This window comes from Mycobacterium heidelbergense, from assembly GCF_010730745.1.
Taxonomy (GTDB): Bacteria; Actinomycetota; Actinomycetes; order Mycobacteriales; family Mycobacteriaceae; genus Mycobacterium; species Mycobacterium heidelbergense.
On the sequence record NZ_AP022615.1, the window covers coordinates 450,809 to 508,479 of the forward strand.

30 protein-coding genes and 1 pseudogene (2 of these 31 running past the window's edge) are annotated in these 57,671 nt (G+C 68.7%); 12 read left to right on the top strand and 19 right to left on the bottom strand.

Annotated features, from left to right (window positions below; all coding sequences use genetic code 11):
- The 7 genes in view from G6N25_RS02200 to G6N25_RS02230 are tightly spaced (at most 32 nt apart) and all read left to right on the top strand, a layout consistent with a single transcriptional unit that may run on beyond the window.
- On the top strand, positions 1 to 4,204 hold the 3' portion of the coding sequence (locus G6N25_RS02200; RefSeq protein ID WP_083074598.1) for a type I polyketide synthase. It extends 1,205 nt beyond the left edge of the window; 4,204 of the gene's 5,409 nt are visible here — the last part of the coding sequence; its start codon lies beyond the left edge, outside the window; it ends in the stop codon at positions 4,202 to 4,204.
- 2 nt (positions 4,205 to 4,206) lie between these two features.
- Entirely contained in the window at positions 4,207 to 8,634 is a 4,428-nt protein-coding gene (locus tag G6N25_RS02205) for a type I polyketide synthase (protein WP_083074597.1), read from the top strand.
- Between the two features lie 20 nt (positions 8,635 to 8,654).
- A complete protein-coding gene (locus G6N25_RS02210) occupies positions 8,655 to 9,653 on the top strand; it encodes an ATP-binding cassette domain-containing protein (protein ID WP_083074596.1) in 999 nt (332 codons plus the stop codon).
- A 32-nt stretch (positions 9,654 to 9,685) separates the two neighbouring features.
- On the top strand, positions 9,686 to 10,462 hold the full coding sequence (locus G6N25_RS02215) for an ABC transporter permease (RefSeq protein WP_083074595.1): 777 nt from the start codon (positions 9,686 to 9,688) through the stop codon (positions 10,460 to 10,462).
- Positions 10,462 to 11,292 carry an ABC transporter permease gene (locus G6N25_RS02220; protein WP_232065676.1) on the top strand — a complete coding sequence of 277 codons (831 nt, stop codon included), beginning with the start codon at positions 10,462 to 10,464 and terminating at the stop codon, positions 11,290 to 11,292. Before G6N25_RS02215 ends, G6N25_RS02220 begins: the two co-directional genes overlap by 1 nt.
- 14 nt (positions 11,293 to 11,306) lie before the next feature.
- Complete coding sequence (locus tag G6N25_RS02225) at positions 11,307 to 12,563, top strand: phthiocerol/phthiodiolone dimycocerosyl transferase family protein (protein WP_083074593.1); 1,257 nt, start codon at positions 11,307 to 11,309, stop codon at positions 12,561 to 12,563.
- On the top strand, positions 12,560 to 13,822 hold the full coding sequence (locus tag G6N25_RS02230; protein WP_083074592.1) for a saccharopine dehydrogenase family protein: 1,263 nt from the start codon (positions 12,560 to 12,562) through the stop codon (positions 13,820 to 13,822). Before G6N25_RS02225 ends, G6N25_RS02230 begins: the two co-directional genes overlap by 4 nt.
- Before the next feature lie 9 nt (positions 13,823 to 13,831).
- Here G6N25_RS02230 and pks2 read toward each other — a convergent pair whose 3' ends face one another.
- Together pks2 and G6N25_RS02240 are read right to left on the bottom strand one after the other, a co-directional pair.
- Entirely contained in the window at positions 13,832 to 20,407 is a 6,576-nt protein-coding gene (pks2, locus tag G6N25_RS02235; protein ID WP_158084889.1) for a sulfolipid-1 biosynthesis phthioceranic/hydroxyphthioceranic acid synthase, read from the bottom strand.
- Complete coding sequence (locus G6N25_RS02240; RefSeq protein WP_083074590.1) at positions 20,404 to 22,143, bottom strand: AMP-binding protein; 1,740 nt, start codon at positions 22,141 to 22,143, stop codon at positions 20,404 to 20,406. The genes pks2 and G6N25_RS02240 overlap by 4 nt, the downstream gene beginning before the upstream one ends.
- Before the next feature lie 444 nt (positions 22,144 to 22,587).
- On the opposite strand from G6N25_RS02240, the gene G6N25_RS02245 reads away from it, so the two are divergent.
- A complete protein-coding gene (locus G6N25_RS02245) occupies positions 22,588 to 23,805 on the top strand; it encodes a permease (protein WP_083074589.1) in 1,218 nt (405 codons plus the stop codon).
- On the opposite strand, the gene G6N25_RS02250 is transcribed toward G6N25_RS02245, so the two are convergent.
- From G6N25_RS02250 to G6N25_RS02285, 8 genes are all read right to left on the bottom strand, one after another.
- A complete protein-coding gene (locus G6N25_RS02250) occupies positions 23,799 to 31,196 on the bottom strand; it encodes a beta-ketoacyl synthase N-terminal-like domain-containing protein (protein ID WP_158084888.1) in 7,398 nt (2,465 codons plus the stop codon). The genes G6N25_RS02245 and G6N25_RS02250 overlap by 7 nt on opposite strands.
- A 23-nt stretch (positions 31,197 to 31,219) precedes the next feature.
- Positions 31,220 to 38,236, bottom strand: a complete 7,017-nt coding sequence (locus G6N25_RS02255) for a type I polyketide synthase (RefSeq protein WP_163672340.1) — start codon at positions 38,234 to 38,236, stop codon at positions 31,220 to 31,222.
- A gap of 550 nt (positions 38,237 to 38,786) precedes the next feature.
- The gene (locus tag G6N25_RS02260; RefSeq protein ID WP_083074587.1) at positions 38,787 to 40,535 is read right to left on the bottom strand and encodes a PfaD family polyunsaturated fatty acid/polyketide biosynthesis protein; all 1,749 of its coding nucleotides are present in this window, start codon (positions 40,533 to 40,535) and stop codon (positions 38,787 to 38,789) included.
- Between the two features lie 90 nt (positions 40,536 to 40,625).
- Positions 40,626 to 41,102 (bottom strand): pantetheine-phosphate adenylyltransferase, encoded by a 477-nt coding sequence (gene coaD, locus G6N25_RS02265; RefSeq protein WP_083074586.1) that lies wholly within the window; start codon positions 41,100 to 41,102, stop codon positions 40,626 to 40,628.
- Between the two features lie 23 nt (positions 41,103 to 41,125).
- On the bottom strand, positions 41,126 to 41,680 hold the full coding sequence (gene rsmD / locus G6N25_RS02270) for a 16S rRNA (guanine(966)-N(2))-methyltransferase RsmD (protein ID WP_083074585.1): 555 nt from the start codon (positions 41,678 to 41,680) through the stop codon (positions 41,126 to 41,128).
- A 10-nt stretch (positions 41,681 to 41,690) separates the two neighbouring features.
- Positions 41,691 to 42,314 (bottom strand): vitamin K epoxide reductase family protein, encoded by a 624-nt coding sequence (locus tag G6N25_RS02275; protein WP_372506915.1) that lies wholly within the window; start codon positions 42,312 to 42,314, stop codon positions 41,691 to 41,693.
- 8 nt (positions 42,315 to 42,322) lie between these two features.
- A complete protein-coding gene (locus G6N25_RS02280; RefSeq protein ID WP_083074583.1) occupies positions 42,323 to 43,090 on the bottom strand; it encodes a DsbA family protein in 768 nt (255 codons plus the stop codon).
- 90 nt (positions 43,091 to 43,180) lie between these two features.
- Positions 43,181 to 44,281, bottom strand: coding sequence for an alpha/beta hydrolase (locus G6N25_RS02285; RefSeq protein WP_083074582.1), 1,101 nt, complete (start codon positions 44,279 to 44,281; stop codon positions 43,181 to 43,183).
- 345 nt (positions 44,282 to 44,626) lie between these two features.
- Here G6N25_RS02285 and G6N25_RS02290 point away from each other — a divergent pair, with 345 nt between their 5' ends.
- Complete coding sequence (locus tag G6N25_RS02290) at positions 44,627 to 45,472, top strand: aldo/keto reductase (RefSeq protein WP_163672566.1); 846 nt, start codon at positions 44,627 to 44,629, stop codon at positions 45,470 to 45,472.
- Between the two features lie 97 nt (positions 45,473 to 45,569).
- On the opposite strand, the pseudogene arsB reads toward G6N25_RS02290, so the two are convergent.
- Positions 45,570 to 46,825 (bottom strand): annotated as a pseudogene (gene arsB / locus G6N25_RS02300) (ACR3 family arsenite efflux transporter); the annotation flags it as partial.
- A gap of 17 nt (positions 46,826 to 46,842) precedes the next feature.
- The gene (locus G6N25_RS02305; RefSeq protein ID WP_083074579.1) at positions 46,843 to 47,250 is read right to left on the bottom strand and encodes an ArsI/CadI family heavy metal resistance metalloenzyme; all 408 of its coding nucleotides are present in this window, start codon (positions 47,248 to 47,250) and stop codon (positions 46,843 to 46,845) included.
- A gap of 100 nt (positions 47,251 to 47,350) precedes the next feature.
- On the opposite strand from G6N25_RS02305, the gene G6N25_RS02310 reads away from it, so the two are divergent.
- Complete coding sequence (locus G6N25_RS02310) at positions 47,351 to 47,710, top strand: Rv2640c family ArsR-like transcriptional regulator (RefSeq protein WP_083074578.1); 360 nt, start codon at positions 47,351 to 47,353, stop codon at positions 47,708 to 47,710.
- Positions 47,711 to 48,324: 614 nt separating this feature from the next.
- Here the strand turns inward: G6N25_RS02310 and G6N25_RS02315 are convergent.
- From G6N25_RS02315 to G6N25_RS02330, 4 genes are all read right to left on the bottom strand, one after another.
- On the bottom strand, positions 48,325 to 49,578 hold the full coding sequence (locus G6N25_RS02315) for an HNH endonuclease signature motif containing protein (RefSeq protein WP_163672342.1): 1,254 nt from the start codon (positions 49,576 to 49,578) through the stop codon (positions 48,325 to 48,327).
- Positions 49,579 to 49,795: 217 nt separating this feature from the next.
- On the bottom strand, positions 49,796 to 50,506 hold the full coding sequence (locus G6N25_RS02320; RefSeq protein ID WP_083074694.1) for an HNH endonuclease family protein: 711 nt from the start codon (positions 50,504 to 50,506) through the stop codon (positions 49,796 to 49,798).
- Entirely contained in the window at positions 50,503 to 52,761 is a 2,259-nt protein-coding gene (recG, locus tag G6N25_RS02325) for an ATP-dependent DNA helicase RecG (protein WP_083074693.1), read from the bottom strand. The genes G6N25_RS02320 and recG overlap by 4 nt, the downstream gene beginning before the upstream one ends.
- A 2-nt stretch (positions 52,762 to 52,763) precedes the next feature.
- Positions 52,764 to 54,419 (bottom strand): DAK2 domain-containing protein, encoded by a 1,656-nt coding sequence (locus tag G6N25_RS02330; RefSeq protein ID WP_372506916.1) that lies wholly within the window; start codon positions 54,417 to 54,419, stop codon positions 52,764 to 52,766.
- 326 nt (positions 54,420 to 54,745) lie between these two features.
- On the opposite strand from G6N25_RS02330, the gene rpmB reads away from it, so the two are divergent.
- A complete protein-coding gene (gene rpmB, locus G6N25_RS02335) occupies positions 54,746 to 54,940 on the top strand; it encodes a 50S ribosomal protein L28 (RefSeq protein WP_007171345.1) in 195 nt (64 codons plus the stop codon).
- 22 nt (positions 54,941 to 54,962) lie between these two features.
- Here rpmB and G6N25_RS02340 read toward each other — a convergent pair whose 3' ends face one another.
- Both G6N25_RS02340 and G6N25_RS02345 read right to left on the bottom strand, forming a co-directional pair.
- Positions 54,963 to 55,646, bottom strand: coding sequence for a uracil-DNA glycosylase (locus G6N25_RS02340; RefSeq protein WP_083074692.1), 684 nt, complete (start codon positions 55,644 to 55,646; stop codon positions 54,963 to 54,965).
- A 108-nt stretch (positions 55,647 to 55,754) separates the two neighbouring features.
- Positions 55,755 to 56,729 (bottom strand): thiamine-phosphate kinase, encoded by a 975-nt coding sequence (locus G6N25_RS02345; RefSeq protein ID WP_142272696.1) that lies wholly within the window; start codon positions 56,727 to 56,729, stop codon positions 55,755 to 55,757.
- Between the two features lie 27 nt (positions 56,730 to 56,756).
- On the opposite strand from G6N25_RS02345, the gene G6N25_RS02350 reads away from it, so the two are divergent.
- Positions 56,757 to 57,338: a DUF3515 domain-containing protein gene (locus tag G6N25_RS02350; protein WP_083074691.1), complete on the top strand. Its 582-nt coding sequence runs from the start codon at positions 56,757 to 56,759 to the stop codon at positions 57,336 to 57,338.
- Positions 57,339 to 57,344: 6 nt separating this feature from the next.
- On the opposite strand, the gene G6N25_RS02355 is transcribed toward G6N25_RS02350, so the two are convergent.
- On the bottom strand, positions 57,345 to 57,671 hold the 3' portion of the coding sequence (locus tag G6N25_RS02355) for a D-alanine--D-alanine ligase family protein (protein ID WP_083074690.1). 789 nt of this gene lie beyond the right edge of the window; only the last 327 of its 1,116 coding nucleotides appear in the window; the start codon falls outside the window, past its right edge; it ends in the stop codon at positions 57,345 to 57,347.

Below are 57,671 nucleotides of genomic sequence, written 5' to 3' on the forward strand. Positions count from 1 at the left end.
GCCCAATCTGCACTTCACCCGGTGGAATCCGGCCATCGACGCGTCGTCGACGCGCCTGTTCGTGCCGACCGAGGGCACCGCGTGGCCCGCCGACGGCCCCCGCCGCGCGGCCGTGTCGTCCTTCGGCCTCAGCGGGACCAACGCCCACGTGGTGATCGAGCAGGCGCCCGACCCGGCGCCGGCGGCACCGCCCGCCGCGGCACCGGTGTTCACGCTGGTGGTGTCGGGCAAGACGCCGCGGCGGCTGGCGTCGACGGCCGCCGCGCTGGCCGACTGGCTCGCCGGCCCCGGGGCCGCGGTGCCGCTGGCCGACACCGTGCACACCCTGAACCACCGACGGGCCCGCCACACCTGGCTGGGCACCGTCGTCGCACGCGACCACGCCGCCGCGGCGGCGGGCCTGCGCGCGTTGGCCACCGGCACCCCGGCGCCCGGCGTGCTGGGCCCCACGGAAACCATCAAGGCCGGCCCCGGCACGGTGTTCGTCTACTCCGGCCAGGGCGCGCAATGGGCCGGCATGGGCCGCCGGCTGTTGGCCGACGAACCCGCCTTCGCCGCCGCCGTCGCCGAGCTGGAACCCGAATTCGTTGCGCAGACCGGATTTTCGCTGCGTCAGACCCTGGCCGACGGCAGTCCGGTCACCGGCATCGACAGGATCCAGCCCCTGCTGGTGGCCATCCAGCTGGCGCTGACCGCGCTGTGGCGCCACTACGGCGTGACGCCCGACGCGGTCATCGGGCACTCCATGGGCGAGGTGTCCGCGGCGGTGGTGTCCGGCGCGCTGACCCCCGCCGAAGGCCTGCGGGTGATCGCCACCCGTTCCAAGCTGATGGCGCGGCTGTCCGGCCAGGGCGCGATGGCCCTGCTCGAACTCGACGCCCCCGCCGTCGAGGCGCTGATCACCGACCACCCGGACGTCACGCTCGCCGTACACGCCTCACCGAGCCAATCGGTGATCGCGGGCCCACCCGACCAGGTGGACGCGGTGATCGCCGAGCTGGCCGCCCGCAATCTGCTCGCCCGGCGCATCGAGGTCGACGTGGCCTCCCATCACCCGATCATCGACCCGATACTGCCGCAACTGCGTTCGGCCCTGGCCGATCTGGCGCCCAAGGCGCCGACCATTCCGATGATCACCACCACGATGGAGTGCCCCGCACCGCTCCTGGACGCCGACTACTGGGCGGCCAACCTGCGCAACCCGGTGCGTTTCCACCAGGCCATCACCCACGCCCGCAGCGGCGCCGACGCGCCCCACCACACCTTCATCGAGATCAGCCCGCACCCATTGCTGACTCATGCGATCGACGACACCCTGGGCGAGGCCGGCGCACACACCCTCGGCACCCTGCAGCGCGACACCGACGACACCGTCACCTTCCACGCGCAGCTCGCCGCCGTGGGACACGCGGACACCACCGAAGGTCGACTGGCCGACGTCCCGGTCACCCCGTGGGAGCACACCCACTACTGGATCGCCGACCGATCGGGGGTGGCGAATTCCGTTGCCGCCCACCCGTTGCTCGGCGTGCACATCGAAGTTCCGTCCAGCCGGGACCACGTCTGGCAGGCCGATGTCGGCACCGCGGTGTCCCCCTGGCTCGCCGACCACAAGGTGTTCGGCCAGGCGACCATGCCCGGCGCCGGCTTCGCCGAAATCGCCTTGGCCGCGGCCAGCGAGGCGTTGGGCGTGCCGGCCCACGCGGTGTCGGTCAACCAGCTCGAAGTCGAGCGGATGCTCACCCTGAACGACCACACGCAGCTGACCACCCAGCTGACCCGCGGCGCCGACGACAAGATCCGGATCGAAATCTATTCCCGCTCAACCGGCAACGACTGGACCCGGCATGCTTCTGCCAAAGTGGAAGCCAAGGCCGAGGTGCGGACGCCGGAGACCGTCGAAGCGTCCGCCGAACGGCCCGCACCCACCGGCGCCGGCGAGACCGCCGTCAGCCCGGCGGAGGTGTACGCCGCGCTGCGGCAGGCCGGTCAATTCCACGGCCCCGCGTTCGCCGCCTTGACGGCGATCCACCGGCTGCCCGGCGGTGCCGTCGAGACCGAGATCGTCCTTCCCGACGAGTCGCCGTGGCACAGCGGCTTTCGGCTCCATCCGGTCCTGCTGGACGCGGCCCTGCAGAGCCTGGCGGCCGCGATACCCGACGACGAACTCGCCGGATCCGCCGAAGCCAGCTATCTCCCGGTGTCCTTCGAGTCGGTGCGGGTGTACGGCAACCCCGGCCGGCGGGCCCGCTGCCGGGCCCAGCTGTCCGGCCTCGACGATGGCGGCGCGGGAAAGCTCGGCAGAATCGTGTTGACCGATGACGCCGGGACCGTGACGGCGGAGATCAGCGACATCTATGTGCGGCGCGTCGAACGGCGCAGCGTGCCACTTCCCCTGTCGCAGAAGATCTTCGACACCGACTGGGTTTCCCGGCCCGTTGCCGCCGGCCAGACCGGGGCCCCCGGCAGCTGGCTCGTGCTCACCGACCGGCAAACAGCCCCGCCCTTGGAAGAGGCCGACCGGTTCGTCGCGGGGTGGCGGTCACCGGCAAACCGGGTGGTCACCGCCGACCTGCACGACGAGTCCGCCGTGCTCGCCGCATTCGCCGAAGCCGCGGACGATCCGGAACGCCCACCGGTCGGCGTCGTCATCTTCGCCGCGGCCAACCCGGACGTCACCGGCGCCGGCATCGACCGGGCACGGGAATCGGCCTGGGCGGTCTCCACGGTCGTTCGCGCGATCGTCGGCGGCTGGCACGGCCGGTCACCGCGGCTGTGGCTGGTCACCAGGGGCGGGCTCGCGCTGCACGGCGAAGCCGGCCAGCCCGGGATAGGCGCCCTGAAAGGTTTGGTGCGGGTGTTGGCCTACGAGCACCCCGAGCTGCGCACCACGCTGGTCGACCTCGACGTCGCCGCCGAGCCGGTGGCCGCGCTGAACGCCGAACTGCGAGCGCCGGTTTCGGACGTCATCGACGACGTGGTCGCCTGGCGCGGCGGGCAGCGATACGCCGAGCGGCTGACCCGGGCCACCCTCGACGAGCCGGCCCGCGAGGCCGTCCGCGCTGGAGCGTCCTACATCGTCACCGGCGGCCTCGGCGGCCTCGGGTTGGTGGTCGCGCGCTGGCTGGCGGACAGCGGCGCGGGCCGCATCGTCCTCAACGGCCGCAGCGAACCCTCGGCCGAGCAGCGCGCCGTGTTGGCCGAACTGGAGCGCACCACCGAAATCGTCGTGGTCTCCGGCGATGTCGCTTCGGAGGGCGTGGCGGACTCGCTGGTCGCGGCCGCCGGCCCGGCGAACCTGCGCGGCGTCCTGCACGCGGCGGCGGTACTCGACGACAGCTTGGTGTTCTCCATGACCAAGGACAGCATGGAGCGCGTGTGGGCGCCCAAGGTGATCGGCGCCCTGCGGATGCACGAAGCCAGCATCGGATGCGAATTGGACTGGTGGCTTGGATTTTCCTCCACCTCGTCCCTGCTGGGCGGTCCGGGACAGGCCTCCTACGCATGCGCGAGCGCCTGGCTGGACGCCCTGATCGATTGGCGCCGGGCCTCGGGACTGCCGGCGGCGGTGATCAATTGGGGGCCGTGGGCCGAGGTCGGCCTGGCCCGCACCTTGACCGGCGGGCCGCTGGATCCCATCACCCCGGCCGAGGGTGTCGCGGCGCTGGAGCCATTGCTGGCCGCCGGTCGCGGCCACACCGGCGTCGCCCGGCTGCGTCCCGACCGGGCGCTGATCGCGTTCCCCGAGATCCGCAACCTCGGCTACTTCGCCGGCGTGGTCGCGGAACTCGACGCCGCCGGTGACGGCGGCGACTGGGCCGGACCCGAGGCGCTGCGCGGCCTCGATCCCGGCGAGGCGGAATCGGCGATCGCCAACCGGCTGCACGCGCGCATCACGGCGGTCATGGGCTACGCGGAACGATCGGCCGTCGACGCGGATCTGCCACTGGTCGAGTTGGGCATGGATTCCCTTATGGCGGTGCGTATCCGCAACTCCGCACGGGCGGATTTCGGCGCCGAGCCGCCGGTCGCGCTGCTGCTGCAAGGCGCGACCCTCAACGATCTCACGGCCGAGCTGCTACGCCAGCTCGGGCTAACCGGGGAAGCGCAGGCGCACCAGCAGGAAGGCGCTGTTCGCGACCGGGCACAACAGCGCGCGGCGGCGCGCCAACAAGCCGCACAGCGGCGGAAGCGAGGACGCTAGTCATGAGCACGAACGCGGGGTCTTACCCGGAGGCTCTGCCGGACAACGCAATCGCGGTGGTCGGCATGGCCGGTCGATTCCCGGGCGCCAACAACGTTTCGGATTTCTGGGACAACCTTCGGCGCGGCGAGGAGTCGATCGTCACCCTTTCCGAGGAAGACCTCAGGGCCGCGGGCATCAGCGATGAGGTGCTGGCGAATCCCGGGTATGTGCGGCGGGCGCCGGTGGTCGACGGATTCGACGAGTTCGACGCCGAGTTCTTCGGGTTCCCACCGCAGCTGGCCCGGAAGCTGGATCCGCAACACCGGTTGTTCCTGCAGTGCGCATGGCACGCGCTCGAGGACGCCGGCTGTGACCCCGCGCGGTTCGACGGCTCGATCGGCGTGTTCGGAACCAGCTCCCCCAGCGGCTATCTGATGCACAACCTGGCGTCGCACCACGGCCACGGCGCCTTCATGGCAACGGGACTCGACTTCGAGCAGTTCAACCTGTTCCTCCAGAACGACAAGGACTTTTTGGCGACGCGGGTATCGCATCAATTCGATCTGCGCGGGCCGAGCATTTCGGTTCAGACCGCGTGCTCGTCGTCGCTGGTTGCCATCCACTTGGCTTGCCAGAGCCTGCTGTCGGGGGAATGCGACATGGCGCTCGCCGGAGGGTCATCGCTGGCAATCCCGCACCGCGTCGGTTACTGGAACTCGCCGGGAGCGATGGTGTCGGCGGCCGGCCACTGCCGACCCTTCGACGTGCGGGCCGATGGCACCGTCTTCGGCAGCGGCGCGGCGATTGTGGCACTCAAGCCCCTGCAGGCCGCCATCGACGCCGGGGACCGGATTCACGCCGTCATCCGCGGGTCGGCGATCAACAACGACGGATCCATGAAAATGGGATACGCGGCCCCGAATCCGGCCGCGCAGGCCGACGTCATCGCGGAAGCCCACGCGGTGGCGGGCATCGACGCCTCGACCGTGAGTTATGTCGAGACGCATGGAACCGGCACGGCGCTGGGCGATCCCATCGAAGTCCAGGGCCTGAAGTCCGCGTTCGCCGTGTCTCAAATGACCCGTGTGGCTCCTTGTGTTCTGGGGTCCGTCAAGTCGAACATCGGCCACCTGGAGGTGGCGGCCGGCGTGGTGAGTCTGATCAAGGCCGTTCTGTGCTTGAAGCACAAGGCCATCCCGGCGACGCTGCACTTCACCAGCCCCAACCCGGAACTGCATCTCGACGAAACCCCGTTCACCGTGCAAAGCGAATACGGCCCCTGGGAATGGGACGGCGCGCTCAGGGCCGGCGTCAGTTCGTTCGGGGTGGGCGGAACCAACGTGCACGTCGTCTTAGAAGAAGCACCCGTGGAGGCACCGCCGGTCCCGACGGCCGCCAAGCCCGACGGTCCCCACGTGCTGCTGCTGTCCGCAAGAACCGCGGCGGCGCTTGAGGAATCGCGCGCCACCCTGGCCGCGACGCTGGCCGGCCCGGACGGCCCGGACCTGGCGGACGCCGCCTTCACCCTCTCCGGTCGCCGCAAGCACGGCATCGCCATGGCGGCCGTGGTTCACGACCGCGAGCACGCGGCGAAGGTGTTGCGGGCCGCCGAGCACGACAACGTTTTCGTCGGGGAGTCCGTTAGCCACGGTGACGCCGACGAATCGGCGCCCACCCGAGTCGTTTTCATGTTTCCCGGGCAAGGCGCCCAGCACGTCGGGATGGCCCGGGGGCTGTACGACACCGAGCCCGTCTTCGCCGAACACTTCGACACCTGCGTCGCGGGATTCCGCGACGCGATGGGTATCGACCTGAAGGCGGAGATATTCGGCGATTCCACAACGGATTTGGAACGCATCGACCGTTCCCAGCCCGCGCTGTTCACGGTGGAATACGCGCTGGCGAAATTGGTCGACACCTATGGCGTGCGCGCCGGCGCGTATGTCGGATACAGCACCGGCGAATACGTCGCGGCCACCCTGGCCGGAATATTCGACCTCGAGACGGCGATCAAGACGGTGGCCCTGCGCGCCCGCCTGATGCATGAATCCCCGCCGGGCGCCATGGTGGCGGTGGCGCTGGGCGCCGACGAGATCGCGCAGTACCTTTCGCCGGGAGTCGAGCTGTCCGCGGTCAACGACCCCGGCAACTGCGTCGTCGCCGGGCCCAGGGACCAGATTCGGGCGTTCAGCCAGCGTCTCGGCGAGCATGGGATCGTCGCCCGGCGGGTCCGCGCCACGCACGCATTCCATACCAGCTCAATGAATCCCATGCTGGCCGAATTTCAGGAGTTCCTGTCGCGTCAGGAACTGCGCGCTCCGCACACACCGCTGCTCAGCAACCTGACCGGAACCTGGATGTCGGATGCGCAGGCGACCGATCCGGCCAGCTGGGCGCAGCAGATCAGCGCGACGGTCAGGTTCGCCGACGAACTCGGCGTGGTCTTGGCCGACCCGGACCGGGTCCTTGTCGAAATGGGCCCGGGCGGCAGCCTGACCGGCTCGGCGCTCCGTCACCCGAAGTGGTCGGGCAGGCACCGCGCCGTGCGGCTCATGCGTCACCCGGTACAGAACATCGACGACCGGGACGCCTTCTTGCTCGGCCTTGGCCAACTGTGGGCGGCGGACGTGGCGGTGGACTTCTCACCGCTGACCGGATCGGCGACCAGCATCGTCAGCCTGCCCGGCTATCCCTTTGCCCGCGAACGGCATTGGATCGACCCGAAACCCACGGTGTGGGCGGAGGCGCCGGCGGACGCCGACGGTCCTGCCACCGACGGCGACGCCGTTTCCGCCGCGCCGGTCAACGGTCAATCGGCCACCGAGGCGACGCTGCATCGGATCTGGACGCAGTGCTTGGGCGTCGCCACCCTGGACCGAAACGCCAATTTCTTTGAGATGGGCGGCGATTCCCTCATCGCGATCGGCATTTCGACGAGCGCCAACAACGCCGGCTTGGGCGTCACTCCCCAGCATCTGTACGAACACCCGACCGTGGCCGGCCTGGCGGCCGCCCTCGACGCCGAGTTCACCGGCGTGGGGCTGACGGAACCACCGGGCGCCGAGGCGCATTTGCCGGTGCCCGCGAACATCGCCGGCTTCTTCGAACACGGCGTCAGCGAGACCGGCCGCTGGCGCGTCCCGCTGATCTTCCGCCTCGCCCCCGGCGTCACCGTCGAGGACGTCCGGTCCGTGCTCACGGCGCTGGCAAACCACCACGACGCGTTGCGACTTCAGTTCGTCGACCGCGCGGGAACGTGGGAGCAGCGCATCACCGCACCCCAGGAATTCCAGCGCCTGTCCTCGCGAACGCTTCCCGACGACGTGGCCGCCGAGCCCGCCGCGCGGCGCGCGGCGGTCCTGGACGTGGTGGCCGAACTGGTGGCCCAGGACGATCTGACCGCGTCGTTCACCGCGGCCTATGTCGCCGGCGGCCAACACGGCTCCTACCTGATCTTGTCCGCGCACGAGATCATCGCGGACAACGCCTCGCGCGAGATCCTGCTCCTCGACCTCTTCACCGCGTTCACCCAACAACTCGCGGGCGAGGAGATCCTGCTGCCCCCGACCGGCGCCACATGGCGCGATTGGTCGCTGCGATCCGGGACCCTGGCCACACATCCGGCGGTGCTGGACACCTGCGACTTCTGGCTGCGGAACTCGAGTGCGGCGACGCTGCGGCTCAGCGATCGCGAGATCACCGGCCAACCGCGCTTCAGCGACCTGGTGCGGCTGCCATCGGCTCTCACCGTCGACGAGACCGCCGGACTCGACGACGTGCGCCGCAGGCTAAACGTGTCGATGGAGGAAGTCCTGCTGGCCGCGCTGAGCCGAACGATCGCCGAAACCGTCGGCGACGGCGTGGTTTCGGTCGACCTGGAGGGCGCCGGGCGTTCGGTGCTGAGGCCGGACGTCGATCTGCGCAGAACCGTCGGCCGGTTCACCACGGTCTATCCGGCGGCGCTGCAGTGCGCGCCGGACGGCGCCCTGACCGACCTGCTGTCCGCCGCGCGCGACACGGTCAAATCCGTTCCGCATTACGGGGTCGGATACGGGCTGCTGCGCTACGTCTATGCGCCCACCGCGCGGCTGCTGGCCGCGCTGGGCGCCCCGGACATCCACCTGCGGTACATCGGCATGATCCCGCAGCCGCCGGCCGTTGACGCGCCGGTCCAGCTCGACTCCGATGCCGCAACGCCGGTGCGCGAGGCGATTCCCGGCCTGGGCCACGCGATCGAACTTCGGGTGTGCCGGCATTCCGGGGTGCTGCATTTCGACTGGTGGTATGACGCCCGCCGCGTCCCGGGCGCGCGCGCCGAAGCGCTCGCGCAGCGATTCCCGGTGGCGCTGCGCGCGCTGGTCCGCGACGCCAACGACGCCATCCCCGACGGCGGCGACGTCGGCTCGCAACCCGTGGAACTGGCCCTGGTGGATTTGTCGGACGCGTGACAAGGGTTGAGGGACTCTCAATGAGCAAGGCACAGCGAAACTTTGAGAAGGCCGTCGTCGTCGATAAGGTGCGCAAGACCTTCGGCGATTTTGTGGCCCTCCATGAGGTCAGCTTTGACGTCGGCCGCGGCGAGGTGCTGGGTCTGCTCGGGCCCAACGGGGCGGGCAAGACCACGCTCGTGGACATCCTGTCGACCCTGAGCCGCCCCGACGCGGGCCGGGCGGTGGTCGCCGGCTACGACGTGGTGTCCGAGGCGCCCGGCGTGCGCCGGTCGATCATGCTCACCGGCCAGCAGGTGGCGCTCGACGACACGCTGACGGGCCTGGAAAACCTGGTCATGTTCGGTCGGCTCTACGGCCTGAAAAAGGCGGCCGCCCGCGGCCGCGCCAGGGAACTCATCGAGGAATTCGATCTGGTGTATGCCGCCGATCGTCGCGTCAAGACATACTCCGGCGGAATGCGTCGACGGATCGACATCGCGTGCGGCCTGGTGGTTCAGCCCCAGGTGGTCTTCCTGGACGAGCCGACCACCGGTCTGGATCCACGTAGCAGGCAAAGCATTTGGGACCTGGTGAGTCATTTCAAGGATCGCGGCATCGCCACCCTGCTGACCACCCAATACCTCGAGGAAGCCGACGCGATGGCCGATCGGATCATCGTCATCGACCATGGGCGGGTCATCGCCGAGGGAACGGCCGACGAGCTCAAGGCCCGCACGGGCGGCAGCTACTGCGAGATCGTTCCGCTCGATCTCAACGATCTGCCCGCGATCGCCGAGACGCTCGGTTCGCTGTTGCCGGAGAAGAACCGGGCCAACCTGACACCCGAATCCGATCGAATCGCCATGCCGGCCCCGGATGGCGCCCGCACGCTCCTCGAGGCCGTCGGGCGGCTCGCCGCCGCCAACATCCCCCTGGCCGACGTCGCGCTGCGGCGCCCGTCGCTGGACGACGTATTCCTTGCGTTGACCGAGGATTCTCCGCGGCCGCGTACCCCGGTTGCGGAGGCGGTCAGTTGACCGCCCTGGGCGTCGCGCGACCCCGCCCGTCGATGCGCACCCAGTGGTGGGTGCTCACCAACCGCTTCATCGCGCCGACCCTGCGCAACGGCGAGCTCGCCATCACCATCGCGGCCTCGGTGGTGTTCACGGCCGGCTTCTACATCCCGTTGCACGAGATCATGGGCGCCGCCACCAGGGGCGTCTCCAGCAGCTACGCGCAGTACCTGATGCCGCTGATCGCGCTGGAGGCCATCACGTTCGCCGCCATGTCGACGGCGTTTCGGGCGGCGACGGACTCGGTGCAGGGCATCAACCGCCGGTTCCGGTCCATGCCGATCGCGCCGTTTACGCCGGTGGTCGCCCGCATCTCGGCCGCGGTGTACCGGTGTGTGGTGTCGTTGACGGTGGCCGTGATCTCGGGCTACACCATCGGATTCCGATTTCGCGGCTCGGCCGCGGACGCCGTCGGCTTTTGCGTGCTGGTGCTCGCGTTCGGGGCGTTGTTGTCCTTCGCGGCGGACCTGATGGGCACCGGAAGCCGCAACCCGGCGGCCATGGCACCCTTGCTGACCCTGCCGCCGTTGATCTTCGGGCTGCTGTCCGTCGGTGTTCAACCGGTGCAGCAGTTTCCGCACTGGGTCCAGCCGTTCGTTCGCCACCAGCCGATCTCGCGGCTGGTCGACGCCCTGCATGCCCTGGCCGGCGACAAGGCCCCGTTCAATGCGGCGGTCACCTGGTCGTCCATGGCGCCGACGCTGGCCTGGCTGGGCGGATTGGCCGTCCTGCTGGCACCGGCGTCGGTGATCGTCTTGTCGAGGCGGGCATGATGACCCTGGTGTACGAGGAAACCGCGCGTCCGCAGGCCGACCACCGCTTGGCCGAGAATTCCGTGCGGGTGCTGGTGCCGCAGACCCTGGTGCAGACACGGCGGATCCTGCTGAAGTGGGCACGCGACCTCACCGCGATCATCATGGTGACGGTGTTGCCGGTCATGTTCCTGGTGACGATGAACATCGTTTTGGGCCATGCGGTTTCACGGGTCGCCGGGTATAGCGGGCTGTACAACACGGTTCCGATGAACGTGCTCGCCGCCGCGGTCAACGGGGCGGCGGTCGGCGCGATCGGCCTGATCGGGGAGCGCGACGACGGGCTGCTGCGCCGGCTGTGGGTGCTGCCCATCCACCGTGCGTCCGGCGTCTGTTCGCGGGTCGTCGCCGAGACAGTCCGGATCATGATCACGACGGTGGTCGTGCTGGCCGCGGGGATGATCCTGGGTTTCCGCTTCAAGCAGGGCGTCCTTCCGATCCTGGTGTGGCTGACCATTCCGGTGTTGTTCGGCCTGGCCTTCTCGACCCTCATCACCACGATCGCGTGGTACGCCTCGAAAAACTTTCTGCTCGAGGCGATCACGCTCGTGCACCTCCTCGCGATCCTGTTCTCGACCGGGTTTTTGCCCGTGAACCAATTTCCGAAGTGGATACAGCCGGTGGTCGCGCACCAGCCGATCAGCTACGCGATCGACACGATGCGCGGATTGTCGCTGGGCGGCCCGGTGCGAGCGCCGATGATCGGCACGCTGCTGTGGATCGCCGGCATCACCGCGGTCTGCATCGCACCGACGCTCTCGGGCTATCGCCGGGCCAGCACGCGCAGATAAGGGGAGTGTCAGGGGTGTTTCCCGGATCCGTGATCCGTAAGCTCGCGCACAGCGAAGAGGTGTTCGCCACCAACGAGACGTACTTCGGGCTGACGATAAAGGTCATTGGCGACGTCGACGTCGACGCGATGTCGGACGCCTTCGACGCGCTCCTGCAGGTGCACCCGATCTTCGCCGGCCACCTGGAGAGGGCCGACGACGGCCGGCACCAGATCGTCGCCGAAGACCTGATGCACCCGGGGATGTGGCTGATCGACGACCGCACCCCGGAGTCCGCGATCGCCGGCATGCGCCTGGACCAGAGCCAGTCCCTGCTGAACCTGCGGCTGGAAGCCGGTGGCGGACAAGGCAAACTGACGCTGTACGCACACCACTCCCTGGCCGACGGGCACCACGTGTTCGGCCTTTTCGAAGAGCTGCTTTCCCTCTATACCGACATCGTGACAACCGGCGACGCCGGGCCCGTGACCCCGCAACCCGCGCCCGAACCCCTCGAGTCACTACTCGAACAACGCGGCGTGGCCAAGCAGCAGCGTTCCGGCCTCGAACGGCTTCACCCGGCCGCCTTCGCCCACGACCTGTCCGCCGTGCAGAGGCCACCCATCGTGACGAATCCCGATGCGATCGCACCCATTCCGGTGGCCCGAATCCGGTTGACCGAGCAGGAGACGTCGGACCTCGTGGAGTTGGGGCGCGACAATCAGCTCAGCCTCAACTCCATGGTGGCCGCGGCCATCCTGCTGGCCGAGTGGGAACTCCGCAATACCCCGCACCTTCCGATTCCGTACTTCTACCCCGTCGACCTGCGCTACCACCTGACGCCCCCGGTGGGCGCCACCGAAAGCACGCTTCCGCTGGGGTTGGCGAGCTATCTCGCCGAGATAGGGCCCCAGACCGAGCTCGTCGATCTGGCCCGGGGCATCGTGGACGCGTTTCGCGCCGACCTGTCCGAAGGCCTGATCCAGCAATCGTCGCTGCACTTCAGCCTGCAATACGAGGGGTCCCTGCCCGGGCTCCCCCCGTTCGTGATGTGCACCGACGTCGGCTGGATTCCCGGCCTGCGCACACCGCCGGGCATGGAGGTCGACGACGTCGGCGGCGAATTCTATTTCGCGCCCCGCGCCCCGATCGATCTCTATACGTGCGTGACCTTTGCGGGCCGGCTGCTCGTCGAGCACCATTCGAACCTGGCGGGTGTGGAGAAGCCCCTGGAGGGAATACATTCGCTGCTGTGCTCCGCACCCGCCGAGGACAGCTGGGTCATGGAGTGACGGACCGCGGCGCCGAGCGTGAGTTCGACATCGTCTTGTACGGTGCCACGGGCTTTTCCGGCAAGCTGACCGCAGAATACCTCGCGCGGCGCGAGCCGCGGGCACGCCTCGCGCTGGCCGGTCGCAGCGCCGAACGCCTGCTGGCGGTGCGGCGGACGCTGGGCCCCACCGCGCGGGATTGGCCGGTGATCGCCGCCGACGCGTCGCGGCCCTCGACGCTGGCCGCGATGGCCGCCCGAACCCGGGTGGTTATCACGACCGTCGGCCCCTACGCGCGCTATGGCCTGCCGCTGGTGGCCGCCTGCGCCGCGGCCGGAACGGACTACGCCGATCTGACCGGTGAGCTGATGTTCGCCCGAAACGCCATGGACCAGTGCCACAAACAGGCCGCCGACACCGGCGCCCGGATCGTGCTGTCGTGCGGATTCGACTCGATCCCTTCGGACCTGAACGTCTACCAGCTGTACCGCCGGGTCGCCGAGGACGGCGCCGGCGAACTGTGCGACACGACGCTCGTGCTGCGCGCCTTCTCCCAACTCGGGGCCTCCGGCGGCACGGTCGCCTCGCTGCTGGGAACGATCCGCGCCGCATCGGCCGACGCGCACACCCGCGAGCTCATCGACGACCCGTACACCCTGACCACCGACCGGGCGGCCGAGCCGGAACTGGGCCCACAGCCGGACTTCCGGTGGCGCCGGGGGCGGAACATCGCACCCGAGCTGGCCGGCTACTGGACCGGCGGATTCATCCTGGCCGCCCACAACACCCGAATCGCCCGGCATAGCAACGCCTTACAGGACTGGTCCTATGGCCGGGGCTTTCGCTACTCCGAGGCGATGAGTTTCGGCAGATCATGGGCGGCGCCCCTCGCCTCCGCGATCGCGACCGGCGCCCTGTCGGCCGCCGTGTACGTGGGCAATAGGCACTTCGGGCGCTTACCCCAACGGTTGGTGGAGCGCATCACGCCCAAGCCGGGCGCCGGCCCGGGCACGAAGGCCCGACGGCGCGGCCACTACACCGTCGAGACGTACACCACCACGACGACCGGTGCCCGCTACCTGTCGACCTTCGGGCAGAGTTGCGATGCCTACCAAGGGACTTCGGTGATGCTCGGCGAGAGCGGTTTGGCGCTGGCGCTGGACCGCGACCGGCTCTCCGAATTGCGCGGCGTGCTCACCCCCGCCGCGGCGATGGGCGACGCGCTGCTGGCGCGGCTCCCCGGCGCCGGGGTGTCCCTGGGGACGACCCGGCTGAGCTGAAGCCGGTACCTATCCGGATGCCACCGCCTGGCCCTCCTCGGCCACCAGCGTCTCCGCCAGGTGCAGGCTCAGAGCGTGGGCCGTGTTGTGCGTGGCGATGGCCTTCGGGGTGATCCGGATGCCGGTCTCGGCTTCGATGCGGGTCCGCAGCTCCAGATTGCCCAGTGAGTCCAGTCCGTGTTCGACGAACGGGCGGTCGGGATCGACCGTGCGACGCAGGATCAGGCCGGTCTGTTCGGTGATCAGCCGCCGCAGCCGGGTGGGCCATTCGTCCCGCGCCAGCGACCGAAGCTCGGTGCGCAGGGTGCTGGCGTCGGCCCGGCGCTCGCCGGCGTTCCGGAAGGCCTCGGCGAACGGGCTGCGGGCCACCAACGCCGCCAACCACGAGCTGCCCGTGGTCGGGACGTAGCCCGTGTAGCCGCGGTTGTGGCGCAGGAGCTCCTCGAACGCGTGCGCGCCCTCGTCGGGGGCGATCATCGCGGTGCGGCCGCCCTCGGCCAGGTGCGTGGCGCGCCCGACCTCGCCCCACGGCCCCCATGCGATCGCCAGCGCCGGCAGGCCCAGGCCGCGCCGCCAGGACGTGAAGGCGTCGACCCAGCTGTTGGCCGCCGCGTAGGCGCCCTGCCCGGCCGAGCCCAGCAGCGCGGCCGCCGACGAGAAGCAGCAGAACCAGTCCAGCGGCTGACCGATCGTGGCGTGGTGCAGGTTCCACGCGCCGAAAACCTTGGGCGACCAGTCGCGGTCGATCAGCTCGTCGGTGATGTTGGCCAGGGTGGCGTCCTCGACCACCGCCGCGGCGTGCAGCACCCCGCGCAGCGGAAGCCCGCTGGCCGTGGCCGCCGCCACCACCCGGGCCGCGTCGTCGGCCTCGGCCATGTTGCCGGACTCCACCACGACGTCAACCCCGGTGGCGCGAATCCGCTCGACGGCCTGCAGCGCCTTGGCGGGCGGCTTGGACCGGGCGGTCAGCACGATGCGGCCGCAGCCCGCCTTGGCCATCTCGGTGGCCAGGAACAGCCCGAGCCCGCCCAGGCCGCCGGTGATGAGGTAGGCGCCGTCGCCGCGGAACACGCGGGCCCGCTCCGGGGGCACCACCACGGTCGCGTCCCCCTCGCGCGGGATGGACAGGAGGAGCTTGCCGGTGTGCTCGGCCGCGCCCATCACCCGAATCGCGGTGGCCGCCTGGGCAAGCGGGTAGACGGTGCGCTCCAGCGGGGGCAGCTCGCCGTCCCCGACGAGCCGGTACACGGTGCGCAGCAGTTCGTTGACGTGCCGCGGCTGGGTGGCGGCCATCAGCGCCAGGTCGAGATAGTGGAAGGTGAGGTTGCGGCGGAACGGGTACTGGCCCAGCCGGGTGTTGCCGTAGACATCGCGCTTGCCGATCTCCACGAACCGCCCACCGATCGCCAGCAATTCGAAACCGGCGCGCTGGGCCGCGCCGGTGACGGAGTTGAGCACGACGTCGACGCCGTACCCGTCGGTGTCGCGGCGGATCTCCTCGGCGAATTCGGTGCTGCGCGAGTCGTAGACGTGCTCGATGCCCATCTCGCGCAGCAGCGCGCGCCGCCCCGGGCTGCCCGCCGTCGCAAAGATCTCCGCCCCGGCCAGGCGGGCGATCGCGATCGCGGCCCGCCCCACGCCCCCGGTTCCGGAGTGGATCAGCACCCGCTCCCCCTGCTTGATCCGGGCCATGTCCTGCAGGCCATACCAGGCGGTGGCGTACGCGGTGGTCGCCGCGACGGCCCGCTCGGCGTCCAGGCCGGGTGCAAGCGCGACCGCGAGCCTGGCGTCGCAGGTGACATACGTTGCCCAGCAGCCGTTTTCGGACACGCCGCCGACGCGGTCACCGACCCGGTGGTCGGTGACGTCCGGCCCGACCGCGGTGACCACGCCCGCGAAGTCCATGCCCAGCCGCGGTTGGCGTCCGTCGACGCTGGGGAACCGTCCCATGGCGATGAGCACATCGGCGAAGTTGAGGCTGGACGCGGTGACCGCGACCTCGATCTGTCCCGGCCCCGGCGTCGCGCGGTCGAACGCGACGAGCTCCAGGCCTTCCAGGTCACCGGGGGTGCGGATCTCCAGCCGCATGCCGTCGCGCCGGGGGTCGGCGGTGGCAGTTCGCCGCTCGTCGGGACGCAACGGGGCGGAGCGCAGCCGCGCCGTGTACCACTGCCCGCCGCGCCACGCGGTCTCGTCCTCGTCCGAACCCGCCAGCAGCTGACGCGCCAGCTGCCCGGCGTCCGCGCCCTCGTCCAGATCGATTTGGGTGGCCTGCATCTGGGCGTCCTCGGCGGCGATCACCCGCATCAGCCCGCGCAGTCCCGCCTGGTCCAGGTTGGGCCGGTCGCCGGGCAACACCGTCGCGGCGTTGCGGGTCACGACGTACAGGCGGGGCGGCTCGTCGGAGCTTTCCGCCACCTCGCGGGCGATCCGCACCAGGTGACGCACCTGCTCGCGGCCCCGGGTCGGACACTCCCGATCGTCGTTGCCGACCCCGGGGCCGGTCAAGACCACCACGGCGCCGACGTCGGCCAGCTCGAGCGCGGGCCGTTCGGCGTCGCCCTGTGGCCAGAGCACGGCTTTACACTGCGCGCCTTCGGTTTTCAGCGCATCCGCCAACTCGGCCGGCAAGAGGTCGTCGGTGCCGGAGGTGACCAGCAGCAGCCAGGCCCCGGCCCCGCCGTCCGCTCCACCCTGGCCCAAGGCGGGCGGTTCCCGCCGCTGCCAGTCGATCGCCAGCAGGCGGTCGGCCATGAGCCGTTGGCGGGCGCCGCTTTCGGTGACGTCGCTGCCGACCCGCAGGCCGCGCACGATCAGCAGCACGGCCCCGTTCTCGTCGAACACGTCGAGGTCGACGCGCATGCCCGTCGGGCTTTTCTCGGTCGCCCGGCTCAGGCAGTAACGGGCGTCGCGCAGGGAGCCGTAGCTGCGCAGCCGGCGCACCCCCAGCGGCAACAGCAGGCCACCGCCGCCGACGTCGCTGCCGCGAGCGTGGGCCGCGGCGGACTGGAAGCACGCGTCCAGCAGCGCGGGGTGCACGCCGTAGCCGGCCTGCTGCGACCGAATCGATTGCGGCAGCTCGAGTTCGGCCAGGACGGTGCCGTCGGCTCCGTCGCCGGTGTACGTGGCGGCGACGCCGGCGAACGCCGCGCCGAACGTGACGCCCCGGTCGTCGAACCATCCCCGCAGCTCGTCGCCGGCCACCCGATTCGGGTGCGCCGCAAGCAAAGCGGCGACGTCGTGCGCGGAGGGTTGGCCCTCGTTGCCGACGGCGCGCAGGGTTGCGGAGGCCCGCCGCGCGCGCTCGCCCTCGTGGTTGGTCTGCACCTCGAAGGCGACGACGCCGGGTGCGTCCACCACCGCGTCGGCGCTCAGCGGGGTCTCGTCGTCGAGCAACAAGAGTTCTTCGAAGCGAATGTCGCGCACCTCGGAGGCGTCGCCCAGCGTCGCGCGGGCCGCGGCCAGGGCCATTTCGCAGTAGGCGGCCCCGGGGAAGGCCGGCACCGCGTGCACCTGGTGGTCGGTGAGCCAGGGATGGGCGGCGGTGCCGACGTCGCCCTCCCAGGCATGCCGCTCGGGCTCGTCGGGCAGCCGCACGTGCGCGCCCAGCAGCGGATGCACCGAAACGGTGTGGCCGCCGGGGTCTTCGAGGCCCAGCCGCGGACGGTGTTCGGCGGCGCCGATCCAGTGGCGGGTGTGGTGCCACGGCGCGGTGGGCAAAAACGGGTGCGGTTCGGGTGGGTGCGGGGTCCGCGGCGGGCGGGTGGTCTGACTGGCGTTCAGGTTGGCGTGGAACACCCACGTGTCGTCGGCGTCGCGCTGCAGGGTGCTGACGATGTGGTGATCGTCGGAGCCAAGGGTGTCGTCGATGGCGTGGGTGAGCACCGGGTGGGGGCTGATTTCGATGAAGGTGGCATAGGGCCCGCCGGCTTGGCTGAAGGCATGAGCGATGGCCTGGCTGAACCGAACCGGGTTGCGCAGGTTGGCCGCCCAGTGGTCGGCGTCGAAAGCCGGTGTGTCGTCGTCGGGGCCGCAGGTGGTGCTGATCACCGGGACGGCCGGCGCATCCGGGGTCAAATCGGCTAACGCAGAGCGCAATTCGGGGAGGATCGGCTCGATGGTTTGGTGATGGGAGGCCACGTCGACCTCGATGCGCCGGGCCAGCCGATCGGCGTCGGCCACCGCCGCGATCACCGCGTCGACCTGGTCGGGTGGGCCGGCGATCACGGTCTGGGATGGCGAGGCGTACACCGCGATGCTCACCTGCGGGTAGCCGACCAGCAGCGCCTCGGTGGCCGCGGCGTCGGACTCGAGCAGCGCCATCGCACCCATGCCGGACAGCCGGGCCATCAGCCGCGACCGGGTGGCGATCACCCGCAACCCGTCGGCGACGCTCAGGGCCCCGGCGACCACCGCGGCGGTGACCTCGCCCATCGAGTGCCCGATCACCGCGTCGGGCTCCACCCCGTAGGACCGCCACAAGGCCGTCAGCGCCAGCTGCACACCCACCAGCACCGGCTGAATCCGCTCGATGCCGGTCACCTCCTGGCCCTCGGTCAGCACCTGCCGCAGCGAAAACCCGGTCTGCGCAAGGAATGTCGGCTCCAGCTCGGCCACCGCGGCCGCGAACGCCGGCTCGTCGGCCAGCAACCGCCGACCCATCCCCGCCCATTGCGAGCCCTGCCCCGAATACACGAACACCGTGCCGGGCCCGGGCGAATCCTCGCGGGGGAACACCACCCCGTCGGACGGCGTGCCCTCCGCCAACGCGCGCAACCCGGCGATCGCCTGCCCCCGGTCGCGCGCGCACACCGTGCCGAATCGCGCATGCCGGGACCGGTGGTGGTTGAGCGTGTGCGCGACGTCGGCCAACGCCACGTCCGCGCCGTCGCCGTCCATCCACTCGGCCAGCGCCGAGGCCCATGACGCCACCCGCTCGGTCGTCTTGCCCGACACCACCAACGTGCTCACCGCCGGATCCGGTTGGCGCGCGGCGGGTTCCGGCTCGGGGGCCTGCTCCACCACGACATGAGCGTTGGTGCCGCCGAAGCCGAACGAGGACACCCCCGCCAGCCGCGGAACCCCGGTCTCCGGCCAATCCGTGGTTTCCGTGACGACCTTCAGTCGCATGTCATGGAAGGGAATGTGCGGGTTCGGCGTCTCGAAGTTCAGGTTCGGCGGGATCCGCCCGCGGTGGACCGCCAGCACCGCCTTGATGAGACCCGCGATCCCGGCCGCGCCCTCCAAATGGCCCATGTTCGATTTGACGGCGCCGATGAGCAGCGGACCGCTTTCGGGGCGTCCGCGACCCAGCACCGTGCCCAGCGCCCGCGCCTCGATGGGATCGCCCAACAGGGTTCCCGTCCCATGCGTTTCGACGTAGTCCACCTGATGCGGCGCGACGCCCGCGTTGGCGCACGCCGCGCGCAGCACCGCCATCTGCGCGGCCGGGTTCGGCGCCATCAGCCCGTTTGACCGGCCATCCTGATTGACGGCCGATCCCCGAACCACCGCCAGCACCCGATCCCCGTCGCGCACGGCGTCGCTCACCCGCTTGAGCACCACCGCCCCGCAGCCCTCCCCGCGGACGAATCCGTCCGCGTCCGCGTCGAAGGACTTGCACCGACCCGTCGGCGACAGCGCTTCGGCCCCGTCAAAGCTGCGGAAGATGGCCGGCGACAACAACAGGTTGACCCCGGCCGCGATGGCCAGGTCGCAATCCCCGCCGCGCAGGCTCTGCGCCGCCAGGTGCACGGCCACCAGCGACGACGAGCAGGCCGTGTCGATCGACACCGAGGGGCCGCGGAGATCCAGAAAGTACGACAGCCGGTTGGCGATGATGCTCAGCGCGCCGCCGATGTTGCTCCACGCGTCGACGCGACTGAGGTCCGTTCCCGCCAGATAGCCGTAGTCGGCCGCGCACGCCCCGGCGAAGACCCCGGTCTGCGAGTGCCGCAGCGATTCCGCGGGAATTCCGGCGTGCTCCAACGCTTCCCAGGCCACCTCCAGCAACAAACGCTGCTGCGGGTCCATCGCGGTCGCCTCGTGCGAGGAGATCTCGAAGAACTCCGCGTCGAAACCGTCGACGTCGGTCAACACCGAGGCGCACCGGGTGGTGTCCGCCAACGCCGTCGCGATCTCCGGCGAGCCGTCGTCAAAGGGCTGCCACCGATCGGCGGGCACCTGGGTGATCGACGAACGACCCTCACACAGGAAGCGCCAGAACGCATCCGGCCCCGAGACCTCCCCGGGAAAACGACACCCCAACCCGATCACGGCGATCGGCTCGTCGACCCAGCCGCGGTCCGCCGAGACCGCTTGAGCCACGGCCTCCGCCTCCGGTGTGGTCAGGAACTGCACCAACTCGTTGATCGTGGGATGCTGCCAAAAGTCCAACGGGGACACCGGCCGGCCGGCCACGGTGGCCAATTCGCCGGAAAGCACGACCGCATCGCGCGACCCCACCCCCAAATCGTTGAACGTGATATCGAGGCCGACGTCGTCGCGGTCACAGCCGACCTCGGTAACCAGGTAGTCGATCAGCCAGCGCCGCAGCTCGGTTTCATCCGGGACGGCCGCCGTCACGCCGAAACGTCCAAACGTTCGAACTCCTCGCGCCGATAGGTTTCGACGCACGTCGACCGGCGGACCTTGCCGCTGGTCGTGAGCGGCAGCGAACCCGGCGCCACGAGGACCAGGTCGGCGATGCGCACGCCGTGTGCATTGGATATCGCGGCGGTGACATCCCGCTTGATCGAGCGGAGTCTCTGCAGGGCGTCCTCGTCGGAGCCGCGGCTCTTCACCTCCGCGATCGCGACGAGCTGCTCGGTGGTGTCGTTGGCGACCGAAATCGCCGCCACCCGGCCCTTGGTGATCTGCGTGACGGTCAGCTCGATGTCGTCCGGGTAGTGATTGCGGCCGTCCACGATGAGCAGATCCTTGAGGCGGCCCATGATGAACAGCTCACCGTCGGAGATGAACCCGAGGTCACCCGTCCGCAGCCAGGGAGCCTCGGGTGTGCCCGCGGAGGGACTGGCGAGCCGTGCGCCAAAGGTGCCCTTGGTTCGCTCCGGGTTACGCCAATATCCGGCGCCGATGTTGTCGCCATGCGCCCAGATCTCGCCGATGACGCCGGGCGGGGTCTCGGTCTTGGTCTCGGGGTCGACGATCCGCACCAGCGGGGACTTCAGGGCGCCGTAGCCGATGAGCTCGCTGCCGCCCTGTTCCTCGGTGCAGGGCTTGGCGCGACCGCCCGACAACTGGTCGTACTGGAAACGCACCGACCTGGGCGGCTGCCCCGTCTTCGCGCTCGCGACGTACAGCGTCGCCTCGGCGAGCCCGTAGGACGGACGGACCGCCGTCGCGGGCAGGTTGTATCGAGAGAATCGCTCCATGAAGCGGGCGATCGATGCCGGCTGAACCCGTTCGCTGCCGTTGGCGAGCCCGACCACTTCGCCGAGATCGAGGCCGGCCATGTCGTCGTCCGATATTCTGCGCACCGCCAGATCGAAGGCGAAATTCGGCCCCCCGGAGAACGGCCGGGGATTGCTCGCCAGCAGCTTCATCCAACGCGCCGGCTCGATCAGAAACGCCAGCGGACCGGTCAACACCGCCGGACGCCCCCATACCGCGGGGAAACAGATTCCCTGGATCAGTCCCATGTCGTGATAAAAGGGCAGCCACGACACCAACGATTCCGGCGGCCCGGAAATATCGAACAAAGCCGATTCCAGCTGGCGGCAATTGGCAATCACGTTCTCGTGGGTGATGACGACACCGGCCGGCTGGCCGGTCGATCCCGACGTGTACTGCAGATAGGCTTCCCTGGGATGGGAGTATTCGACCGGATCGAAATCACCCGCGGAATAAAAGTCGAGCGAGTCGATTTCGATGACCGCCGGCGCGGCCGAAGAACCGTGAGCCTCAGCGTATTTGACGACCCCATCGACGGCGGCCGACGCCGTGATAATGGCGGCCGGTGTGCAATCCTGCAGGGCCGACGCGATGCGGCTGTCGTGGGCGCCGAATTGCGGGACCGACAACGGCACCGCGATGAACCCGGCCTGCAGCGCGCCGAAAAAACCGACGAGGTAGTCGAGGCTCTGCGGAGCCAATATCGCCACCCGATCGCCGGTCGACCCGCAGCGCCTGAGTTCTTCGGCAACGGTCGACACGCGACGGTGCAGCTGCGACCAGGTCAAGCTCTCGGCAAAACCCGCCGGGTCCACGTCGTAGTCGATGAATGTGAACGCCGTTTCATTGCCCTGCCGGCGAGCATTTTCGCCGAGCACCGCTGGAATGGAGGACTCGATGACGGACATCACGCTAACCTTTCAATTTCTTACCAAGTGTTTGGCCGCATCCCGTCCCCCGAGAGATGCCGCGGCTTGGTCTTCTTGCAGCCCCCGCCCAGCGCCGCTAACCGGTACGAACGTCTATCTTGACAGCACCACCCCGGATATCACGGTTTCACGGCCGAGGCGGTGCGCGGCTGCGCGGCTCGACGACGATCCGTGGGCCGCACCGGCCTGACATGCGCGAGCGTCCGCGGTCATGACCACCTCCACAGCGAGGAACCTACCTCTTCTCAGACGACCTCGCTGGCGAATCGGCGATATCGCTGACCAGCCGATATCCCGTATCGACTGGGACGCTGGTCCAACAAGTAGTTACTACGCCTCACAATCGAAGTCGTCTCCTGGGCGCCGCGGGCCAGAGCGCCGCACAAGGCTTTCGCCTAGGCTGCGCGGGCGAAACGACCACACATGGGTGATGATCGACTCCGAGCTCAAGGAAGAGGGGACCCCGTGACAGGCAAGGTACTGGCGGCAATCGAGCACGCCCTGGCGCTGGCCGGCTCGATGACGTGGGAAATCCTGTGGGCGCTGATCCTGGGTTTTGCCCTGTCGGCGGTCGTGCAGGCGGTGGTGCGGCGCTCGACGGTGGTGGCGCTGCTCGGCGACGACCGGCCGCGCACCCTGGCGGTGGCGGCGGGGCTTGGCGCGGCATCGTCGTCGTGCTCGTACGCCGCGGTGGCCCTGGCCCGATCGCTGTTCCGCAAGGGCGCTAACTTCACCGCGGCCATGGCGTTCGAGATCGGTTCCACCAATCTGGTCGTCGAGCTGGGCATCATCTTGGCCCTGCTGATGGGCTGGCAGTTCACCGCCGCGGAGTTTGTCGGTGGCCCGCTGATGATCGTGGTTCTGGCGGTCCTGTTCCGCCTGTTCGTGCGGTCCCGCCTGGTCGACGCCGCGCGCGAGCAGGCCGAGCGGGGCGTCGCCGGCTCGATGGAAGGGCATGCCGCGATGGACATGTCCATCAAACGCGACGGGTCATTTTGGCGGCGGCTGTTCTCCGCCGAGGGGTATACCTCGGTTTCGCACGTCTTCGTCATGGAATGGCTGGCCATCGTGCGGGACCTGGTTGTGGGCCTGTTGATCGCCGGCGCCATCGCCGCGTGGGTGCCCGAAACGTTTTGGCGGGGCTTCTTTTTGGCCGACCACCCGGGCTGGTCAGCGCTGTGGGGACCGATCGTGGGGCCCGTCGTGGCGATCGCGTCCTTCGTCTGCTCGATCGGCAACATACCGCTGGCCGCGGTGCTGTGGAACGGCGGCATCAGCTTCGGCGGTGTGATCGCCTTCATCTACGCCGACCTGCTGATCCTGCCGATCCTGAACATCTACCGCAAGTACTACGGCACCAGAATGATGCTGACCCTGCTCGGAACCTTCTACGCGGCGATGGTCGCCGCCGGCTATCTCATCGAATTCCTTTTTGGCACAACCAACCTCATTCCAAGCCAGCGCAATGCCACGGTCATGCACGCGGCGATCTCGTGGAACTACACCAGCTGGCTCAACATCGTTTTCCTTGTCATCGCGGCGTTGCTGGTGGTCCGGTTCGTCACCTCCGGGGGGATGCCGATGGTGCGGATGATGGGCGGCCCTCCCGATGCGTCGGCCGACCACCATCATCATCACTGACGGCCGGTGACGATGTCGGCGGCGTGGCGTTGGACCGATCGGGCCGCCACCCATTCGTCGCCACTGATCATGTCCCGCCAATTCGCGGCGAGGCCGTCCAGGGCGTCCTCGATGCAAGCCCAGATCGACTCGAGCGGGGACGCGCCCGGCGCTCCAGCGTTAATCCGTTGCTCCACGGCGACGTTGGGCTCGTGGGGCGCATCGCTGAATGGGGCAAGCGCGTTGATGGCGTCAATCACGCGCCGTCGACGGTCGGCATAGGACCACGCGGCCAGCTCGTCGGGCATGATCGGCCGGCCGAAGATATAGTCCTGCGCGCCATGGCGATAGGGAACCTCGAGCTTCCGATCCACCGCTTCGGCGGGCAACCCGCCCGCGAAGTACACCGGCACGATGGGCAGCGACGCCTCCAGCGCCATATCCAGCAGCGTGGAGGTGAGCCGCTCGACCCGCTGGCCGGAGTGGACGGCGCGAGTCCCGTCGGCATGGACCAGAGTCGACGCCCCGCGGTCGGCGACATCGGCCTTGATCTTTTCCATCAGACCGAAGAACTGCTGCGGGTCTTGCTGATCGAAGTACCGGATGGTCACCAGCTCCCGGCCCGCCGCGACGTCGAGAAGCCGCAAAAGATCGCCGATCCACCGGGTTTCGTGTTTGGCGTTGGCGATCGGTATGACCTGTGTGCCGGTCAGCCACGACGCGATCGTGGTGCCCAACAGCGACTCGACCTGCACCTGGTGGTTGCCCAGCAGCAACACGGGGCGCCCGCGAACCGCCGACATCGCGGCGGGGTCGGCGACGATCACGTGCCTGACATAGCGCGACAGCAGGGCCCAGTGGAGAAGGTCCCCAAACCCGTCCCGCGGCAATCCCAGCATGTCGGTCCACCGGCGACGCACCGGTTGCCAGTCCGTCTGCAGCGACGCACTGGCGCGGCACCGGCCCGGATGCGCTTCGACCTCGACGGAGACTCGCTCCAGCGGCAGCGCCGGACAGCCCGGCACCCCGTCGACGATCCGAACCTGCGACGGGTGTATCGCGCCGTGGGCCGCATCGGCGACGGCTTCTTTGGTCGCGATGTCGGCAAGCAGCGAATCACCCTGGCCGTCGGTGCGATACACCGCTTGCAGGGTGCCTTTGAACCAATCCAGCGTTGCCGCGCGGGCGGAATCGAGCGCGATAACCCCGCGGCCCTGCCGATCCCCCAACGACATCGCGGACACCGCTCGCCGCTCGCCCAAAAACGCCAGCCGCTTCGGGCCGCTGGCCTGGGCGAGAGGCCCCTTGGACAGCAGGATCTCGACGAGGCGGATGTGGGCCCAGGGCTTACCCGCGACGCTGAGCCACAGGTCGATGACCGGCATTCGGCCGTCGGCGTCGTCAAATCCGACGAATCGGGTTTCCACGTCCACGGTTCCCTGGACCGGGGTGGCGCCGTAGAACCGGGCCCACTCCACGCGCCGCGGAAACGCGACCGCCGGGTCCGGGGCATCCGCATACGATTCGACGGCCGCGCCGTCCGCGGTCCATACGCTCATCGCCGCGTGCGGAACGATGTGCAGCGCACCGTCGAGGAGCCCGGGCTGCAGCCGACCCGCGGGAACCGCGCACCGGTCCACGGCGAGCGTCCCGGATGAGCCGTTGCGGCCGATGCGTGCGCCATCCATCAGGCTGGCAAACGCCGGCCCGTGGAACACCGCGCCGTCGTACGGGGTGGCGAAGGCCACCGCGTCGCGCAGCGGCGCCGGGTCCGCCGGTTCGCCCGCGTAGCGGTCCGCGGTGACGATCGTGGCGGTCGCGTGAGTCTCCCAGCGCGACAGCACCGGATTCGGCGCGTCGCGCCAGGCCTCCAACCGGGCGGCAAAGCGGCCCGGCTCCGCCGGCTCGACAACCACCCGCAGCCGCTTCGGCGAATCCACGATGACCCAGCGAACGACCCGCAGGTCGGCGACTTCCACCACTTTCGCTGTGCCGCAAGCCTTGCCGGCCGCCTGCGCGAACAGGTCCAGGATCGACATCATCGGCAGGGAGGGGATGACGTAGGTCGGGCAGTGATCGGTGATCCAGGTGTCCCGCGCCGGATCGATGACCGTCTCGACCGTCGTGGTGGCCGGGGCCCCGAACGAGGTGGCGGAGGAGCCGGCCGGCGCCGCGGGTTCGCCGTCCGGCGCGTCGAGGGTGATCCGCATGCCGAGGTTGCTCGCGCTGTAGATCCGCTTTCCGTCGACCCACAGGGAGGCCTCGGCGACGGCCAGGATGCCGGGAACACCACCCTCGTCGCGGGCGATGCGGGTGATCTCCACCTGCGACGTGATCCGCTTGTTGGTGGGGATGATCTGACCGCGGTACCGCCACGTGATCGCGTCGCGCTGCGCCACCGGCTCGAAGCGCGCCGACGGCCCGGCCTCCTTGCCGAGCCCGAGGTCGAGCATCGCGAACTGTAAGAGCTGCAAGAGCATTTCGATGCCCAGCGATCCGGGCTGCACCGGATCCTGGCAGAAGTGGGCCTTGAAAAACCACTCCGCGGGGTCGACGTCCTTGACGGCGCGCCACCGCCCCAGCCCGGCGCCGCCGTCGGTGGGCCAACGGCCCGTCACCCGGTCGATCATCAACAGCATCGGCTCGGCCAGCCGCGCTCCCGGCCCGAAAAACCCTGGCGGGCGGTCACGCAGCTCGACGACCGGCGCGTCGCAGGCGAGCTCCACCATGGAGCGCTGCTCGTCGCTGACGGGGAGCCCCACCTGGTTCTGCAGCGCTTCTTGGCGGAAGTATCCGAACACGGTGTCGAAGGTGTAGACGAGCCCGGCATCCGCGTGGATTTCGCCGACGAAGCTCACGATGATCGTTCCGGCGGCCTTGGCGATGCTCGTCAGCGAGACCCTGGTGCGCAATGTCCCGATCGACGGGGTGATCTCGAGATGCTGGGTGCCCGTTCCGTCGAGGTTGCGGAAGTAGAGGTCCACCTCGCCGTCGAGCGGGCAGCCGACGTAGCTGGCCAGCCAGCCGCAGGGCTGCAGCGCGACCTCCATGAGCACGGCGTTGGGCATCGTCGGCGCCCCGTTCGCGGCGAAATACCAGGCGTCGCCGGGGACGTCGTACTCCACGACGACTTCCGCGCCGGACTTGACGGCACCGATGTCGCCGACCAGCTCGGTGACCCGGGACATGAAGTGGTAGGGCGGACCCGGGAGCCTGGCCACCTTCCGGTGCGAGTCGAACTTCTCGAAGAGCGGGCCAAAGGCCATGGAGGGTTTGGCCGTCGCGCTGGCGAGCATCGCCTGGTAGTCGAACCTGAAGCCGTCCGCCTCGGCGACGGCCTTGGGTTCGACATACCCGTCAAGTTCCTTGGCGCCCAAATCCATCGGCCATCCGGGCGAGAGTTTGAGGCCCATGCGACGGCAGTGGAAGGCCGGCAGGCCGTCGACGGTGCACAGCAGGTCGGCGAACAGCGTGGGCTCGGGCCCGGCGATGACCTCGCGCACGAACACCTCGTAGACCAGTTCGCGTGACCGCGGCGTCACCTGCCCGCGGCAGACCAGCTTGTAGGTCTCGAACGGCACGGGTTCAAAGCGCCACCCGTCGCATCCGATCGTCATGCCGAGGGCGGTCATGTAGATCGCCATCGTCTGCATCGCCGCCTCGTACATCAACGTGCCGGGCATGCAGGGGTCATTCTTGAAATGACCTGTGAAGTACCACTTTTCTCCGGTGATGTGCTCGACGGCGCGCAGGTAGCCCCGCCCCCACGGGCCGCCGGACAGATCCAGCTGCGTCACCTCGTCGACGAACAGCATGTCGCCGCCCGCGATGCTCGGCGTGCGGGTGTGGCTGGCCGTGCGCTCGAAACCGGCGCCAAACGTGCGCCAGATCTCCCCCGCGGCCATCGCTTCCAGATCCTGGCGCCGCAACGACGTGCGCGCCGTGTGCGCCGGCGTCGGTTCCATGGGGCCGTCGACGGTTTCGTCCTCGGGGCGCCAGAGGATCCCACCCGAGGCCGCCAGCTCCTCGTCGGAGAAGAACCCGGCCTGGCCGTTGCGCATGGACATCCGCTCGACACCGTCGATGGTGCAGTCGTAGTGGAAGAAGAACATGCGGATGTCGCCTTGGCGGGCGTGGCCGTCGACGTGGATATCGAACCGCAGGGTGTCGCCGATCTCGGGCAGGCCACCCAGGTAGGTCACCTCGCAGCCCAGCAGCCGATACACCCGATCGCTCTTGTTGACAAAGTCCGCGCCCATCCAGGAGATGAGCATCAGGTCGGCCTGCCCGGCTTCGATCATGATCCCGGCCGGCATCCGGCCCTGGTGCAGCCACCATGCGTCGGCGGTGACGTCGGTTTCGGTCCACAGGGTTCCGGTGCCGTTCTCGCCCGGCTCGGCGTCGATGCCCAGCAGGCGATCGGCCAGCAGCAGTGGGGGTTCGGGCATCCGCACCTGGCGCGGGTAGTCGTCTTGCACCGCGAACGCCGGGCCGTAGATCTCGGAGATCTTTCCCGAGGCGTGCACGCGCAGGCCGTCCTTGTCCAGCGTCAGGCCGACCGGCGCGCGCTTGACCGTGGGCGTCGGCACCTCTTTTCCGGCGGGCCGGGTCGGCTGGATCGCCCTGCTCGCGCCTGCCCGGAGCGGCTCGTCGATTCCCTTCGGGGCCAACACGTCCGAGTCCGTTGCCGTCGGCGCGTCGCCAGTGACATCGGCCCGAACGTCCGGTAGCGCGACGGCGCTGCGGGCGTTTGCCTCGGCGGCGGTCGCGACGGCTATCTCCGAGTCGAGGTCGTACACCATCGCCAGCGGCTCCGGCGGCGTCTGCGCGATCAGGGCTTCGCCCAACGGGACCCGCGTCAACGCCTCCGAGGCCTTGGGCAGAGCGGGTGGAACCGGGACGTACGTTGCCATTAGCTGCTCCAGGTGCTGGGTGGTCAGATGTCCCGCGGGCGGGGGAAGTGGATTGGCGCTGGCGGCCGCGACGCTGGCCGGCAGCCGGACCTCGGGCAGGTGCGCCGGGAAGGACAGCCGCGTGGACTTTCCGGTGCGCGGCCGGGCGGCTGGCGGGAACCGGCCTCCGGGCGACGGTGGCAGCAACACGATCCGTTGTTCTTCGCCGGCGATGCCGGTCAGCGCGACGACGACCGCCCGCCTGTCCGTTGTCCACGGCGTGCCGTCGGGCCAGACCCCCAAAAAGCCATAGAGCGCACCGGCGGCAACGTGCAGCAATCCCGATGCGGCATGGGCGTGACCCAGCAGCGGTGAGAGGTTCAGCGCGCCGGGTGCGGTGCCCAGGTGGAGGCACTCACCGCGTGGTTGTTGGTCCGCCGGCAGGGTGGCCAGAATCGTGTCGTTGTCGCGACGCGCGTCCTCGGCGCGTTTGAGCACGACGACGACGGCGGCGTCGCCGGGTATCTGCTCGCCCGGACCGAGCAGCACCCGTGCCGCCGCCTCGTGCACCGATTCGCAGCTGAGGTCCACCGCCCCGACAACCGCGGCATCGACCTCGCCCCGCCGTAACGCACGCGCGGCCAGCTCCAGCGCCGTGGTGCCGGAGAGTTCCTCTCTGGACACCGTGAAACTCGGTCCCCGCAAGTCGAATTGGCTGTTCAAACGGTTGGCGACGATGTTCGGCATGGCGCCGACCACTCCGGCCGCCGTCCACCCCTGCACGACGTCATCGCGGGCCATCGCCAACTGATCGGGGTCGTCGATTTCGTCGGCCAACCGCCACCGGACGCCGAACCGTGTCACCTCGGCGTCACAACCCATTCCGACGACGACACTCGTCGTATCCGGCGGCAGACCCTTGATCAGGTCGTCGAGGTTAAGGGCCGCACCGAGGAGGGCGAGCTGCTGAGGTTGGGTCTGCTTGAGATCGGTTGGGGGGAAACGTGTCTGAGTGAGATCGAGGGATACCTCGGCCATCCTCGCTCTGAGCCTGCCGCTGTCGTCGCAGCTGGGAATCGACCGGCCCGTCATCAGATGGTCGGCGACCGAGGCGGTTTCGTGCCCATCGCCCACCAGGAGGCTCAGTCCCACAACGGCGATGTCGTGCTGGGGTTGGGGCCCGGTCACCGGCCATCTCACCTGGGCCCTGCGCCTTTCGGCGGGCTCGACCCATTCCTCGAGGAGCAGGTGCGCGTTATTGCCGCCGAAGCCGAAGTTGTTGATCGCGGCGCGGCGCGGGCCGACGCAAACCCAGGGTTCGGCCTCGCCGAGCAGCCGGAACGGCGAGTCGGCGATGAACGGCAGCGGATCGTCAGCGTGCAGTGTCGGGGGACGTACACCCGCACGCATCGCCGCGAGAACCTTGATGGCCGCCGCGGCACCGGACGCCGTGATCGAGTGTCCCAGATTGGATTTCAGCGACCCGATGGGAACGTTCGTCATGCCGGTGAAGATGCGTGCCATGCTCATCAGCTCGGTCAGGTCGCCGCGGGAGGTTCCCGTGGCATGGCACTCCACGAGTGAGATATCCTGCGGCTCAAGGTCGGCCATTTCGTAGGCGAGCCGCATCGCGCGTTCCTGGCCCTCCTGCGAGGGCACGAGCAGACCGCGCCCCCGGCCGTCGTTGCTGAGGCCAACGCCCCGGACGACACCGAGAATGGTCTGGTTGGCGGCGATCGCGTCGTCGAGCCTCCTGAGCACCAGGATCGCCGCGCCCTCGGCGGGCACCAATCCGTCCGCGTCCCGGTGGAAGGGCCGTGACCGGCCGGAACGACTCAGCGCCTGGAGCGCGCTAAAGCCAACGTGCAGAAGCAGATCGCTGGCGCCGTTGACGCCGCCGGCCAGCATCACATCCGCGGTGTGGTCGTGCAGCCGGTCGCATGCCAGCTTGATCGCATACAGGGAAGAAGCGCATGCGGCATCGAGGGCCGCGGCGCCTGCGGTCAAGCCCAGTGCGTTGGCGATGAGATGGGCCGGCAGGCCGGACATGAAGCGATTGCGCCAGTCGATCCCGTGTTCGGTTCCGCGCCAGACCTTTTCGGCCAGGTCGGTCATCGACTTCGTCGGGTAACTCAGGTTGCCGAGGACAACCCCAGCCGAGCCCGGGATTTCCCCGGCGGACCAGCCGGCGCTCTCCAGAGCCTGCCGGGCCGCCTCGACGGCCCAGAGGTATAGCGGATCCAGACCGTCGAGTTCGGCGGCGTCGAGCAGGAGACCGCGACCGTCGAACACGTCCTCGAAGCCGCGCACGTATCCGCCGCGGTCGGACCAGGTGTGGTCGAAGTGGGGCGCGTTGTGCTGGTCCCGCAAGACCCGTGCGGCCGATACGCCCCAATAATCCGGCCGCGGTGAACCGAGCGCATCACGGCCCTCGCGCGCCGTCGTCCACAACTCGTCGGGGCTCAGGCCGCCGGGAAGTACGCAGCCCTGGCCGACGATCGCGATGGGCTCAAACTTCAAGACGACTCCGCGGCATCGTCGGATCAGCTGCCGTAGGGGTACAACTCGAGCCGTTTGAGGCTGACAACCACGAGATTGTCGGCGTCGACGAGGTCGAGGTCGCAGATGGCTCGGCTGCTCTTGGCGTCGCCATTGGAGAGCACGCACCGCAGGGCGCCACCGAGCGCGCCGGCGCGGTACCGGATGACCTCGCTTACCCGCAGCGGCAGCACCTTGCGGCCAAGCCGTTCAAAGCTCCATACCAACGCCGCCTGCAGGCAGCCGTCGAGGGCCGCGGCATCCGTGGCCCAGTCGTCGCCCCGCCAGCCCGCTGCCGTCAGACCGCAGAGGGATGCCGTTGCGCTCGAGTCCTGGCACTCCACGCCCTCGAGGACCTGGAATGCGGGGCCGTGGAAGAGCGCGCCGTTGGTGTAGCAGGTCTCGCGATTCAGCAGGCGGCCACCGCGGGGGGTTGCCGCCATGGTCGGCGTAACCGTTGGGCCCCATCCCATTTCGGCCGTCGCGGAGTAGTGGGCAACCGTTCCCGAGCGATCGGACAGCGTGCACGTCAGCCGGTCCGGGTGATCTTCCACCGGCGCGCAGCGCACCAGCATGAGGTCACCGTGTTGCTCGAAGTCGTGCAGTGTCACGCCGCGAAGCACCCGGAGGTCGAGAAGACGGTCCACGCGGTATCCGGGCCGGCATGCTTCCGCCATTCGCACGAACCACTCCAGCGCTTGCACAACCGGGAGGACGACGTTTCCCTGGACGCGGTGGTCAACCAGATGGGGCTGCCGCGTCACGTGGGCCGTCACGCATGCGATCCGGCCCTCGGCGGGCATCGGATGGGTTGGCAGGCCCGCCACTACGCCGTCGCCGAGTGTCACCTCGGGGCTGCCGGTCTCGGCGTCGAGCACATCCGAGACGAAGGCCCGCGCACCGCCGGCGAGCGGTATCAAGGAGATGCCCCGGGATTCGAACATCGCCTTGAGGGCGGGCGTGACCATGCCGGAGTCCCACGGTCCCCAGCCCAATGCCCGAACGAGGCAGGCCGGACCCCGACGGGCCTGCTCCGCCAGGGCCACCTTGTTGAGGATCTCGTTGGCCATGGCGTAGTCGCTTTGGCCGACGTTGCCGCTGCGGGCGGCCACCGAGGAGAACAGGCAGACGATCTTCAGCGCGTCGGTGGCGGTCGCGTCCAGCAGCGCGCACAGACCGCCGACCTTGGTCTCGAAGACGCGATCGAATCCGTCGAGCGTCTTCTTGTGCAAGGGCGCGTCGGCCAATACACCGGCGCCGTGCACCAACCCCGTGATCGGGCCGAAATCCGCTCGCACGCTGTCGAGAAGAGCGCCGAGTTGAGCGACGTCGCGGACGTCGGCCGCGGCATACCGGACCCGGGAACCGGCGGCGCCGAGGTCGGCGAGGGTCGCCCGCACCTCGCGATCGGCCAGGATGCGCTGCACCTGCTGTTCCAATTGTCTTGGCGTCAGCTTCTGTCCGTCGGCGGCGGCGGTCGCGAGCAGGGCCCGCTTGAGTTCGGCATCGGTGGTCAGCCCGCGCGCCGCGGGTGGCTCGTCGGCGAGTTCCGTCCGTCCCAGCAGAACGAAACTGGCCCGCGTCTCCTTCGCCAGGGCGATCACCGAGGCGGCGGTCACGCCACGGGCCCCACCGGACACGACGATCACGTCACGGTGGTCGATGCGACGCGTGTGTGCGGTCACCTGCCTCGCACCCGCGGCGACCGTGACTCGACCGTGGGTGCTGCCCAGGCCGACTTCCAGTTCCGCCCCGCCGGCCAATAGCTCCTGCACCAGGTGTTCGGCGACGACGCTCGGCGAATGCCGTTCCGCCGCAATGTCGATGGCCTTTACCTGGGCATTCGGCCACTCTTGTGCGGCGGTCTTGGTGAGGGCGCCGATGCCGCCGGCCCAGGCGCGCGGGCCGGGGTCGGTGAGCAGCCCGAAGGTGCCGCCGGTGTCTTGAACGGTGACGAAGACGCCGCCGCGTTCTTGAAACTTCGCGGCGACGCGTTGCGCGTCCGCGAAGACCACCCGATTGACGGCCAGCGTCTCTTCACGGCCGGCCGTTGGCGTCAGACCGCCGAGGTGGATCACCGCGTCGGCGTCGGCGCCGGCCTCGGTCACCGTCGCGGCTTCAATGCCGTGGGTGCGCAGGAGCGCGGCCAGGGCATCAGCGACGGGGTGGTCCTGGGTTGCGACGATCTGCACGTCGGCGGCGCCGTAGAGGCCCGGCATTCCCATCCCGCTAGCCGGAGTAGCGACCGCGTGCACCGCGTAGCGGGCGATCGCTGCTCCGGCTAACTCAAAAGGGAGGCGACCACCTGCCGGGCTGCCGTTGGGTGGCGACGCGTGCAGTGGCGGCGACCCGTTTGAGGCCGCCGGGGCCATCAGACCCTGCAGGTAACCGACGATCTCCTGCAACGACACCAACGAACCCATCGTCGCCGTATCCACCTCAGGCAACCCCGGAATCCGCTCCTGAACCGCCGACAAAATCTCGACCCGCTTAATCGAGTCGATCCCCAAATCAGCCTCCAACGCCATCGACAAATCCAGCATCTCCACCGGATAACCCGTCTTATCGGCAACCACATCCAGCATCTGCCCCACCAAATCCACAGACACCGCCACCGCCGAAACACCATTCGACGCCGCAACACCATTGGCAGCCGCATGCGCCACACCATTAGACGACGCCGGGGCCATCAAACCCTGCAGATAACCAACGATCTCCTGCAACGACACCAACGAACCCATCGTCGCCGTATCCACCTCAGGCAACCCCGGAATCCGCTCCTGAACCGCCGACAAAATCTCGACCCGCTTAATCGAGTCGATCCCCAAATCAGCCTCCAACGCCATCGACAAATCCAGCATCTCCACCGGATAACCCGTCTTATCGGCAACCACATCCAGCATCTGCCCCACCAAATCCACAGACACCGCCACCGGTGCAACACCATTCGACGCCGCCGGCACCGCAACACCATTGGACGCCGCGTGCGCCACACCATTAGACGACGCCGGGGCCATCAAACCCTGCAGATAACCAACGATCTCCTGCAACGACACCAACGAACCCATCGTCGCCGTATCCACCTCAGGCAACCCCGGAATCCGCTCCTGAACCGCCGACAAAATCTCGACCCGCTTAATCGAGTCGATCCCCAAATCAGCCTCCAACGCCATCGACAAATCCAGCATCTCCACCGGATAACCCGTCTTATCGGCAACCACATCCAGCATCTGCTCCACCAAATCCACAGACACCGCCACCGCCGAAACACCGTTAGACACCGCCGGCACCGCAACACCATTCGACGCCGCGTGCGCCACACCATTAGACGACGCCGGGGCCATCAAACCCTGCAGATAACCAACGATCTCCTGCAACGACACCAACGAACCCATCGTCGCCGTATCCACCTCAGGCAACCCCGGAATCCGCTCCTGAACCGCCGACAAAATCTCGACCCGCTTAATCGAGTCGATCCCCAAATCAGCCTCCAACGCCATCGACAAATCCAGCATCTCCACCGGATAACCCGTCTTATCGGCAACCACATCCAGCATCTGCCCCACCAAATCCACAGACACCGCCACCGCCGAAACACCGTTAGACACCGCCGGCACCGCCTGCACCGCAACACCATTCGACGTAACCGGCGCGACCGGTGGAGCGGGCGGCACCGGCCTGCCATTGCCATTGGTGGCGGCCGGCGCAACGGGCGGAACCGGCAGCGCCGAGGCGCCATTGGACATTGCCGGAGGCGCGACGGGCGGTGCGGCCACCGCGGTCCGGGACACCGTGCCCTGTAAGAGTGCTTGCAGGTGATCGATGGATTCCCGCAGTGCCCCGATCGCGGTGATCATCGCCGTCACCGCATCGGCATTGATGTCGAGCACGGCCGCGGGCGTCCCGACGGGTCGGGCAACGCCGTTACTCGCCGCGCCGGCCGCGGCGGGAACGACCGCGCCCGCATGAGCACCATTGCCGTTGTACGCGGCCGGCGCCGGAGGCAGAGGCAGCGCGGGCCGGGTGACCGGGGTCGGCGCCGACCGCTGGGCAGCGGGTGCCGACCCGTTGACGTGGGGTGCGGGCGTGATTGATTCGGATGGCGCCAATGTGGTCTCCGATTCGGTCCTGTGTCCGTTGTTGTGGCCACTGTGGTTGGGGGACATATCGTTATCGGCCGGCCGCCGCATGGGTTCTTCGCTGACCTGCGGCCTTCCATAGTTCGATCCGTTGATCTTCAAGGTCAGCTTCGGCTGCTCGCGCTCGCGCGGATCATCGTTGAGGCGGTAATCAGCCCACAGACTTTCGAAATTCATCGGGACGCCGGCGGCCGCGAGCTGCGCGAGCCCGATCCACAGCGACCGAACGCCGTTTCTGCCCTTGGCGTCCAGGAACACCGCGGAATGCTCTTGGCCGGCAAGACATTTGCCGACGAGATTTGTCAGCACGCCGCCGGGGCCGACCTCGACGAACGTCCGTGCACCGGCCTGCCACATTGCCTGAATCTGCTCGGCGAACCGCACGGGCTGAGCGATCTGGTCGGCAAGGGTGGCCCGCATCGCCTGGGCGTCGGTGGAGTAGGGCCGGGCCGTCGCGTTGGCGTACACGGGCACCTCCGGCGTGCCAAACGTGACGTTCTCGAGGAACGAAGCGAACGGAACCGCCGCCGAGCTCACGATCTCGGAATGAAAGGCAGTGGCGACATCGAGGCGCCGCGCCTTCATGCCGACCGCGTTAAATCGCGGCGCCGCGTCGTCTATCGCCGCGCTGTCGCCAGAGAGCACCACCTGGTCGGGAGCGTTGTGGTTCGCGATGACGACCGAAAGCCCCCACTCGTCGATCAGCGCGCGGATCTGCTCGACTGGTCCCGCGACCGCACACATGGCCCCGTCGCTGCTGGCGGCCGCTTGGGCCATCAGCACTCCACGTGCCCGCGCGATCCGAAGGGCAACCTCTTCACTGAAGACACCGGCGGCGCACAGCGCGCTGACCTCGCCGAAGCTGTGTCCACCGACGGCAACGGGCGCGATGCCCAGCGCGCGAATCACGGACAACAGGCTCAGGCTGTGTGCGCCAATGCCGGGTTGCGCCCACTCGGTCTTCGTCAACTCGGCCGTCTGCAGTGCGCGCTGGTCCTCGCCGAATGCCGTCTTCGGCCACACGACCTGATGCAGGTCGCGATCGGCGTTCAGATCCTGGGCACGGGCGAGTTCCCACGGCGACAACGCGGCCTCGTAGAGCTGGGGGATGTCGGCGCCCATGCCGACGTACTGGCTGCCCTGCCCCGGGAACAACAGCGCGACCGGCCCGGGTGTGCGTGCCGAATAGTAATACCCCTTCGGCGAGCCGAATGATGCCGCCAAATCGGGTGTTTCGAGTTTCGCCGCGGCTTCGTCGAGCATGGCGCGCAAGGTCGAGACGCTGTCGGCGACGACGGCCAGGCGGTGCGGCTGCGTGGCGTCGTACGCCGATTGCGTGCTGCGTGCGATGTAGCTGAGCATGTCGTTGCTCTCCACCAGCGAGGCGGACAGGCGGGCGGCTTCACCGGACAGCGCGGCTGCCGACGGCGCGCCGAGCACTACCAGTTCGGAATCCCAGGACCGATACCGCCAAGCACGCTTTCCGCTGCCCGTGTACTCCTCGACGGTGACATGAAAGTTGGTGCCCCCGAAGCCGAACGAGCTCACGGCCGCACGCCTCGGGGCTCCGTGGTCGGGCAGCCATGGCTTCGCCCGGGTCGACAGATAGAACGGCGATTTCTCGATCTCGAGGCCGGCATTGGGTTGATCGATTTTGATGGTCGGCGGCAAGAGCTTGTGGTGCAGCGCCATCACGGTCTTGAACAGGCCGCACGCCCCCGCCGCACCCTTCGTGTGCCCAACCTGCGACTTGACCGAGCCAAGCGCACACCACTGCCGGTCGGCGCGCCCCGATTCGTCGAAGACCTCGCGCAGCGCGGTGAACTCGGCAACGTCACCCGCTTTGGTGCCCGTGCCATGCGCTTCAACGAGCCCGACGGTCTCGGGGCCATAGCCGGCGGCGGCATAGGCGCGACGCAGGGCCTTGGCCTGACCCGCCGGGCTTGGCGCATAGATGCTCTTCGCCCGGCCATCCGAGGATGTACCGATGCCGCGGATCACCGCGTAGATCCGATCGCCGTCGCGTTCGGCGTCGTCGAGGCGCTTGAGCGCGAGCATGGACAGCCCCTCGCCCAGCATCGTGCCGTCCGATTGATCGGAGAAGGGGCGGCAATCGCCGCTCGGCGACAGCGCAGTGACCTTGGCAAAGCACATGAACATGAAGATGTCGTTGAAGGCATCGACGCCGCCGGCGATCACCATGTCCGATTCGCCGAGGTACAGCTCGTGCAGCCCGACCTCGAGCGCGGCCAGGGAGCTTGCACACGCCGCGTCGATCACACAGTTCGTGCCGCCGAGGTCGAAGCGGTTGGCGATTCGTCCGGCGATGACGTTGCCGAGCAGCCCGGGGAAGGTGTTCTCCTGCCACGGCGTGTAGCTGGAGGCCACCCGCTCGCTGAATGCCTCGAGCTCGCGATCGGAAAGACCGGCGGCGCGCAGCCCGCGCTCCCAGACCGGTCGGTGCAGCCGGCCACTTATGTGGGTGATTAATTCGGTACCGCCGGATGCGCCGAGTACGACGCTGACGCGTTCACGATCAATGTGAGAAAAGTCACCGTCGGCGGCGTCCTCTAATACTTGCTGGGCGACTCGCAGTGCGAGGAGCTGGGCCGTGTCAGTCGCGGGCAAAACATTCGGTGGAATTCCGAAATCCATTGGTGAGAAATCGACGTCGGGCAAGAATCCGCCACGACTGGCGTAGACCTTGTCCGCCGCACCCGGAGAAGGGTCGTAAAAGTCGTCAATACGCCAATGCGATTCGGGAACATCGGAGAACAGGTCGACGCCCTCGACGATGTTGCGCCAGAACCGCGTGGCTTCGGGAGACCCGGGGAACAGTGCACTTACTCCGACAACCGCAACAGGAGGATGCTTGGATTCCATAAATCTCCTTTGCACGATTTGGCCGATCAACAGTCATTTGTTGACCTGCATCACATCAAAAGGCTGGCCGTCGAGGATTTTGGCGTCGTTGACCAGCCGAGACAGCTCCAGCGCTTGCCTGGACGCTATCAGAACGACGACTCCTGTACTGACGAATCGTCAATACCGATGGATTGAGCTTCGGGCAATCATTGACCTGTGAGCTTCCTGGCCCGCCGCGGGCGGTCGCGGCGACTGCCGGCCCGCGGATAGCCGTGCGCGCGCCCACCCGGCGCCACCGAGTTTTGCGCCCACTCGCACCCTGCCGGCGCCGTCACCGCCTCCCCATACGCGGTCACCGGGGCGGCGCGAACGGCGTTCCACTCCGAGCGTACGATCGGTTTTCTCATTCGCCCTTTTATTACCCGCCCACCCTTCGGTGATTAATTCCCGCAATGCGCAAAGAAGATTTCCAAAATGCGCAATCCGGTCCACGGATAATGGACACGAAAGCATGAAAGTGAACACAATCCAACTCAACCAAGAAAGGTACGGCGGGGACCCCAATACGCTACAAGGACAACGGGCGCGGAATATAGCCGAACGCGGACGCCGGGACGGGTATCCCGCACTTGCGCGCCTGCTGGGCGCGGCTGATTTGAGTGGCGCCTTCGAGCAGGTTAAGCGCCACTTGGACGACGTTGCGGTTTTCGCACTGCTCCAGATAGCTACCTGCCACCCAGGTGTTGAAGGCCCCCATGGATGGACCACACCAGATCTGGTAGTCGAGGACACGATCGGGTTCGCCGTCGATCGCCCACCGGCTTGATTTGCCGAGGTACCAACGGAATATCAACCCCATCTGATACTTCGGGTCCCGGGTCGCGAGCTCGAGCACCCCGGGGTCGCGCTGTGCCCAGTATTGCTGCGTTTCCGACCAGACCTCGTCGAGGGATTTGCCGAAGAACTTTTCCAGCTCGGCCCCGTGTTTGCGCGCGACATCGGTCACGCTCGGGTGGCCGGCATACCACTCGTAGAGCTTCCTCGCGCGCGGCCCGAACATCGACCCACGCTTGAGTACCTGCAGGTTCACGCCCATCTCGAACATGTCGGAGGCCGGCGCCATCATCACGTCCGCCACTCCGGCTTTAGCGAGCATCGCTCGCGCGTGGGGCGAAAGCCCCGACTCGACGCACGATTGGTTGACCGAGCCGGTCAGCACGTACGCGGCCCCCATCGCGAAGGCGCCGGCGACCGACTGGGGCGTGCCGATGCCACCGGCGGCGCCCACGCGCACCCGGAAGCCCAGGCGGTGCTGTCGGGCCAGCTGGTCGCGCAGCATCACGATCTCCGAGAAAAGCGCCGGTAGCGGTCGGTTGTCGGTGTGGCCGCCGCTGTCGGCCTCGACCGTGATGTCTTCGGCGACCGGCACATGCCGCGCAAGCTCAGCCTCTCGTGGCGTCACCTTGCCGGCGGCCACCAGCGCCGAGACCAGAGCCTCCGGCGCGGGTTGCATGAACAACCGGGCGACCTCGGGGCGCGACACCTTCGCCATCACGTGGTTCTTGCGGACGATGGCGCCCGTCGGATCGGTCGACAGGCCCGACAAGGCGTAGTGCACGACCGCGGGGGTCAGCTTCATGAACGCCGAGGCCTCGACGATCTGGACGCCTCTCTCGATGAACAGCTCCGCGACACGCGCCTCGAGCGCGGCTTCGTTGGGCGAGTGGATCAGGTTCGCGCCCCAGGCAAGCCCGGTTCGACCCGCCAACCTCGTCTGGATCTCGGCCAGACCGCGCTCCACGCCGGCGTACGAGAGGCCGCCCGCGCCGAAGAAGCCCAGCATCCCCGCCTCCGCGACCGCCACCACCAGCTCGGGCGTGGCGATGCCGTTGGCCATGGCCCCGGTGACGTACGGAAAGCGGAGCCCGTGCGCCTCGCAGAACTCACGGTCACCCAACCATTCCGGGTAGGTCGGAGGCAGGATCCCGACCAGCGATACGTCGGACTCGCCGGTACCTATCAGCTCGCCGCCCATGGCAAGGCCCAGTTGCCCCGTGGCCTCCTCGCGGACCACGTGAACCGGGTGCCGCACATATTGCAGGAGGTGGGTGATGTCTTGTGAGGCAAACGCCGGGGGCACGGTGCTCGGGCGCCACCCGCCCAGAACCGGGCCAGCCTCGGCGTGCTGCCCCAATACTGCGGTGGGTCGCTCGTTCACTGCCAATTTCCCCTCAAACGTCAGTGCTGACGGGTTGCCTAGGTGGCCGAATACCTTATCAACCGAATCCAGCACGATTTTGTCACGAACCAGCACCATACGGGTCAAAACGTCTCATTGGTTGCTCTGCCCCCATTGAGGGGCGGCCATTTCGGCCGTTCCGGCGTGGTGATCGCACGGCCGGCAGACTCAGCCGGACAGCTTCTCGCGTAGCCGGCGGTTCACCGGTTCGGGCAGCAGCTCCGACACGTCGCCGCCGAGTAGCGCGACCTCCTTGGCCAACGACGACGACACGAACGAGTACTGCGGCGCGGTCGCGACGAAGAAGGTGTCGACGCCGGCGATGTGCTTGTTCATCTGCGCCATCTGCAGCTCGTATTCGAAATCGGTGCCGGTGCGCAGGCCCTTCACGATGGCGGTCATCCCGCGCGACGTGACGAAGTCGACCACCAGGCCCTGCCCTACCTCCACCCGCAGGTTGGGCAGGTGTGTCGTCGACTCCTCGATCATCGCGATGCGCTCGCCGAGGTCGAACATGCCCTTTTTGGCGGGGTTGGTCAGGATCGCGACCACCACCTCGTCGAACTGGGCCGAGGCGCGCTCGAAGACGTCGATGTGGCCCAACGTCACGGGGTCGAACGACCCGGGGCATACCGCGCCAGCCATGACGAATGACGGTACACGGTGGGTCACAGCCGTTGGGCGAGCTCCAAACGGGTGTCGCCGTAGACACGCTCGGGCCATGACGACCAGCCCGCCGGCCACGTCACCGCCGCTCCGGCGGCCGCCCGCTCCACCGCCGCGACGGTGCCCTCGCGCACCCAGCCATGGGTGGCCAGGGCGGCCAGGACGGCGTTCACCTCGGCGGCGTCGACGTCGTACGGCGGGTCGGCGAGCACCAGGTCCACCGGGGACGCCGCGCCGGCCGCCAGGACGGCCGTCACCGCGCCGCGGCGCAGCGTCGCACCGGGCAGGCCCAGGGCCGCGATGTTGCGCTCGATGACGGCCGCGGTGCGCTGGTCGGACTCCACGAACAGCGCCGACGCGGCCCCGCGCGACAGCGCCTCGAGACCCAGCGCGCCCGAACCGGCGTAGAGGTCGAGCACCGCCAGGCCGGTCAGATCCCGTCGCGCCGTCAGGATGTTGAAAAGCGATTCGCGTACCCGGTCGGTGGTCGGCCTGGTCCCCCGCGGCGGGACGGCGATGCGCCGGCCCCCGGCGACGCCGCCGATGATCCGCGTCACCGGCGGACCCTCACAGCAGCGTCGACCAGTAGTTCCAGAACCGCGCCACGATCAGCAGGAACACCGCCGTGAACCACAGCGCGGCGACCGACCACCGCCACTGGTACAGCACCCACGCCGGGCCGGATCGGCCTCGCCGCGGCGCCGGGCGGAACGCGATCGGCGCGGCCACCACCAGCAGCGAGATGGTGACCACCCAGACCACCATGCAGTACGGGCACAACGCGCCGATGCGGTACAGGCTCTGGAAGATCAGCCAGTGCACGAACACCGAGCCGATCAGGATCCCGCCCGTCAACGCAACCCAATACCATTGGGGCAGAGTCACTTTCGCCACGGCCAGCACGCCGGTGACGACCACCACGGTGAAGCCCACCAGGCCCAGCAGCGGGTTGGGGAATCCCAGGACCGACGCCTGCGGTGTCACCATCACCGAGCCGCACGACACGATCGGGTTGATGTTGCACGACGGCACGTACGACGGGTTGAGCAGGATTTCGATCTTCTCCACCGTCAGGGCCAGCGAGGCGGCCAGGCCGATCGCGCCGGCGATCAGCACCCACCACGCGCTGGGCGCGGGCACCCGCGCCCCGGGATGCGAATCCGGTGTCAGGTCGGCGGTGTGCGCTGACACCGGGGCGGTCACGATGCGGCCGCGGGAGCGACGGCGGTGTCGATGCCGGGCACGTCGCCCACGATGCTTTTGATCTTGCTGACCAGCGCGTCGGGCGTCGACGGCTGGTACTCGTCGCCGTTGATCTTGATGGTCGGGGTCGCGTTGATGTGCGCGGCCGCCGCCTCACCGGAGACCCTGGCAAGGTACTTGCCGCCGTTGACGCAGTCCGGGACCTTGCCCACGACGCCGGCTTCACGGGCGAGTTCGATCAGCCTCGCGTTGTCGGGGAAGCTGGTGCCGCGCTCGTCGGGCTGGATGTTGGTGCTGAAGAGCGCGGTATGGAACCGGCGGAACGCGTCGGTGGATTCGTCGGCGACGCAGAGGGCCGCCGCCCCCGCGCGCGACGAATAGTTCTGGTTCTTCGGGCTGTCGAGGATCGACACCATCGAGTAGTCGGCCGCGATGGCGCCGCTGTCGATGAGCTTGGACACCGTCGGCCCGAAGGTGCGCTCGAAATTGCCGCAGGCCGGGCACAGGAAGTCCTCGTAGAAGGAGACGACGGCCTTCGGGTTGCTCGTCCCGGGCTGGGTGACCAGTTTGCCCGACGTCACCCGCACCGTGTCGCCGGCGCCGGTGGCGGCGTCCTTCTTGTGATGCGACGTCACGATGTAGAAGACGAGCGCGACGGCGAAGATCACGATGAACGCGGTGCCGCCGATCTGGACCAGCCGGCCGGATTTGCCGCCGGCCGACGTCACATCGAATCGCGGGGGGCGCTTGGGTTTGTCGGCCACGGGTTCGCTGATCCTTCGGTGCTGGGCTTGTCCGGCGGTCGGACAAAGTTCTCTCGGGGCCTCTAGAGTACCGGCGTTCCCCCCGGCAAATCAGATCCGGCTCAGGTGGGCGCGCAGGGCGGAGATCAGCTCGCCGGTCGCGACGGCGCTGTCGCCGCCCAGCTGAAACAGATTGGCGAAGCCATGGGTCAGCGAACCCAGGTACCGCAGGTCCACGGCGGTGCCGGCGGCCCGCAACGCCGCCGCGTAGCTCTCGCCTTCGTCGCGCAACGGGTCGAAACCCGCGACCGCGATCAGCGCGGGCGCCAGCCCGGACAGCGACTCGGCCAGCAGGGGCGACACCCGCGGGTCCGACCGGTCCAGATCCGACCGCCTCAGGTATTGGGACTCGAACCAGTCGATGTCCCGTTTGGTCAGCACAAAGCCGCGGGAGAACAGGCTCAGCGACCGGGTCTGCGCCGTGAAGTCGGTCCGCGGGTAGAGCAGCCATTGCAGCACCGGGGTCGGGCCCCCCGTGGTCCGGGCGTCGTCGCGCGCCCGTTGACACACGACGGCGGCCAGGTTGCCGCCCGCGCTGTCTCCACCCACCGCGACGCGCCCGGGCGTCGCGCCCAGCTCGCCGGCGTGCTCGTGGGCCCACCGGAACGCCGCGTAGGCATCCTCGACGGCGGCCGGGGCCGGATGCTCGGGAGCCAGCCGGTAGTCGATCGACAACACGTGGATGCCGGCGTCACGGCACGTCAACCGGCACAGCGTGTCGTGGGTGTCCAGGTCGCCGAGCGCCCAGCCGCCGCCGTGGTAGAAGACCAGCAGGGGCGCGGCACCGCCGTCGGCCGGGCGATAGTGCCGCGCCGCGAGGTCACCGGCCGGTCCCGGCAGCGTCAGGTCGTCGACCTCGACGTGAACCTGCGGACCGGGCAGTCCCACCGTCGTCTCGCGCATCCGGGCCCGCGACGCCCCCGGATCGTCGTCGGCGACCAGCCCGTCGATGCCGACGGCGTGCAGGCCCGTCAGCACCAACTGCAACGTGGGGTCGAGGGTGTTGCCGTCGATGATGACCGAACGACCACGGACCAGCCCCCGCCTGACGGCGGTCGGGATCCACGGAATGACCTGGGCGCCCGCGGTGGTGACCGCGCCCTGCAGGCGACTGGTCCACCGCGTCGGCGCGTCTGGCGGACTCGTGGTCATGACTGCTCCCTCGATCAGGCCGAATGGCGTGCTGCGACGCCGTCGTCGGGCTCTTCCGGGTGCCGCGGCCCGCCGAAGCGAACGGGAGTCCCGGCGCGCGATCGCCGATTCCGAGGTGCCGCGCGACCAACCTTACGGGGTGACCACGTTGTCGAAACGTCGGCCGGCGGTGGGCGATCGGCGGCCGCATACCCGGCTCGGTAATATCGTGATCCCCAAGTCGGTGAAACCCACACGGATTGCGAGTAGCTTCGACGTGTTCGATTTCGAACCCGGTGCTCGAGGACGAAACCCGGCTGGGTCCGGATCCACGAAACCTTCGACTTCACAGGTAGGTGAATGACGTTGACTGGCGAGTCGGGCTCCGCCGTACCCTCAATAGCCCTCAATGACGAGAACACCATGCCGGTGCTCGGCCTGGGGGTCGCCGAGCTGTCGGAGGACGAGGCGGAACGCGCGGTGTCGGCCGCGCTGGAGCTCGGCTGCCGGCTGATCGACACCGCCGCGGTCTACGGCAACGAAGCCGGCGTCGGCCGCGCGATCGCGGCGTCCGGGATTCCGCGCGCGGAGCTGTTCGTCACCACCAAGCTGGCCACCGCCGACCACGGTTTCAGCAAGGCGCCGGCGGCCTGCAACGCCAGCTTGGAGCGACTCGGCCTGGACTACGTCGACCTCTACCTGATCCACTGGCCGGCCCCGTCGCTGGGCAAGTATGTCGACGCCTTCGGCGGGATAATCCAGTCCCGCGGCGAGGGGCACGTCCGCTCGATCGGCGTCTCGAACTTCACCGAAGAGCACCTGTCGATGGTCATCGACCTCACCTTCGTCACCCCGGTGGTCAACCAGATCGAGCTGCACCCGCTGCTCAACCAGGCCGAGCTGCGCAAGGTGAACGCGCAGCACAACGTCGTGACGCAGTCCTACACGCCGCTGGTGCTCGGCAAGCTGCTGGACAACCCGACGGTGACCTCGGTCGCCGGCGAATACGGCAAGACGCCCGCGCAGGTGCTGCTGCGGTGGAACGTGCAACTGGGCAATGCGGTCGTCTTCCGGTCGAGCAACGCCGAGCGCATCGCCAGCGACCTGGACATCTTCGATTTCGAGTTGGCCGCCGAACACATGGACGCGATCAACGGTCTCAACGACGGCACCCGGCTGCGCCCGGACCCGAACACCTACGACGGCTCGTAGCCGCGCGCTACCCCGCCGCGCAGCACGGCGATGAACTGCAGGGCGTGCTGACAGGCGATCGGGAGGGCCGTCGGCCCCGGGTGTGTCGGCGTGGTTATGCGGTGCCGGTGGCAGGGTTGACCTGGTCGGCGGGTTCGGTTCCGGCGGATCGGACTTCGATGCGATCACCGGCGAGATGGGCCAGCAGCGCGGCGGCCATTTGGGAGCGCCCCGCGTTGTGCACACAGACGAACAAAACGCTAGGTGTGACGCTCATCCGTGGGCGCTCCTCGAGGAATCGACGACGGCGCGTGTGGGATCCAGGCGTGGTCGCAGAGCCAGCGATACATAGACCAAGGCGACCAGCACTGGCACTTCGATCAAGGGTCCGACGACGCCGGCCAGGGCTTGGCCGGAGGTGGCGCCGTAGGTGGCGATCGCCACGGCGATCGCCAGCTCGAAGTTATTGCCGGCGGCGGTGAACGCCAAGGTGGTAGTGCGCTCATACCCCAAGCCGAGCGCACCACCCAGAAGGTAGCCGCCGACCCACATGATGGCGAAATACCCCAAAAGCGGCACCGCGATGCGGGCGACATCCCATGGCCGGGTGGTGATTTGATGGCCTTGCAGGGCGAACAGGATCACGATGGTGAACAGCAGCCCGTAGAGTGCCCAGGGCCCGATGGTGGGCAGATAGCGGGTCTCATACCAGGTGTGGCCCTTGGCTTTTTCACCGAATCGGCGTGACAGATAACCAGCCGCCAGGGGGATGCCCAGGAAAATAAGCACGGATTTGGCGATCTGCCATGGCGAGGCGGAGATCGTGGTCTGGGGTAGGTGCAGCCAGCCAGGCAGCACCGAGAGGTAGAACCAGCCCAGTGCGGCGAAGGCGAGGACCTGGAAGATCGAGTTCAGCGCGACCAGCACGGCGGCGGCTTCGCGGTCTCCGCAGGCCAGGTCGTTCCAGATGATGACCATGGCGATGCAGCGGGCCAGCCCAACAATAATCAGCCCGGTGCGGTATTCGGGTAGGTCTGCCAACAGCAGCCAGGCCAGCGTGAACATCATCGCGGGGCCCAACACCCAGTTCAGCAGCAGCGAACTGATCAGCAGCCGGCGGTCGCTGGTGACGGTGTCCAGGCGGTCGTAGCGGACCTTGGCCAGCACTGGATACATCATGATCAGCAGCCCCAGCGCGATGGGCAGCGAGATCCCCTCGATCTGCACTTTCTGCAACACGGTGTTGAAGCCGGGCACCCAGCGCCCCAGCAGCAGCCCGGCAGCCATGGCGACCGCGATCCAGACCGGCAACAGCCGATCCAATGTGGAAAGCCGTGCCACCGAGGAGGTTTGAGCAACGGCGGTCTCAATCATGGGATGCTTCCGTGCACTCAGTCACCGGTCCGGGGCTGGGCGGGGCTGGTGCCGAAGGTATCGGAGTCGGCCAACACGGTGTAAACCTCCCAGCGTTCACCGTCAGGCCCGGTCACCCACACCTTGTCCTGGGTCGCGAAACAACAGGTGGTGCCGATCTCCTCCTCGGTGAACATCTGGGCGTCGGTGAGCCGGGCGATCTCGGCGTGCACCACCTCGCCGGATTCGACCTCGACCCCGAGATGATTCAGCGACCCGCCCTGGCCCGCGTTTTCCAGCAGCACCAGCTTCAGCGGCGGATCGGCGATCGCAAAGTTCGCGTAGCCGGGCTTGCGTTTGGCCGGCTCAGTGTTAAACAGCTTGGAGTAGAACGTGATTGCCTCATCGAGATCATCGACGTTAAGGGCCAGTTGAACGCGTGACATGGCCGTAGCCTCCAAGGTGTGAGACATATATCGAACTAGTGGCACGGCCCAGCATTCCCACCTTTTCGATATATGTCAATCTCTGTGGCAGGATGGTGTGATGCCTAAAGCGTTGCCGGTCATCGATACGACGGCGCCGGTGTGTTGCGCCCCGGTGGCCTCAGGTCCCATGAGCGATGCCGATGCGTTGGCGATCGCGTTGCGACTCAAAGCGCTGGCCGATCCGGTGCGGGTCAAGATCATCTCGTACCTGTTCAGTTCATCTGCAGGTGAAGAGATTTCCGGCGAGCTGGCGGCGGTGCTAGAACTCAGTGAATCGACGGTCAGCCATCATCTGACGCAATTGCGCAAGGCGGGTCTGGTGATCTCGGATCGGCGCGGGATGAACGTGTTCCATCGCGTCCGCCCGGATGCGTTGCAGGCGTTATGCGCCGCGCTGGACCCAAACTGCTGCTCCTAGTTGCCCTACGGCCGCCGGATGGCTAGGGCGTGGATATGCGGGTTCCGCAGTCTGGGCATCGGCGGGCCTGGGTGCCGAGGAGGGCTTCGATTGTTGGCAGATCGTCGCGGTGGTGTGTGCAGGCCTGTCGGACCAGGTAGGTCCGGATGGTGTCGATGATGAACTGTGCCCGCTCAACGGGGGTTGTCCCGTAGCCCTCGATATCGGTGGTGCCGTAGGCGATGACGTCACCTTCGTCCCGACAACGCGGACGAAGCGCCCGCTGGGCCCGCACATCGAGTTCGATGCGCCACTCGGCGTGGCGCTCGCGGAAGAAAAGCGGTGGCGGCCTGATCGTCGGCTTTGATCTGCTGGCCTTCTGGTGATACCCAGAACGCTTTGATGTCGTCGAGCCTGTCGTGGAATGCGCGGCGACGCAGTGCTGCTCAATCTTTTGGGCAGGTCTCGGCGGCTCGCTGCAACACCGGAACCCGACTTGGCTCGGGTTAGTGTGCGCGTCGGCGCGGATCGGTGTTGCGGGTTTGGATTGTCAGGGTGCGGTTGCTGCGGGTAGCGCGAACGACATTCTTGATGCCCCACCCCGTTTCAGCATCGACACGATGCTGCTCACCAATCTAGTTGGTGGTGGGTGGTGGTTGGGGTTGGAAGGGGTCATACCACCACCAGTCGGCGCGTTCGCCGAGGGGCCCGGGACACGGCGGCACAACGGGCGCCGGGAGGGTGGGTGGGCGCGCGAGTGATCCTGGGTGCAGCACTCGCCCGGCGCGGTCGGTGACGATGAGCTGGTCTGCGGGCCCGGTCAGGGTGATAACACCCTGGTGGTGCAGTCGATGGTGATACGGACAAACCAGCACCAAGTTGGCTAACTCGGTGGGCCCGCCGTCCTCCCAATGCCGCAAATGATGCGCATGCAAACCACGGGTCGCCCCGCAGCCGGGCACCACACACGTGCGGTGGCGATACTCAAGGGCGCGGCGCAACCGCCGGTTAATCTGACGGGTCGACCGCCCGGCCCCGATCGGCTGCCCATCGCGTTCGAACCAGACCTCACACGTGGCCTCACACGTCAGATAGCGGCGTTCGGCGTCGCTGAGCAACGCACCCAGATGCAGCGCCGCAGCACGCTGGGCCACATCGAGGTGCACCACCACCGTGGTGTGCTGCCCGTGCGGGCGCCGCGTCGCCTCGGCATCCCACCCCGCCTCAACCAGGCGCAAAAACGCCTCACCCGTGGTAGGCAACGGAGGCACCCGATCACCGGCGCGGTCCTCATCGCCGTGATCCTGCTTCCACTGCGCGAACAGCGCTTCCCGGTGAGACGCCAACGCCGCCTCGAACACCGCCGCCTCGGGATGGGCAAGTTTGATCCGCCACCAACTGAACTGCTCATTGCTGGTCTTGGTGATCACCGGCCGCAGGTCGGGCTCCAGCTCGGGTCCGGGTTCAGGGCGCGGTTCGAGCTTGACCGCGGTACGCAACTGATTGACCGTGGCGACCGCGGCCAGCTGCGCGTAATGCCCATCCGAGCCCTCACCCGCCCGCGCCGCGATCACCCCGACCTGATCCAACGACAACCGACCCTCGACCATCCCCGCCGCGCACCGCGGAAACTCCGGCAGCCGACGCGCCACCGTCGCGATCGCGTGCGCATTGGCCGACGAGGCACCCAGCTTCCAGGCCACCAACGCCGCCACCGAACGCGCACCAGTCATCCCACACAACTCATCACGCTCAATCTCAGCGACGATCTGCACAATGCGCCCATCAATCGCATTACGCTGACCCGCCAACTCCGCCAACTCCTCAAACAACACGTCCAAGCGCTCAGCAGGACTCAGCGCCACAGCAGACGAAGCGGTCAACGACATAACTTCATCATCACAGCCCGGTACGACAACCCCCGGCCACCCGGACACCCCCAGCAGCCCAAAACCGAAAAGCACCAGGTCAACCCGCTGCAACCACCGCCAACCCCGAAGCGAGCCAGGCAGGTTATCGGGCAGCGCTGGTACCAGTTCGGCTTGTGTCGGCCTCAACGGGTAACCCCGAACGGGCAACGAAAGCGTCCTGACATTCCATCGGCGGTCAACCCTTTGGGCAGGTCTCGGCGGCTCGCTGCAACACCGGAACCGACGGGGCATCGACGGGAAGTCCATAGCCGCGCAGCACCGCGATGAACTGCAACGCGTACTGGCAATAAAACGCCTTGTTGGGCGGCATCCACAATGCCGGCTGCTTGTCGCCTTTATCTTGATTCGCCTGGCCTTGCACCGCAAGCAGATTGGCGGGGTCATTGGCGAACCGGACCCGCATTTCGGGAGTCCAATTCCACGCCCCTTGGTCCCAGCTGTACGACAACGGCACGATGTGGTCGATTTGAACAGCCTCACCGGTATGTGCGCCGCGCACAAACGCGATCGCGTCATTGGTGTACGGATCGTGCAGCGTCCCCGTGGCAACGGCATCGGGGCAACGCTTGATCGACACATATGTCTTGTCGACCAAGTCACGGTTCAGAATGTCGTCACGGGTATCACATCCGTTGTGCCCACCCGGTGCGTCGTTTTCGTCCGTCCAGGCGTCACCGAACGCCGACCGCAGGTAGTCATAGCGGTGCAGCCGAAGCGGCACCACGGCGATACCCGCCAGCACGTCGGCGCCCGGTTGCACTGTCGGAACATCAGCGCGGGCGGCGACTTCGGCGCGCCTGGCCGCCGACGATCCCAGCGTCTGATAGGCGACCAGCACCGCGAGCACGGCGGCCGCCGACAACCACAGCAACAATCTCCGGTTCAAGACTTGTCCAGGTATTCGATTCGGTCGGTGTCGGTGAATCGCGCCGCCAGCGAGGCGAGTTCGGGATTGGCGGGATCCTGCTCGTACGCCCGCGCACAGAACTCGCGGGCGGCTTCGATGAACGTCCCGTGCTCGGCCAGCGACAACAGCCGCAGGGTGATTGCCCTGCCGGATTGGTTGCGGCCCAGCACATCTCCTTCGCGGCGCTCCTTGAGGTCCAGGTCGGCCAGGGCGAAGCCGTCCATGGTCTCGGCGACGGCACACAGCCGCCGGCCGGCCGGCGATCCCGGGGGCACCCAGCTGGCCAGCAGGCACAGGCTCGGGTGCTCGCCGCGGCCGATGCGGCCGCGCAGCTGATGCAATTGGCTGATCCCGAACCGGTCGGCGTCCATGACCAGCATGACCGTGGCGTTGGGGACGTCGACGCCCACCTCGATCACCGTGGTGCACACCAGCACGTCGATCTCACCGGCGCGGAAGGCGGCCATGGCGGCGTCTTTTTCGTCGGCCGGCAGCCGTCCGTGCATCAGCCCGAGCCGCAGGTTCGCCAGCTCACCGGAATACAGTCGCGCGAAAAGGCCCTCGGCGGTGGCCGACGGGCGGGCGGGTTTTTTCTTATCGGTGCCCCCGGTCTTGTCGGCGTCATCGGTGTCGTCGCTCTCGCCTGTTTTGTCGGTCTCGTCGATCCGGGGCGCCACCACGTAGGCCTGGCGCCCGTTGGCGACCTCCTCGATGATGCGCCGCCAGGCGCGGTCGAGCCAGGTGGGTTTGTCGCCGACGAAGATGACGTTGGTGGTGATCGGCTGGCGTCCGCGCGGAAGTTCGCGCAGCGTCGAGGTTTCCAGGTCGCCGTACACGGTCAGCGCGACGGTGCGCGGTATCGGCGTCGCCGTCATCACCAAAAGGTGCGGCGTGATGCCGGCACGAGCCTTGGCGCGCAACTGATCTCGCTGCTCGACGCCGAAACGGTGTTGCTCGTCGACCACCACCATGCCCAGGTTGTGGAATTCGACCGCGTCCTGCAGCAGCGCGTGGGTGCCGATGACGATGCCGACCTGGCCACTGGCGACCTCGGCGCGGACCTGCTTTTTCTGCGCGGCCGTCATGGAGCCGGTCAGCAACGCCACCCGGCTGGAGTCCTCGGGCCCGCCCAGCTGCCCGCCCATCGCCAACGGCCCGAGCACGGTGCGGATCGACAGAAGATGTTGTGCGGCAAGCACTTCGGTCGGGGCCAGCAGGGCGCACTGGTAGCCGGCGTCGACCATCTGCAGCATCGCCAGCACCGCGACGATCGTCTTGCCGGACCCCACCTCACCCTGCAGCAGGCGATTCATCGGACGGTTCGCCGCCAGGCCGTCGGACAGCACCCCGAGCACCTCGCGCTGCCCGGCCGTCAGCTCGAATGGCAACCGCCGCAACAGTTCCGCGGCCAGTCCGTCGTCCCGGGGCGGCGCCGGGGGCCCGGATTCCGACAGTTCACCGTGGCGGCGGGCGACCAGCGCCCACTGCAGGCCGACGGCCTCGTCGAACGTCAATCGCTCACGCGCACGCCGGCGTTCGTGCTCGTCCTCGCAGAGATGGATCGCGCGCAGCGCCTCGTCCTCGGAGATCAGGCCGAGCCGGGTACGCAGGTCGGCGGGCAGCGGATCGGGCACGGGATCGAGCACGTCGAGCACGAGTCGCACACAGGCGAAGATGTCCCAGCTCTGCAGCTTGGCGCTGGCCGGATAGATCGGGAAGAAGTGGCGTTGATACGCGTCCGCGACCTCTTCGCCGCTGGCGTGCGAGGCGACGGCGATCTTGTTCAGCGACCGGGTGCCGTACTTCTTGCCGCCCGGCGACTCGAGGATGAGAAACGCCGGATGCGTCAGCTGCATGGCGCCCCGGAAGTATCCGATTTCCCCCGACAGCATCACCTTGGTGTCTTTGACGAGGTCCTGCTTGAGGTAGTTGGCGTTGAAGAATGTGGCGGTCACCTTGCCGCGGCCGGATCCGACGGTGATGCGGTGACACATCCGCCTCCGGTCCTTCTTCATCGGAAACGTCTCCGCCGCCGTGATCGTGTCGACGATCGTGATGTGCTGGCCCTCTTCCGGCCGCTCGTCCCCGGCGCCCCACCGGGCCGCGCCTTCGGTGTAGCTGCGCGGGTAGTGGCGCAGCAGGTCGTCAACGGTCCGGATACCGAATATCTCGTCGAGGGGCGCCGCGGCCTTGGCACCCACGACGTAGTCGAGCCGGTCGGACAGCGTCGCCACCGCTACTCGACCCCGATCAGCAGGACGTCGCCCCGGTGGCCGGTGCGGTAGGTCATCAGCTCGGTGCCCGGATGATGGTCGTGCACGTGGTCTTCCAGGATGTCGCCCACGGCGGTCGCGTCGGCGTCCTCGTCGATCCCGGCGCCGATCAGCACGGTCACCAAATCACCGCCCGAGGCCAGCAGCAGATCGAGCAGGCCGATCGCCGCCCCGGCCGCGTCGGCGGCCACGATGAGGACCTCGTCGCCCGCGATGCCCAGGCCGTCGCCGGGCTGACAGCGACCGGCCCAGGTCAGGGCGCTCTCGGTGGCGATGCGCACCGACCCGTGCCGGGCGGCGCCGGCGGCGCGCGCCATCGTGAAGCCGTCGTCGACCGCCGGCCTGTCCGTTTCGTGCACGGCCAGGGCGGCCAGCCCCTGCACCATCGACCCCGTCGGGATCGGCACCACGTCGATCCCCCAGCCGATCGCCGCCGTGCAGCCGGCCACCAGCTCCTCGGCGGCCACGTAGCCGTTGGGCAGCACCATCACCTGCGCGGCGCCGGTGTCGACCACGGCCCGCATCAGCCGGTGGGCGCTGATCCCGGCCTGCGGATCGGGCCGCAGCACGCAGGCGCCCTCGCTGGAGAACAGCTCGGCGGCGCCGTCGCCGTCGACGACGGCCAGCACGGCCCGTTCCCGCGTCCAGCCGCCCGCCGGCAGTCCGGCGGCCCCGGAGCTCAGCGCCGAGATGACGATCCGGCTGAGTCGTCCCGCCGCCAATCCCGCCTCGACGGCGGCCCCGGCGTCGTCGGTGTGCACGTGCACGGAGTAGCTGTCGGGCGTGTCGGATTCCCGCGCGGCCGCCGCCGCGATGGCGACCGATTCGCCGAGTTCGTCGAGCCGGTTCCGCAGCGCATCCGCCGCGCCGGCATCGCAGCCATCCAGCCGGTACATCACCTCGAATTGCGGCGCCGGGTGCCCGGCGACGGCCGGTGGCCGCGGCGCGCGCGGCGACGGCTCGTATACCGTGCGGGCGGGCGCCGGCCCGGCAACGGTGGAGCGCAGCGCGTCCAGCAGGACGAGCAGGCCACGCCCGCCGGCGTCCACCGCACCGGCCTCGGCGAGGACCTCGAGCTGCTCGGGCGTCTTCTCCAGCGCGACCACCGCGGCGTCGCCGGCGGCGGTGATCGCCGGGGCCAGCCCCTCGCCGGCGCACTCGTCCACGGCGTCGGCGGCGGCCCGCAAGACCGAGACGATGGTGCCCGGCACCTCCTCGCCGCCCATCGACGTGATGACCAGCTCGACGCCGCGCCGCAACGCCGACCCCAGGACGACGGCGTCCATGTGGGGCAGTTCACCGCCGGAGTCGGCCGCCGCGACGGCGGTGACGTCGGCGATGCCGCGCAGGATCTGCGACAGGATCACGCCGGAATTGCCGCGGGCGCCGTTCAGCGCGCCCGCCGACAGGGCCGCGGCCGTCCGGGCGACGCACCCGGAGCCGTCGGAGCTTGCCCCCGCATTCGCCTCCGCCAGCGCCGAGCGCATGGTGAACAGCATGTTGGCGCCGGTGTCGGCGTCGGCGACCGGGAACACGTTGAGCCGGTTGATCTCGTCGATGTGGGTGATCAGGTCGCTGACGGCGGTGTGCGCCCAGTCCCGGAGGGTCACCGCGTCCAGCAGGCGGTCCTGCGACGCGTTCGGCGTGCCCGGAGCGCCCAAGCGACCCACCTCCTCCGCGCCAGCCTCCCGGTGGGCGCCAGCGTAGCCCGCACCGACACGCGCGGCGCCCGGCCGCGCGGGAGCGGGCGCCCGCCGGCCCATTGAGCCTAGCCAGAGGGGCCGACATCGCCGCTCCTGCACCGCGGGGCGGCCGGCGATCGTTTTGGTGGTTGCCCACCACAGTCGGTATCCTGGGCTGGCCCGGGTCGATCCCGGGTCGTCCCCGGCCCGCCCAGATCCGTCCCCGCGTGCCGGACCCGGTGAACAGTTGAGGAGCTTGAACGATGGCCGCTGTGTGCGATATCTGCGGGAAAGGCCCCGGCTTCGGCAAGTCGGTGTCGCACTCCCACCGCCGCACCAGCCGCCGGTGGGACCCCAACGTCCAGACCGTGCACGTCGTGACGCGACCGGGCGGCAACAGGCAGCGGCTCAACGTCTGCACGTCCTGCATCAAGGCCGGCAAGGTCGTCCGCGGCTAGCCGGCGCGGGCGGTCATCTCGGTCAGGGCAGCCGCCAATCGATCGGGTCGGCCCCCATTCCCACGAGCAACTCGTTGGCGCGGCTGAACGGCCGCGAGCCGAAGAACCCGCGCGACGCGGACAGCGGAGACGGGTGCGGCGACTCGATCGCGACGCAATCGCCCTCGGCCAGCATCGGCTTGAGCGTCGACGCGTCGCGGCCCCACAGGATCGCCACCATCGGCCGCGACCGCGCGACCAGCGCCCGGATCGCGCGCTCGGTGACCGCTTCCCAGCCCTTGCCCCGGTGCGACGCCGGGTTGCTGGGCCGCACCGTGAGCACCCTGTTCAACAGCAGCACCCCACGCTGCGCCCAGGGCGTCAGGTCGCCGCACGAGGGCTGCGGATAGCCCAGGTCGGTGGAGTATTCGCCGAAGATGTTCTCCAGGCTGCGGGGCAGCGGACGCACCTCGGGCGCCACCGAGAAGCTCAGGCCCACGGCGTGCCCGGGCGTCGGGTAGGGATCTTGCCCGACGATCAGGACCCGCACCTGGTCGAACGGAAAGGTGAAGGCGCGCAACACGTTCGGGCCCGCGGGCAGGTACCTGCGCCCGGCCGCGATCTCGGCCCGCAGAAACTGCCCCATCTGCGCGACCTGGTCCGCGACCGGTTCCAGCGCGGCCGCCCAGCCCGGCTCGACGAGTTCGCTCAACGGGCGTGCGGTCATCGCAATCCCTTCACCGGTAGCACCACCGTGTCGGTGGATGGTCACCGCGCCACCCTAGCTCCCACTCCGATGCCCACTTCCTCCTCGGGCCTCAAGCGGCCCGCATCGTCACCGGGCGAAAGACTGCCAGCCGGCATACCCGCTCCACTCCCGTCCGTCGACGAGCACCCGGGCCGGCCCGTCGAACACCCGCCCGATGACCCGCCACCCGGCCGGCGCCGGCCCGGCGAAACAGGCCGCCAGCGCGTGGTCTTCGCCGCCGCCCAGCACCCACGGCCAGGGGTCGGCGCCCACGGCGGCGGCGGCCGCGGTCAGCGCGTCATGGTCGGCGCGCAGCGCCGCGGTGGACACATCGATGCCCACGCCCGACGCGTCGGCGACGTGCCGCAGGTCGGCGATCAGGCCGTCGGAGACGTCGATCATCGCCCGCGCGCCGGCGGCCGCGGCCGCCGCCCCCTGGCCATAGGGCGGCCGCGGCACCACATGGCGCCGCCGCAGTTCGTCGAACCCATCAATATCGTTGTGCCACAACGCATATCCGGCGGCCGAGCGGCCCAGTTCCCCGACGACGGCGAGCACCGAGCCGGCTTCGGCACCGGACCGCGGCACCGGCGCGCGGCCGTCCAGGTCGCCCAACACCGTCACCGACAGCACCCACTGCGGGCAGCTGACCAGGTCGCCGCCGGCGATGCCGGCGCCGATTCGCCCGGCCTCGTCCCACATCCCGTCGGCCAGCGCGTCCACCTGCGCCGCCGGCGTGTCACCGGGTGCCCCGAAGCCGACCACGAACGCCGTGGCCCGCGCGCCCATCGCCTCGATGTCGGCGGCGTTCTGGGCGATCGCCTTGCGGCCGACGTCGTGGGGCGTCGACCAGTCCAGCCGAAAGTGCCGATCCTGTACCAGCACATCGGTCGACACCACGGCGCGGCCGTCGCCGGCGGACACCACCGCCGCGTCGTCGCCGGGCCCGAGCAGGACCGCGGCGGGCTGTCGGCGGCCCCGCACCAACCGGTCGATGACCGCGAATTCGCCGAGCTGCGCCAGCGTCGGGCCGTCCCCCGCAGTGTTATCGCGCAACGCCACCTCCTCGGCCGCATCCGGCCCGGGCCAGTGTATGAGAATCGAACGGTGGCCAGGCGGGTGACGGGCGATTCCGACGGGCCGCCGCGCGCACTGATCATCGCCGCGGCGGCGCTGGCCGTCGCGGCGATCGGCGTCATCCTGGTCATCGCGGCCACCCGCCAGGCCCCGCCGCGACCGGTCGCCCTTCCCGCCGTCGCGGCCCCGCGGGCCGGCAATCCCGCGTGCCGGGCGCTGACGCAGGCGCTGCCGCAGCGGCTCGGGGACTATCAGCGCGCGCCCCTCGCGCAACCCGCGCCCGAGGGCGCGTCCGCCTGGCGGGCCGCGCGCGACGGCGAGCCGGTGGTGTTGCGCTGCGGGCTCGACCGCCCCGCCGACTTCGTCGTGGGATCTCCGCTGCAGGTCGTCGATCGGGTGCAGTGGTTCGAGGTGGCCGCCGGACCCCAATCCGCCGCCGAAGCGGGCAGATCCACCTGGTACACGGTGGACCGGCCGGTGTACGTGGCGCTTACGCTGCCGCCGGGTTCGGGGCCGACGCCGATCCAGGAGCTCTCCGAGGTGATCGACCGGACCCTCGCGGCGGTGCCCATCGACCCGGCGCCCGCCCGATGACGGCAGTTACCGCAGGCCCACGCCGCGGGCCAACGCCGTCTCGACCATGGTCGCCAGCAGGGTGGGATAGTCGATGCCGCTGGCCGCCCACATCCGCGGGTACATCGAGATCGTGGTGAACCCCGGCATCGTGTTGATCTCGTTGATGATCGGACCGTCGTCGGTGAGGAAGAAGTCGACCCGGGCCAGACCCTGGCAGTCGATGGCGCGGAACGCCCGGATCGCCAACTGGCGCATGGCGTCGGCGATGTCGTCGTCGACCTTGGCGGGCACGTCCAATTCGGCCGCGTCGTCGAGGTATTTCGTCGCGAAGTCGTAGAACGAGTCCTCCCG

Bases quoted from the DNA above. Each gene is read 5' to 3' on its own strand.
- G6N25_RS02205 (WP_083074597.1), top strand. From the start codon at position 4,207: ATGAGCACGAACGCGGGGTCTTACCCGGAGGCTCTGCCGGACAACGCA.
- G6N25_RS02210 (WP_083074596.1), top strand. From the start codon at position 8,655: ATGAGCAAGGCACAGCGAAACTTTGAGAAGGCCGTCGTCGTCGATAAG.
- G6N25_RS02215 (WP_083074595.1), top strand. From the start codon at position 9,686: ATGCGCACCCAGTGGTGGGTGCTCACCAACCGCTTCATCGCGCCGACC.
- G6N25_RS02220 (WP_232065676.1), top strand. From the start codon at position 10,462: ATGACCCTGGTGTACGAGGAAACCGCGCGTCCGCAGGCCGACCACCGC.
- G6N25_RS02240 (WP_083074590.1), bottom strand. From the start codon at position 22,143: ATGTCCGTCATCGAGTCCTCCATTCCAGCGGTGCTCGGCGAAAATGCT.
- G6N25_RS02245 (WP_083074589.1), top strand. From the start codon at position 22,588: ATGGGTGATGATCGACTCCGAGCTCAAGGAAGAGGGGACCCCGTGACA.
- G6N25_RS02255 (WP_163672340.1), bottom strand. From the start codon at position 38,236: ATGGAATCCAAGCATCCTCCTGTTGCGGTTGTCGGAGTAAGTGCACTG.
- G6N25_RS02260 (WP_083074587.1), bottom strand. From the start codon at position 40,535: ATGGTGCTGGTTCGTGACAAAATCGTGCTGGATTCGGTTGATAAGGTA.
- coaD (WP_083074586.1), bottom strand. From the start codon at position 41,102: ATGGCTGGCGCGGTATGCCCCGGGTCGTTCGACCCCGTGACGTTGGGC.
- G6N25_RS02285 (WP_083074582.1), bottom strand. From the start codon at position 44,281: ATGACCACGAGTCCGCCAGACGCGCCGACGCGGTGGACCAGTCGCCTG.
- G6N25_RS02305 (WP_083074579.1), bottom strand. From the start codon at position 47,250: ATGTCACGCGTTCAACTGGCCCTTAACGTCGATGATCTCGATGAGGCA.
- G6N25_RS02310 (WP_083074578.1), top strand. From the start codon at position 47,351: ATGCCTAAAGCGTTGCCGGTCATCGATACGACGGCGCCGGTGTGTTGC.
- G6N25_RS02315 (WP_163672342.1), bottom strand. From the start codon at position 49,578: ATGTCGTTGACCGCTTCGTCTGCTGTGGCGCTGAGTCCTGCTGAGCGC.
- rpmB (WP_007171345.1), top strand. From the start codon at position 54,746: ATGGCCGCTGTGTGCGATATCTGCGGGAAAGGCCCCGGCTTCGGCAAG.
- G6N25_RS02340 (WP_083074692.1), bottom strand. From the start codon at position 55,646: ATGACCGCACGCCCGTTGAGCGAACTCGTCGAGCCGGGCTGGGCGGCC.